Source organism: Stappia sp., assembly GCF_048261845.1.
Classification (GTDB): domain Bacteria; phylum Pseudomonadota; class Alphaproteobacteria; order Rhizobiales; family Stappiaceae; genus Stappia.
In genome coordinates this window covers 1-55,673 of sequence record NZ_JBLXFR010000005.1, presented here as the reverse complement: position 1 = coordinate 55,673, position 55,673 = coordinate 1, and the positions used below count along the sequence as shown (strand labels likewise).

The following is a 55,673-nucleotide window of genomic DNA, read 5'->3' as shown; positions in this document are numbered from 1 at the left end:
GGCGTCGAACTGGCTCCCTCCGGCGCGATCAAGGTCGATGCGCAGTCGCGCACCAGCGTGCCCTCGATCTTCGCCGTCGGCGATGTCACCGACCGGGTCAACCTGACGCCGGTGGCGATCCGCGAGGGCCATGCCTTTGCCGATACCGAGTTCGGCGGCAAGAGCTGGAGCGCCGACCATTCGATGATCCCGACAGCCGTGTTCTCGCAGCCCGAGATCGGCACCGTCGGCATGACCCAGGCCGAGGCGCTGGCGGCGCATGGCGCCGTGGACGTCTATCGCTCGCAGTTCCGGCCGATGAAGCACACGCTTTCGGGGCGCGACGAGAAGATGCTGATGAAGATCCTCGTCGAGCCGGAGAGCGACAAGGTGCTCGGCGTGCACATTCTCGGCCATGATGCCGGCGAACTGGCGCAGGTGCTCGGCATTGCCCTGCGGATGGGCGCGACCAAGGCGGATTTCGACGCCACCATGGCCGTGCATCCGACAGCGGCGGAAGAGCTCGTCACCATGCGCGAACCGACCGAGCGGGTCACCGCCTGACGTTTTTTCGTTTCGGGCGGCGCCTGGTTCGCCGCCCGTCCGGTTTGCAGATCTCCCCGGCTTACCGGTCCCGGATGGCCTTCAGGAAGGTCTCGATCTCGCCTTCCGTGTTGTAGGCGTGGAGCGAGGCGCGCACCAGTGCGTCGAGACCGCGATGCGGCAGGTCGATGCGGGCTGAGGCGGCGGAGGAGACCGATGTGTTGATGGCGCGGCCCGAGAGCCGCTCCCTTGTCTGCGCGGGATTCTCGCCCTCCACCGTCAGCGTGACGATGCCGCAACGGCGCGTGCCGCGATCGTGCACGGCAACGCCGGACATCTTGCCAAGTTCGGCACGCAGCAATACCGCAAGCCGGCCGATGCGTGCTTCCAGCCGCCCGGGCCCGATGTCGAGCGCATAACGCGCGGCGCGGGCAAGGCCGATCTGGCCGGCAAAGAAGCGCTCCCAGTTCTCGAAACGCCGCGCGCCGTCGACCAGCCGGTAGCTCTGCGCATCGAGCCACCGGGTGGATTCCAGGTCGACGAAGGCGGGTTCGAGTTGGTCGATCACCTCCTCGCGGACATAGAGGAACCCGGTGCCGCGCGGTCCGCGCAGGTATTTGCGCCCCGTGCCCGACAGCATGTGGCAGCCGATGCGGTCGACATCGAGGGCGATCTGGCCGGCGGACTGGCAGGCATCGAGCAGGTAGAGAACGCCGTGCCTGCGGGCGATGGCGCCGACCTCCTCGGCCGGATTGACGAGGCCGCCGAAGGTCGGGACATGGGTCAGCGCGATGAGCCGCGTTCTTGGCGTGATCGCGGCTTCCAGCGCCTTCAGGTCGATCTGGCCACTTTCATCGTCGTCGATCAGGTCGATCTCGATGCCCGCGCGCGCCTTCATCTGCAACAAGGCAACATAGTTCGAGACATATTCCGCGCGTCCCGTGATCACCCGGTCGCCGGGGCGGAAAGGGATCGAGTAGAAGGCCATGTCCCAGGCGCGGGTGGCGTTCTCGATGAAGGCGATTTCATCGGGACTGGCGCCGATCAGCGCGGCGATGGCCGGGTAGAAGTCCGCGACCGCCGCCGCCGCGCGGTCTGCCGCCTCGTAGCCGCCGATCTCCGCCTCCAGATCGAGATGGGCCTTCACCGCCTCCAGAACTGGGGTGGGCGGCAGGCTCGCTCCGGCATTGTTGAAGTGCACGAGCCGAGTGCAGGCGGGCGTATCGGCGCGCAACCTGTCGGTGTCGGCCGCCGTCCAGGGGTCGGATTGCAAGCTGTTCTCGGGGCTGGCCATGGTGGTGATGATCCTTTAGGCAATTGCGGGCAGGGTAGAGGATGCGCGGTTCGGGGGCGAATGGCGGCGTTTTCGGCGGGGGGCAGTACGAAATGACGCACATCACCTATTTCGGCTACGGCTCGCTCGTCAACACGCGCACGCTCGGCCCGGACGCGACCGCGGTTGCCGGAACGCTGCATGGCTGGCGCCGCGAATGGCGGGCCTGGTGGCCACATGACAAGGCGAACGCGCTCACGTCGGTGTGCACGCTGACCGTGTTCCGGGAGCCGGACACGGCCATTCGCGGCGTGATGGTCCGGGAACCTGCCGACCGCCTGGCCGTGCTCGACAAGCGGGAACATCGCTATCAGAGGATCGACGGGATCGGCTCCCGGTTTCGCTGCGACGGCGACGGCCAGACAGTGCCGGAAGATGCCTTTCTCTACGAGGCGGATGCGGAAATCCGCCGGTGGGGCGATGAGAACCATCCGATCCTGCAGAGCTATGTCGACTGCGTGATGGCGGGTTTTTACGCCTTCTGGGGCGAGGAGGGGGTGCGCCACTTCATCGACACCACCGACGGCTGGCACGCGCCGATGCTGGCGGACCGCGCGGCACCGCGTTACCCGCGTGCGCAGAAGATCGCCCCGGAACTCCTTGTTCTGTTCGACCGACTCCTGACGGAAACCGGCGTGGTGCACATGCCGGCCTGACGCGGCCGGGGCGGCGTCTCCACCGCCCCGGGGCATGAGGTGTCTACTTCAGCTCGATGATCGTCAGCTTGCCGGCAACCCGGTCGGCAACGAATTCGATCTCCGCGCCTTCCTTCAGCGTCTCCAGCATGGCGTCGTCGGCAGTGCGGAACACCATGGTCATGGCCGGCATGTCGAGGTTCTTCAGCTCCTCGTGAATGACTGTGACCTTGCCGGCGCGAAGATCGACCTTCTTGACGATGCCCTTGGTGTACTCGGCGGCGAGGGCCGCGGGCACGGCGGTGAAGGCAAGAAGGGCGGCAACGAGAGCTGTTGCGAGTTTCATCCTGATCATCCTTTTGGATTGCGGGTCAGTCGTGGGCAACGACGACGTCGCCATGCATGCCGGACTCGTAGTGTCCAGGGATCAGGCAGGCGAACTCGAACGTGCCGGCATTGCCGAAGGTCCAGACCACTTCGCCCTTTTCTCCCGCGCCCAGCCGGACGGAGTTGGGGTCGTCGTGCTCCATCTCGGGGAACTTGGCCATGATCTTCTTGTGCTCCTGGTTCCGAACGTGCGTGTCGACGACGAACTCGTGCTCGATCTCGCCGATGTTGGTGACCTGGAAGCGGATGGTCTCACCCTGCTTCACCTGCAACGAAGCCGGTTCGATTGCCATGCCGTCATCGGTTTCCTTCAGGGTAATGCCGACGATGCGCGTTGCGGCGGACGCCTTGCCGGGGCTGCCAGCGGCCATCTTGTCTCCGTGTCCGCCGGCATGGGTGCCGGCGGCAAGCGTGTCGCCCATGCCAAGACCGAGGGCGCAAAGGGCTGCAGCGAGTGTCCTTGAAGCGTGTTGCATGATCTGACTGTCCTTTCAGTTTCGGGGGTATCGGGCGGCATCAGCCGCCATGCTTGTGCGGAGCGACTGGCGCTGGCCGCGGAGCATCGGTGAGGGTGGTGGAAGCGTCGGTGGAGCGGGCGAAGTCCGGCAGCTCGCCGGTCCACTCCCAGGCCTGCGTGCCTGGCGGATTCTCGTACCAGCCGGGGTCCGCGTAGTCGCCGGCCTGAATTCCTGCGCGAACCTTCACTACCGAGAACATGCCGCCCATTTCCAACGGGCCGTGGGGTCCCCAACCACCCATCATGGGGACAGTGTTGTCGGGAAGCGGCATTTCCATTTCGCCCATGTCGGCCATGCCGGCGGTTCCCATCGGCATGTATTCGGGCTGCAACTTGCGGATCTTCGCGGTGAGCGCCGTCTTGTCGACACCGATGAAGGTCGGCACGTCGTGGCCCATCGCGTTCATCGTGTGATGCGACTTGTGGCAGTGGATGGCCCAATCGCCGGGATGGACGGCGTCGAACTCGTAGGCGCGCATGGCCCCGACAGGGATGTCGATCGAGACCTCGGGCCAGCGCGCGGATTCAGGCACCCAGCCGCCATCTGTGCAGGTGACCTCGAAGTCGTAGCCATGCATGTGGATGGGATGGTTGGTCATGGTCAGGTTGCCGACCCTGACCCGCACCCGGTCGTTCTGGGCGACGACCAACGGGTCAATATCCGGAAAGATGCGGCTGTTCCAGGTCCACAGGTTGAAGTCGGTCATGGTCATGATCTTCGGCACGTAGGAGCCGGGATCGATGTCGAACGCGTTGAGCATGATCAGGAAATCGCGGTCGGCGCGCATGAAGGCGGGATCCTTCGGGTGCACGATGAAGAAGCCCATCATGCCCATCGCCATCTGCACCATCTCGTCGGCGTGCGGGTGGTACATGAAGGTGCCGCTCTTCACGAGGTCGAACTCGTAGACGAACGTCTTGCCCGGCGGGATGCCGGGATGGGACAGGCCGCCGACGCCGTCCATGCCTGAAGGCAGGATCAGGCCGTGCCAGTGCACGGACGTGTGCTCGGGCAAGCGGTTCGTCACATAGATGCGAACCCGGTCGCCTTCGACCGCCTCGATGGTCGGTCCGATCGACTGACCGTTGTAGCCCCACAGAAAGGCAGTCATGCCGTCGGCCATCTCCCGCTCGACCGGTTCGGCGACCAGATGGAACTCCTTGACGCCGTTGTTCATCCGGGATGGCAGGGTCCATCCGTTCAGGGTGACAACAGGGTTGTAATCGGGACCGGACGCCGGCATGAGCGGTGCCTGGGTCCGGGGATTGTCCATCGTGGCCGCATCGGGCAGGCCCATGTTGGAGGTCTTCGACCAGGCGGTGGAGGAGACCAGGGCGGCTCCCGCGGCTCCGGCTCCGAGGATCTGTCGTCTGTTCAGCATTGTCTGCTCCGTTTCTCAGTGACCGCCGCCGGCATCGGCGAGCGTGGCCTCGCCGCCGCCGCCTTCGACGGATGCAGGGGCCCCGCCGCCATGGATCGCGGCGGCAAGACCTGCTTCGGCAAGCCAGAAGTCACGCTTGGCCCGTGCCGCCAGCAGCACGGTCCCGATGCGCGCCCTTGTGTCGGCGAGCAGTTCGAACGTGTTGGTGATCATCCCGTTGTAGGTAAGGAGGGATTCCTCCTCGATGCGGGTGCGAAGAGGCAGGACGGAATTGCGGTAGTGGCGGGCGATCTCGTGCGAGGCCCTGTAGGCGAGATAAGCCGAGCGCGCTTCCGAGCGGATGTTGACGGCCCGTTCGGCAAGCCGGTTGGCAGCCCGCATGTAGGTGAACTCCGCCTTCTTCATCCGGGCGGCGCCGCTGTCGAAGATCGGGATGGCAAAGTCCAGCTCCAGCCAGGCCGTGCTCTTGGTCTGGATCTGACCGTCCTCCAGTTCCCGCTCCGTCTCGACACCGGCGACGAGACCGAGATCGGTGACGTAGCGGGTCGCCTTGGTCAGACCGAGCTCGCGCGCTGTCGCCTCCAGCTCGATCCTGGCCATCAGCAGGTCGGTGCGCCGTTGCAGGGCTTCGCGTTCCACATGCTCCTTTTTCATCAACCGCCCCGGCAGGGCCGGCAGGGCGTCGGGCACGAAGAACTTCATGTCCGGGCCCCAGAGCCCCATCGAACGGGACAGCCTTTCCTTGGCGAGCTTCGCAGCGAGCCTGGCCTCGGCGATCTGGCCGGTGAGTTCGGCGTAGAAGGCATGCTCGCGTGCTTGCGCGGCCTTCGGCATGGCACCGCTCTGGCCGAGTTTTTCCGCCAGTTCCGAGGCGGCGTCGGCGGCCTGGCGTGCCTGGTTGAGAGAGGCGACGACCTCGAAGGCGGCCACCGCCTCGATCCACGCCTGTCGGGTTTCCGCCGCGATGCGCAAGGTTTCTCCGGCTGCCTGCATCTGGGCCTGGCGGAAGCGGGTTTCGGCGATGGCGCTGCGTTTGGGATGTGTTGCCAGCGCAAGGATGTTGCTGGCGACGAAGCCTTCTATCGTTCGGAAGGCGACGAGCCCGGGGTGGCCGATGCCGAGCAGCCCGACCGAGACGGTCGGGTTCGGCAACAGCGTCTGCTGCCACGTATCAGCCGCGCTGATGCCGAGATCGGAATAGGCGGCCTGGAGCCCGCGATTGTTGATCAGCGCCACCTGGACGGCGGTCTCCGCGCTGATTGTCTTGCCTTGCACCAGCTTGCTGACGCGATCCGAGACCATGCGGGCCTGCTCGGCATTCTGCACCCATGCGGGGCGCGCGGTGCCGGTCGCCGGTGCGACCTGGCCCAGGACCTGGCTGAAGCCGGCGTCACCTGGACCGTAAAGATCGGTGGAGGCGGTTGCGACGCAGCCGCCAAGCAGAAGCGGCCCGGCGATGGTGGCCGCCAGACGGGCCGTGCGCGGGCGGTTCATGACGCACCTCCGCCTGGTGCCTGCCTGTCGTTGAGCTTGCGCCAGTTGCCCGGATCGACGGGCAGACGGTGGGTGTAGGGCGAAACGACCGAGTTTTCGCCGCTGTGAAGAACGGCGGCCTGTGCGTCATCGGGCCCTGGCCCGTAGGTGAGCACGGGCAAGGGGGCGGCGCCGCAAGCGGCCACCACCAGCGGCGCAAGGGCCGCCAGCAATCTGGAGAGCATGATGGATTCCTCGAGAATGACAGAGATGCGGCCGCGCTGGGCGGCACGCGGCAACGGTCGGTCAGGCTCGAGGGGGGCGTTCCGGGCCCAGGGGAAGCGCTGCGACGAGTGTGCGTACACTCCGGTCGTTGTCGGGCTTTATGCCCGCTCGCACGGGGGCGGGCGTGCTCTCGCTGGCGAGGGCGGGGAAACAGAAGGACAGGCAGCAATCTGCCTGTGTGTCGCCATGCGGGTGATCCGCGCGGCGAGAGTTGTCGATACCCACCATATGCTCAGTGCCCTTGGCGGGACCTGTCTGTGCGGAGGTGTCGCTGTGGGCGACATGGTCGCCGCCTGCATGCGAGATGGCATCGGCGTGCCGGGCATGCCCGGACATATGTCCTTGCGTGGCGGAGGACGATGCAAGCGTGATTGTAACGCCGCCAGGAGCGGAGTTGGCCAGGACGATCAGTGCCGCAAGCAGGAACCTTAAAAGGTATGCGGCGAGAGGGCGAGGGGACCCTTGCATGGCTTGAAATGTAATGACGGGCGACGCAAGCGCAAGCAGAAAATGCCGCTTCCTCAGGCAATGAACCTTTCGAGCAGACGACCGGCTGCCCAGGCGAGACCGGCGGCGCCAAGCCCGATTCCCAGGGTTTCAAGACCCGATCGCAGCCAACCTTGCGTCGACCATTTCGACTTGGCCGAACCGATGGCGAAGAAGACGATGCCGGTGGCTATGGCGGCCGTGATCGCCGAGGCGGGCAGGCCGGCGATGAAGGGGACGAGCGGTACGGCGCCGCACACGAGAAAGGCAAAAAAGGTTGCCAGAGCCGACTTCAGAGGGTCGTGCAGGCCGTTGGAGACGCCATGCTCCTCGCTCAGCATGGTCTCGATCCAGACCGCGCGCCGCGAGGTGATCAGCGCGGTCATCTGTTGCAGTTCCTCGCCCCGGTACCCCTTGGCCCTGAAGATCTGCCGGATCTCTTCCGTTTCACCGTCGGGCTCGCGATCGATGTGACGCTCTTCCATTTCCCGAAGCCGGTTGTAGTCGTCATGCTCGGCCTTGGTGCCGGAATAGTTGGCGGCCGCCATCGAGAAGCCGTCGGCAACGAGATTGGCGATGCCGAGGATCAGGATCACCCGGGCCGAGAGATTGGCGCCGATGCTGCCGGCGACGATGGCGAAGGTGGTGACCGCCCCGTCGATGCCGCCATAGATCCAGTCGCGCAGGTAGCTGATGCGGGGGCCGCGCGCGAGACGGGCGGCGATGGCCTTGGTGGAATGATCGTGCTCGAGTGGCATCAGGCTGGCTCCCGTGCGGTGACTTGCGCAGTGCTGCCGAGCCTTTCAGGCGCGCGGACCGGACGCAATGCGCAGTAGCCCCGACCTGCTGCGTTGCGCGGCCGGGTGGTTAGGTGTGGCCTCGCGTTGCCGCCGCGTGTATAACGCGCGGCACTGCCGTTCAGCGCAACTTTCGCAAGGGCGGGCAGGGACGGACGAAACGCGAAACCGGAGCGGATGCCGGCAGAGACGGAATCTTGCCGCAGGTCGATTTTACGGAGTTGGGAAAATGGCGCAGAACTGGACACCGGAAAGCTGGCGGTCAAAGCCGATCGTGCAGGTGCCCGAGTATCGCGACGCGGACGCGCTCGCGGAAGTGGAGCGCCGCCTGTCAGACTTTCCGCCGCTCGTTTTTGCAGGTGAGGCGCGCAAGCTGAAGTCACAACTCGCCGAAGTCGCCGAAGGACGCGGGTTTCTCCTCCAGGGTGGCGATTGCGCCGAGAGCTTCGCAGAGCATCACGCGGATCACATCCGCGATTTCTTCCGCGTCTTCCTGCAGATGGCGGTGGTGCTGACCTATGCCTCGGCCCAGCCGGTGGTGAAGGTTGGCCGGATTGCCGGCCAGTTCGCCAAGCCGCGCTCCTCTCCGATGGAGAAGAAGGGCGACATCGAACTGCCGAGCTACCGGGGCGACATCGTCAACGACATTGCGTTCACGCCGGAATCCCGCGAGCCGGACCCGCAGCGCCAGATCATGGCCTACCGTCAGTCGGCGGCGACGCTGAACCTCCTGCGCGCCTTTGCCCAGGGCGGTTTCGCCAATCTCGACCATGTGCACCGCTGGATGCTGTCCTTCGTCAAGGACAGCCCGCAGAGCCACCGCTACCAGGCGCTCGCCGACCGCATCTCGGAGAGCCTCGAGTTCATGCGCGCCTGCGGCATCGATCCGGACACGGCGCCGCAATTGCGCTCGACCGACTTCTTCACCAGCCACGAGGCGTTGCTGCTCGGTTTCGAGCAGTCGATGACCCGCGTCGACAGCACGTCCGGAGACTGGTACGCGACGTCTGGCCACATGCTGTGGATCGGCGACCGCACCCGCCAGCCGGACCACGCGCATGTCGAGTTCTTCCGCGGCATCAGGAACCCGATCGGCCTGAAATGCGGCCCGAGCCTGAAGCCGGACGAATTGCTGAAGCTGATCGACACGCTGAACCCGGCCAATGAGGCGGGCCGGCTGACGCTGATCTGCCGCTTCGGCGCGGACAAGGTGTTCGAGCATCTGCCGGCGCTGGTGCGTGCGGTGGAACGCGAGGGGCGCAAGGTGGTGTGGTCCTGCGACCCGATGCATGGCAACACCATCACGGCCAATGGCTACAAGACCCGGCCCTTCGATCGCATCCTGCGCGAGGTCGAGGCCTTCTTCGCCGTGCACCGGGCGGAAGGCTCCTATGCCGGCGGCATTCATGTGGAAATGACCGGCAAGAACGTGACCGAGTGCACGGGCGGTGCCCGGGCATTGACGGCCGAGGATCTCGCCGACCGCTATCACACCTATTGCGATCCGCGTCTCAATGCCGAGCAGGCCATCGAACTGGCCTTCCTCGTGGCCGAGAATGTGCGCAAGGAACGCGAGGCCCGCGGTGGCAGCGAGCGCGAGGCGGCGATCGCCTGACAGGCGGTTTCTGCAGCACCGAGAGTTGCGGGAGGCGGCCCCTGGCTTGGGCCGCCTCTTTTTTTGGCACGACAGGACGAGGTAACAATTTCGTCAGCGGACGCTTCCCTAAAGAAAATGGCAACCAGTCGTGGCCTATCCGGTCGCGTGGCTGAAAACCTGCAAGCAGGAGGAGCGCAAGCGCGCGATTGCGAAGTGAATTTACGTAAAGGAAATTTTGGTTAGTTTCGCATACTTTGAATTATGCGCCAATCGGGAGGGGACCGAACGGCATGATACTGGACCTTTCGGAACTGTCGGTGCTTGTCATCGATGACAATCTGCACATGCGCAGCCTGTTCAGGGCGATTTTGAGCGGGTTCGGCGTTCGGCGCATCCTGGATGCGGGGGACGGATCGGACGGGCTCGCCATGATGCTCGACCGCAAACCGGACCTTGTCGTCTGCGACTGGGTGATGTCGCCGCTCAACGGCGCCGAATTCCTGTCCATCCTGCGCTCCGACCCGGATCCAATAATCGCCACGACACCGGTGATCATGGTCAGCGCCGATGCGCGCAAGCCGGTGATCCTGCGTGCGCTGGATCTCGGCATTCACGAGTTTCTTGCCAAGCCGGTGTCGCCGGCCATGCTCTATCAGCGCATGCAGCGGGTGCTCACCGAGCACAGGCCGTTCCTGCGCAAGGACGAGGGCCTGAGGCCGGCGCCGCGCGCGCCGCAGCCCGCGGCGATGCCGACGGCGGCCGTCATCGCCGGGGGCAGGGTGGCAAGCGGCCACGATGCGGGAACCGTCTTCTTGTGATGCGTCTCCCGGCCTGCCGTTCGGGCTGTTCCGCGCTGCATGCGCGGCGGTCATGCACGGCGTCGATTGCGCCGGCGTCGGGGCCGCGATAAACCGTTTTGCATGAGCACGCCCCGGACAGATTCTCCCTCAGCCGATCCGTCCCAGCCGGCCCGTGAAGGCCGTCTGAGACTTGCGGTCGCACAGCTCAACCCCACGGTTGGCGACGTCTCCGGAAACCTGGCACTGGTCCGCAAGGCCCGCGCGCAGGCCGCCGAGGCCGGCGCCGACCTGGTTCTCTTCTCGGAGTTGTTTCTCTCGGGCTATCCGCCGGAGGATCTCGTCCTCAAGCCGGCCTTCGTGTCCGCCTGCCGGTCCGCGCTGGACCAGCTTGCCGGCGAGACCGCCGATGGCGGACCGGGACTGATCGTCGGGCTGCCGTGGCGCGAGGGCGACAAGCTCCACAATGCCGTCGCGCTGGTCGATGGCGGCCGGATCGAGGGCGTGCGTTTCAAGGTCGACCTGCCGAACTATGGCGAGTTCGACGAGAAACGCGTCTTCCAGGCCGGCCCGCTGCCGGGGCCGATCGGTTTTCGCGGCATTCGCCTCGGCATTCCCGTTTGCGAGGACGCCTGGTCCGACGAGGTCTGCGAGTGTCTTGCGGAGACGGGCGCGGAACTTCTGCTGGTGCCCAACGGTTCACCGTTCTACGCCGGCAAGCCGGACATTCGGATGCAGGTGATGGTGTCGCGTGTCGTCGAGACGAACCTGCCGCTCGTCTATTGCAACCAGGTCGGCGGGCAGGACGAGCTCGTCTTTGACGGCGGTTCCTTCGCGCTTCAGGCCGATCGCAGGCTTGCCTTCCAGATGGGCGAGTTTGTCGAGGATATCGCGATCACCGACTGGCAGCGCTACAGCGACGGCACATGGGCGTGCGAGAGCGGCCCGAAGGCGGTGCTGCCGGACATGGATGCGGCACGCTGGCAAGCCTGTGTGCTGGGGCTGCGCGACTATGTCGACAAGAACGGTTTTCCCGGCGTGGTGCTGGGGCTTTCCGGCGGCATCGACAGCGCCGTCGTCGCCGCGATGGCCGTCGATGCGCTGGGGGCCGAGCGGGTTCATTGCGTGATGCTTCCGTATCGCTACACGTCGAGCGAAAGCCTCGTCGATGCGCAGGCCTGCGCCGATGTGCTCGGCATGCGCTACGACACGGTGGCGATTTCGCCTGCGGTCGAGGGGTTCGCCGCCTCGCTGAACACCCTCTTCGCGGGCACGGAAACCGGCGTCACCGAGGAAAACATCCAGTCGCGCACGCGCGGCACGATCCTGATGGCGATCTCCAACAAGTTCGGTGCGATCGTCGCGACGACCGGCAACAAGTCGGAAATGTCGGTCGGCTATGCAACGCTCTACGGCGACATGAACGGCGGGTTCAACCCGATCAAGGACCTCTACAAGACACAGGTCTACCGGCTCGCCGCCTGGCGCAACGAGCACTGTCCGGAGGGGCTGCTCGGCCCGCAAGGCGAGGCCATCCCGGTCAACATCATCACCAAGGTGCCGACGGCGGAGCTGCGCGAAAACCAGACCGACCAGGATTCGCTGCCGCCTTACGAGGTGCTCGACGACATTCTCGAATGCCTCGTGGAGAACGAGATGTCGGTTGGCGACATCGAGGCGCGCGGCCATGACCGGGCACTGATCCATCGCATCGAGCACCTGCTCTACATCGCCGAATACAAGCGCCGCCAGTCGGCGCCCGGCGTCAAGATCACCCGCAAGAATTTCGGCCGCGACCGCCGCTATCCGATCACCAACCGCTTCCGCGACCGGAGCTGACCTGCTCGCGCCGGGGTCATGCGCCGGTGCGGGATGCATTGCCTGGAAGTTTCCACGAGTTTGGCGCAGGCTCCCGGTTCCCTATGCTGAGGAGCTCGCGGTTTCCCGCCGAACGCGTTTCACCGACAGCAGAAATCCGCCAGCTGCCCGGTCTGGCCTCGTCCCGACGGACCTGGCATTGCCGGGCGGGACTCATCATCAGCCGTGCCGTTCGCAAGAATGTCGCAGGACGAATTCATGCCGTTTTTCAGTTTCATCCGGGAAAACCTCCGCTGGCTGTTCGCCGGCCTGTTGCTGACCTTCTTTTCCAGTTTCGGGCAGACCTATTTCATCTCGCTGGTGGCGGGCGACCTGCGCGCGGAGTTTGACCTCAGCCATGGCGAGTTCGGCGGGCTCTACATGGCGGCGACGCTGCTTTCCGCGTTGTCACTGACCTTTGTCGGCAAGGTGGTCGACAGCCAGCCGCTGGCGCTTGTCTCCGGCGGGGTGGTCGTCGCACTGGCGCTGTTTTCCGCCGGCATGGCGGGCGTTTCCTCGGTCGCCATGCTGTTTGTCGTGCTCTATGGCCTGCGGCTCTTCGGGCAGGGGATGATGACCCATGTCGCGATGACCGCCATGGGACGATGGTACGACGCGCAGCGCGGCCGTGCGGTGTCGGTTGCTTCGCTCGGCATCCAGTGCGGCGAGGCGAGCCTGCCGCTGGTCCTTGTGACCCTGTCCGGCATTGTCGGGTGGCGCGGGGCATGGTGGATCGGGGTGGCGGTGCTGCTTCTCGTCGCACTTCCCGCGCTGATGCTGCTGCTCAAGGTGGAGCGCATCCCGCGCGGCACCATCCATAGCGACGGGGGCGTGGCGCCGCAGCGGCAATGGACCCGGGCCGAGGTGCTGCGTGATCCGGCTTACTGGGTGATGTCGGCCGGCACGCTGGCGCCGCCCTTCATCGGCACGACGATCTTCTTCCACCAGGTCTATCTGGTGGAGCTGCGCGGCTGGTCGATGGAGCTTTTCGCCTCAGCCTTCATGGCGATGTCGGCGATGACGATCACCTGCGCGCTCCTCGCTGGCTATCTGGTCGACAGGGTGACCGCCTTGCGCCTGCTGCCCGTCTTCCTCATCCCGCTGGGGCTTGCCTGCGTCCTGCTCGGCACGGTGACGCATCCGGTTGCCGCCTTCGGCTTCATGGCGCTGCTCGGCATCAGCTACGGTTTCAGTTCGACGCTGTTCGGTGCGCTCTGGCCGGAGATCTACGGTTCGCGCAACCTCGGCTCGATCCGCTCCATCACGGTCGCCATGATGGTCTTTGCGTCCGCGCTTGGTCCCGGGCTCACCGGTTACCTCATCGACGCGGGGGTGGCCTATTCCACCCAGGTCTATGCCATGGCCGCCTACTGCCTCGTTGCCGCGCTGATGCTGACACTGACATCCCGTCATGTCCGGCAACGGCAGGCGAGAGGCGGCGTTGCGAGCGGTCCGGCTTCCGGCTAAGAGAGGCCTATGACCGTCACCGTTCGTTTCGCCCCGTCGCCGACGGGCTTCCTGCATATCGGCAATGCCCGTCCGGCCCTGATGAACTGGCTCTTCGCGCTGAAGAACCAGGGCCGTTTCATACTGCGCTACGACGACACCGACCGGGAGCGCTCGACCGCGGAGTTTGCCGATGCGATCGCCGGCGACCTTGCCTGGCTCGGCATCGCCCCGCACCAGAGCGTGCGCCAGTCGGACCGTATCGCGCTCTACGACGCGGCGGCGGAAAAGCTGAGGGCGCAGGGCCTTCTCTATGCGTGCTACGAGACCGCCGACGAGCTCGAACGCCGCCGGGCGCGGGCGAGGGCGCTGGGACGGGCGCCGGTCTATGACCGCGCGGCGCTCAAACTCAACGACGAGGACCGGGCGAGGCTGGAGGCGGACGGCCGCCGCCCGCACTGGCGGTTTCTGCTGCCCGACCATGACGGCGATCCTTTCGCGACGCGCCGGACGGAGATGGCATGGGACGACCTTTGCCGGGGCGCGCAGAGCGTCGATCTTGCCTCGCTGTCGGATCCGGTTCTGATCCGCGAGGATGGCAGCTACCTCTACACGTTGCCCTCCATCGTCGACGATATCGAGATGGGTGTCAGCCATGTCATTCGCGGCGAGGATCATGTGGCCAACACCGCCGTGCAACTCGCCATCTTCGCGGCGCTTGGAGCGCCCGCTCCGGTCTTCGCCCATCACAACCTGCTGACGACGGTGTCGGGCGAGGGGCTTTCCAAGCGCAAGGGCGCTCTGTCGCTGCGTTCGCTGCGTGAGGCGGGCGTCGAGCCGATGGCGGTTGCCTCCCTCGCGGTCCTGACGGGCACCAGCCATGCGATCGAGCCGGCCGACAGCCTGGAGACGCTTGCGGGCATGGTCGACCTTGCCGACGTTTCGCGGTCCTCCGCCAAGTTCGATCCCGAGGATCTCGGTCCGCTCAACGCCAAGCTGGTGCACCGGCTCGACCCCGTCGACGTGGCCGGCCGGCTTGCGGACATGGGGATCCCCGGCGATGAGGCCGAGGCGTTCTGGCTGGCGGTGCGGGAGAATTGCGCAACGGTGAGCGAGGCGGCGCGCTGGTGGACGGCGATCACCTGTCCGGCGTCGTTGCCGGCGGATGCGAACGACGCCGACTACCTGGCGCTGGCGGCGAGCCTTCTGCCGGAGGAGCCGTTTGACGAGACCACCTGGGGGGCGTGGACCGGGGCGTTGAAGACGCGCACGGGCCGCAAGGGGCGAGCGCTCTTCCTGCCATTGCGCAAGGCATTGACCGGCGAGGAGCACGGCCCCGACATGAAAACGTTGCTGCCGCTTATTGGGCGACGAAATAGCGTGGCCCGACTATCCTGACATTGCGCTCCTGCGGCGCGGCGGCGGGATCGTCCGGCGCGGGCTGCATGTGCACCACGGGCGCCGGCGTCTCTGGTTTGGCGCTGTTGCCGAGAACCGGCAGCGTCGGTGTTGCGCGCACCGGTGCAAAGCCCAGCTCCATGTTCATCAATGTGTCGGGATCGCGCCCCTGTGTCGCCGCCTCGATCGCCTCGGCCGCAGTGCCCGGGGGCGTCAGGCCACTCCGCAAGGCGTCGACGCCCATGCCGCCGGCCGGTTGCCCGTCGCGCAGATAGGTGAGTGCCTCGTCGTCGCCGCTGCGGATCAGGCTTGCCATCGTCTTGCGATCGCTCGATGCCGACTGGCAGCCGCAGCCCTCGACATAGGCGGTGCGGAAACGGTTGGCGTTGGGCAGGTCGGCATAGGGCAAGCCGTCGACAGAGACCAGGTTTTCGACCGTTTCGCCGGGATTGCGGTGGACGAAGAGCTGCGCCTCCGCTGCCGGGCACATGGACCGGCACACGGCGGCGTCGCGCCCGAAACCGTCCTGGCTGGTGGAGAAGCTGACCGGAAAGTAGAACCCGTCGCAGGTGCGAACGCACATGGTGCGGTAGGTCGGCCCTGCCATCCGGCGCGTGGTGAAGGTGGCTTTTGACGACGAGCCGACCCGCGCGCTGGAGCGGGTGTCCGCCTCCTCACGCAAGGCAACCTCGTGGACCTGTGGTTCGCTGCCGCGGCCGATGCCGAACAGCGCGAGGAACCCGCCGCCGGAGCGCGAACTTGCCCGAATGCCCGGAGGCGTGTCGCCGCTGGCGGCCTGTCGTGTCTGGCCGCAACCCTGGCGGCGCAGCGCGGCGCGCAGCTTGTTCTTGCGCGATGCCGTGCCCGGTGTGGCGTGGCGGTCGCGTTGCCGTTCGATGCTGGCGAGATTGGACCGCATGCGCTTGATCTTGTCGCCCAGTCCGGCGCAGGAGCCTGCGGAGGAGGATGCGCATCCCAGATGACGGTAGTCGCGCTGTGCAAGGCCGAGGGCCCTGGACTGGTCGCGCGCGGCGGCATCCCATTTGCGAAATTCTGCCGATTTCGCCGAGCCGGCGGAAACGCGCTGCAATTCGGCCTGGAGCGCGGTGCAGCTGGCGGCAAACGCCGGACCGGCTGCCATGACAAGCATGGCGGCGGCGGCGAAGTTCCGCATAAGCCTTGTCGATCCTGCTGCGATCGGTGCCATACCGCTTTCCGATGTGTCTTCGGCGCCTGGCCTTGGTGCCGGACCAACCCTGTGGCGGGTTCGTTGACCCGCGTGGCGGTGAGCCGGCCGGTGCTCGCCGCAAACGGCCCGGCTGCTGCCAGGCTCTTGCCTTGCCTGAACTATGGCTGTGGCGGCGGCCCGAACACAAGGAAAGCCTCGATTTTTAGTAAACTCGCGCCTAACCGGCGGCAGTCCCGCCCTTGGTCGAGGCTTCGCGCTGAAGGTTCTCGCTGAGCAGTTCCGCCTGTTGTGTCAGTCGGGTAAGCAGCCGGTCGAGCAGCAGGCGCTCGCTCTCGTCGAGCGGATTGAGGAGAGCGTCGACGAACTTGCGCGCCTCCGGGACGAGGGAACGGTAGACGTCGGTGCCGCGCGGGGTCAGGTCGAGAAAGCTTTCGCGCATGTCACGCGTGTTGGCGGTGCGCAGGATCATGTGCCGCTCCTCCAGTGCGGCGGCGGCGCGCGAAACCTTGGTCTTGTGCATGCGGCTGTGCTGGCCGATCTCCTTGGCGGTCATCGCGCCGAACTGCCCGAGCGTCGCCATGATTCGCCATTCCGGCACAGAAATCCGGTACCGGCGGCGATAGATGCCGGCCAGCGACTGGCTGGCGCTCTCCGCCAGAATGTTCAGCCGGTAGGGAAGAAAGCCTTCCAGCTCGAGAAGGGTCTTGTCTTGCGTCATGCCGAGGATCCGCAGCGGGAAGTGATGACGGCTGACGATGCAATCAGCGCGCGTATGATTGCGATTGTAACCAGTTGCCCGGCAAGCGGGCAAGGGCTTGAGGGGGGAGCCGCCATGTCCGTGCGACCGGTGGGCGCAGGCACGGCGCTTGCCTGTCGGTCGCCGGCATGGCACTCAGACCCGACCGTCGATGCCGGTTGCCCGCAAGAGCGGCTGCGGCGAGCAGGAGGCAACAGGCAATGGCAGGTTCACCGTCAACACCGGGCGCGGCCGGGTCCGGGCGGCGCGAGCGCCCGGGAACACCGCCGCAAAGCGGCGCGCTGGTCTGGACCGTTCTCACCCACGTGCTCTTTCTGCCGCTCGCCGGCGCCTTCCTGCCGATGCTGATGTTCGGGACCGGACAGCAGGGAGGCTTTCAGGTATCGGCCACCGGCATGACCATTGCTCTTGCCCTGGTCGTCGTCGCACTGCACGGTTTCGGTTGGCATTTCGCCAGACGGGCGGGCGAGAGACGGCTTCAGTATGCGATCCTGTTGCTGGCTGCCCTGAGCCTTGCCTCGCTGCTCTTGCTTGCGACCCCGTCGCCGCTGGTCGGTCTTGTGCATGTCGCCGGGATTCTCTTCTGACGGTCGGCTCTTCCGACGGCCGGTTGCTTGCGGGGGGACGGTCCCGCGCCCATATGGAAGAGGCACACCGTCTGGAGTTCATGATGATCGCACGTCTTTTTCGCGCCGCCCTGCTTGCCGCCGCTACACTGGTGGCCATCGCCCAGCCGGCCTATTCGGCGGATGAACCGGACCTGATCTTCAAGAAGTCGACGGTGTGGAAGTTCCTGACCCCCGATCACAAGCTGGCGACCTACGCGGTCGACGATCCGCTCATCAAGGGTGTCGCCTGCCACTTCACCGTTCCCGAAAAGGGCGGTGTCTCGGGCTGGCTCGGCGTTGCCGAGGAGGTGTCCGACATCTCGCTCGCCTGCCGTCAGGTCGGACCGGTGTCGTTCAAGGAGAAGTTCGAGCAGGGCGAGGAGATGTTCCGCCAGCGCCGCTCCTTCATGTTCAAGAAGATGCGGATCGTGCGTGGCTGCGATGCCAGGCGCAATGTGCTTGTCTATCTCGTCTACTCGGACAAGATCATCGAGGGCAGCCCGAAGAACTCGACCTCCACGGTGCCGATCATGCCCTGGGGCGAGGCGACCGCGCCGCGCTGCGCCGACTGGCTGGACGACTGATCCGTCGCCGTTCGTTCTGCCTGCCATCCCGCGCCGCGCCGCAGGCGACGTGTCGTGGCCCGGCCCGGCCCGGTTCAGGAGGCGGATGCAGCTTCCAGCGTCTTGAGGCCGAGTGTCTCCGGCGGGCAGAAATGCTTCTGCAACAGTGCAAGCACGTCCTGCGCGACCTCGCTGTCGAGGCTGTAATAGATCGTCGTGCCTTCGCGCCGGGTTCGCACCAGACCCTGGGCGCGCAACAGGGCCAGCTGCTGCGATACGGTGGGCATGCGCATGCCGGTCAGATCGGCGAGTTGACCGACATTGGTCTCGCCGTTGGACATATGGCACAAGAGCATCAGGCGCGGTGCGGAGGCGAGCATCTTGAGAAAGCTCGCCGCATCCTCGGCCTTTTCCTGAAGGTCGTTGATCATTCCTGTCCTTCCCGAATGCCTGCGTCGGCCGACTTGCTGCATGACGCGCGATCCTGCAATCACGCCCCAGTTTCGGGTCCGAATGTGGCCTCTTCGAGAGGAGGCTCAGGCATCTGCAATTCGAAGTCGCGACATTAGAGGCGAACAATCGGGCGGACGCAAGATATCAGCGAATGCTAACAGACGAGCCATTGGCAGGAATGGCGATGGAACACACGCTATCGCTGTAGGGGCACACGTATTGCGCGGTAATGCGCGAGGAAGACCCCCGATCGGCATCACTTGCGAGCACGAAAAGTGCCACTGGCGAGAGCAGCAGGGCGCCGAAAAGAATCGCTGCAATCATTTGGCGGGAGGTCGAGATGAGGGACAGGGACATGGCGGGCTCCGATACGCAGGAGTTGATCATGGCCCGATCATGCCCGCTGGCGGCTGAACCCGTTCTGAGACGTCCCTTTATGTACGGTTCATATTGGTAAACCGGAGGAGCCCGGATCGTCCGGGGTGCTCCGACTGCGGGGCCGGGAGAAAGCCGTCGCCAACTCCCGGACCTCGCAAGGCGATGCCGAGCCTACAGATCCGTCGGCCGCAGCGAGGCGACGGCCTTGGCCAGCACCTTGTCGCGTTCGTAGATGTCGCGACGGAAATGCACCGAGCCGTCCTTGTTCACCCAGGCTGTCAGGTAGGTCAAATGCACGGGGAGCGGGTTGGCCAGCTTGATCACCCGGCGCTTGCGGGTGTCGCGGACCGCCTCGAGTTTGCGCTTGTCCCAGCCGTCAGGCGCGAGCAGCGCCTCGCCGAGCGCGAACGGGTCCTCGGCGCGGATGCAGCCATGGCTGAAGGACCGCTGGGCCCGGGCGAACAGCGCCTTGGAGGGCGTGTCGTGGATGTAGATGTTGAACGAGTTGGGGAACATGAACTTGATGCGGCCGAGTGCGTTGTTCTCGCCCGGATCCTGGCGCAGCGTGAAGGGGAAGCTGCGGCGGCTGTAGCTGCCCCAGGCGACCGACCAGGGATCGACCTCGCGATTTCCCGAAAAGACGCGGATGCCCTTGGCGGCGAGTGCGCCGGGGTTTGCCTGCAGCATCGGCAGGTATTCCTTCGTGGCGATGGAATAGGGCACCGTCCAGTAGGGGTTCACCTCCGCATAGGTGATCTGGTCGGAGAAGACGGGTGTGGCGTGATAGGGCTTGCCGACCACGACCCGGGTGGTGTGGATCGTCTTGTCGTTGTCGACGACCTTCAGGTTCTGGTCGGCGAGATTGACGAAGACATAGCGGCGACCGAGATCGTCGGGCATCCAGCGCCGCCGTTCCATGTTCAGTTCCATCTGGTCGATGCGGCGTGAGATCGGCACGTTGATCTCGGCGAGCGTGTTCTTGCCGATGACACCGTCGACGGCCAGCCCGTGGCGCTCCTGGAAAAGCTCGACCGCCTGGACAAGCGCGCCGTCATAGACATCGCCCGTATGCGTGCCTGCGGTGAAGAGATCCTGTTCGGCAAGGCGCGCGCGCAGGGCGTCGAGCCGCGTGTCGGTCATCCCCGGCTTCAGGGTCTCGCCATCGGGAATGACGGTGAAGCCGCCAGCCTTCTCCCTGGTCCGGTAATCGGCGAGCGCTGCCTTGAGACGCGCGTAATTCGGTGTGTTGGGGGAAAGGCTGTCGAGGGCGAGGGCGAAATCCTCGCCGGATTCGACGAATTCCAGCAGCACGGCCGGATCGGGTGCCCTGGGAAAGAGATTGAGGGACTTGTTGACCTCGTTCGGCTTCACCCGACCGGCCGTCAGGTGATTGGCATAGGTGACGAAGGTGTTGGACAGCGCCACTTCCAGAGCTGCGAGGTCCTCCACGCCGGCGGCCTTGCCGGCCATCGCATGGAGCCGCTCGGCATCGTAGTCGGCCGGGTCGAGCGCATGCTGCGCGGCTGTCTCGAACGCCGTCAGCAACATTTCCCCGTGCGGGTTGAGGCCGGTGTCGGTGACCCAGAGCGGCTGGAAGAGGCGTCCTTCATAGAAGCCGGAAATACCGAGTTCCAGCTCGTCCTCGCTGCCCGCGTTGAACGCGGCATCGAGCATCACCGTCGTGTTGGTGGAAAGTTCGCGGGCAATCGCCATCGCCAGCGGGTCGGTGGGAAGGGGAGCGGCGGGCGCTTCGGTCCGCGCGGTATCGGCGGGAGCGGATCCCGCCGGGGCGGTCTCAAGCGGCAGCGCCGACTGGGCGAAGGCCGGACCGCCGCCCGCCCCCAGGAGCAGCGCCAGGGCGAGGCCCGCGATCGTTGCCGGAACGCCGCGCCGGGCCCCTCGCGGCATGGTGGCGTTGCCGCCGTCGAACTGGCTCATGAAAACCTCCCCTTCATATGGCTGACTCGCACCGGCAATATGGCACGCGCTCCACAACGCCAGTGTGATGCAGAACACGTGTCGCAGGCCAGCAAAAAGGCCGCCGGAGGGGCGTCGATCCGCCCTTTGCGGCTTGACCGGGGCGGGCAAACGGGTCAGAACCATTGTCATGACAACGGCCACCCGGATGACGATTTCGATTCTCATTATTTGCAGCTAGCGACAAAGCTGGCTGTGGCCGTTCCCTCATGCGCGATGCTCTCCGACACGGGAGATTGAGACGGACGCCCCGGCCAGCCGGCCAGGAGACGACCGATCATGCCTTCCGACCATCGATTGAAACTCACCAACACGCTGACCCGCACGAAAGAGGATTTCGTGCCGGAGGACGCCGGCAACGTGCGCATGTATGTGTGCGGGCCGACAGTCTATGACTATGCCCATATCGGCAATGCCCGGCCCGTCGTCGTCTTCGACGTGCTCAACAGGCTGTTGCGCCATCTCTATGGTGCCGACCACGTCACCTATGTGCGCAACATCACCGACGTCGACGACAAGATCAACGCGCGTGCCCTGCGCGACTATCCGGACCTGCCGCTGAACGAGGCGATCGCGGAGGTCACGCGGAAGACGGCCGACCAGTTCCATGCGGACGTCAAGGCGCTGGGCTGCCTGGAGCCGGATTTCGAACCGCGCGCGACCCAGCATATCGCCGGCATGATCGAGATGATCAACACGCTGATCTCCCGGGGACACGCCTATCAGGCGAGCGGCGAGGTTCTGTTCGACACTGCTTCGATGCCCGCTTATGGCGAACTTTCCCGGCGCGTCCTGGAAGACCAGAAGGCCGGCGCGCGGGTTGCCGTCGATGCCCACAAGAAGAGCCCTGGCGATTTCGTCCTTTGGAAGCTCTCGTCCGGCGACGAGCCGGGCTGGGACAGCCCCTGGGGGCGGGGGCGTCCCGGCTGGCATATCGAGTGCTCGGTGATGAGCGCGCATCATCTGGGGCCGGTCTTCGACATTCACGGCGGCGGGCTCGACCTGATCTTCCCGCATCACGAGAACGAGATCGCCCAGTCCTGCTGCGCCCATGGCACCCAGCTGATGGCGCGCTACTGGCTCCACAACGGCTTCCTGCAGGTGGAAGGGGAGAAGATGTCGAAGTCGCTCGGCAACTTCATCACCCTGCACGACCTTCTCGAAACGGAGAAAGTGGGCGGCCGCAGATGGCCGGGCATGGCGATCCGCCTCGTCCTGCTGATGACCCAGTATCGCCAGCCGCTCGACTTCACCGAAAAGGCGCTGGAGGAGGCGGAAGGCCTGCTGGAGAAGTGGGACGACCTGCTCACCCGTAACGGTGTTGCCGCGACCGTCGGCGCGGAACCTGCGGCCGAATTCCTCGAAGCCATGACCGATGATCTCAACACGCCGCGCGCGCTTGCCGTTCTGCACGGGCTGGCGCGCGAGGCGCGCGGCGGGGACACGGCGTCGGCGCAGGCGCTTGCCGATGCGCTGGCGTTCCTTGGCTTCGACCTTGCCGATATCCGCAAGGCTGTCGATGCGGGCAGGCCTGCCGCCGCCGATCCGGCGCTTGCGGCCCGGGTGGATGCCCTGATCGCGGAACGCAATGCGGCGCGCGAGGCGAAGGACTGGGGCGAGGCGGACCGCATCCGCGACCTGCTCGCCGCCGAAGGCGTCGTCCTCAAGGACACGAAGGACAAGGCGACGGGCCTCGTCGAGACAAGCTGGGAGATGGCGCAGTGACTGTGCCCGAACTCATATCTCGGCCCTTCAGAGGGAGATGCCGGCGAAGCCCGCAGCGGGGAAAGGGCGCTCTCAACTCGCACGCCAGGTAGTCGAGGGGACGTTTGGCCCCCCTCTGTCCCCTGACGGGGACATCTCCCCCTCAAGGGGGGAGAGGGGGCGCAAGCGGACAGGCTGGACCGTGCTCCGCCTGGTCTGCGGCCCTCAGAAGGCTCGGAGATGAAGCGGAGGTTCGAGCGGTTCCACAGCCTCCTTTCTCCCCCCTTGAGGGGGAGATGTCGGCGATAGCCGACAGAGGGGGGAATATCGGGGCCGGAACGGGGCAGGGGGCTGGGCAGGGTCATGGAGCGACAGGAGCAAGCAGCCCGCCTGCGGACCAATGCCAAGCGCCTGCGCAAGGACATGACCGGAGCGGAGCGCCGTCTTTGGAATGTGCTCAGGGCGCACCGTCTCGAAGGGGTAGGATTTCGCCGGCAGATGCCGATTGCCGGATATATCGTTGATTTCGCGGCACCGGCCCACCGCGTGATCGTGGAACTGGACGGGTCGCAGCATGGTGAAATCAACGGTCTTCGGGCTGACAGGCGGCGCGACCGGCGACTTGAAGAGCTTGGATGGACGGTGCTCAGGTTCTGGAATGTGGATGTGATGAACGAACTGGATGGCGTCTGCAGGCGGATACTTGTCGAGTGTCAGTCACAAGGTACCGGGCGCGAACCGAGCGGTGCCATACGGGAGAACAGACATGAGTGAAACCGAGATCCATACCGGCGGCTGCCAGTGCGGCGCGGTGCGGTTCCGCATTTCCGGCGCGCTGGGCCGGGCCTCGATCTGCCATTGCCGGATGTGCCAGAAGGCGTTCGGCGGCTTCTACGCCCCGCTGGTTGCCATCGACAAGGCACAGATTGCCTGGACGCGCGGCGAGCCGGCGCGGTTCCGCTCCTCCAACCACGTCGCGCGCGGGTTTTGCGCCGCATGCGGCACGCCGCTCACCTATGAGGAGCCGGGGAACACGATGGCGGTTGCCATCGGCGCCTTCGATGCGCCGGGGGGCATCGTGCCGACCATCCAGTACGGAGTGGAGGGCAAGGTCGCCTCTGTCGACCAGCTTGCCGGCCTGCCGGGCCTGAAAACCATCGAGGATACGGAAAATGCCGGCTTTCTGGCCGATATCCGTTCCAACCAGCATCCGGACGAGGATACCGCAGACTGGCCGCCGGCCGACTGGCCCCAGGATGCGTGGTCGCATCCGCCCGCTCCGGCGCGCGACGACTGACAGGGCGCCGGCGGGTTCCGCCGGCACCGAGAGAGACGACATCGAGACCGGCCTGAAGAGCCGGCGGCCCCAGGGATCACGACCATGACAGCGGAACGCCTCTACCTGTTCGACACGACGCTGCGCGACGGAGCGCAGACGGCGGGGATCGATTTCTCGGTGGAGGAGAAGATCGTGATTGCCGAGCTGCTGGAGCGGCTCGGCGTCGATTATGTCGAGGGCGGCTATCCGGGGGCCAATCCGACGGACACGACCTTCTTCGAGGAAAAGCGGACGAAAGCCGCGACCTTCACCGCCTTCGGCATGACCAAGCGCGCCGGCCGCTCGGCCGCCAACGACCCGAGCCTCCAGACGGTGCTGGGCTCTGCTGCCGATGCGATCTGCCTCGTTGCCAAGAGCTGGGACTATCACGTGCGTGTCGCGCTCGGCTGTTCCAACGAGGAGAACCTTGTCTCCATCCGGGAGAGCGTCGAGGCGGTCGTTGCCAGTGGCCGCGAGGCGATGATCGACTGCGAACACTTCTTCGACGGCTACAAGGCCAATCCGGACTATGCGCTGGCCTGCGCGAAGACCGCCTTCGAGGCGGGGGCGCGCTGGGTGGTCCTGTGCGACACCAATGGCGGCACGCTGCCGCACGAGGTCTCGGAGATCGTGCGGCTTGTCGGTGCCAGCGTTCCGGGCAGGCATCTGGGCATTCATGCCCATGACGACACCGGTCATGCGGTCGCCAATTCGCTGGCCGCGGTGGCGGCCGGCGCGCGCCAGATCCAGGGTACGCTCAACGGGATCGGCGAGCGCTGCGGCAACGCCAATCTGGTGACGCTCGTTCCCACATTGATGCTGAAGGCGCCGTTCAGGGACATGTTCGCGCTGGGCGTGACGTCCGAGGGCCTTGCCGACATCACGGCGATCTCGCGGGCCTTCGACGAGATCGTCAACCGCTCGCCGAACCGCCACGCGCCTTATGTCGGAGAAAATGCCTTCGCCACCAAGGCCGGCATCCATGCGTCCGCGATCCTCAAGGAGCCGGAGACCTACGAGCATGTACCGCCGGAAACGGTCGGCAATCGCCGCCGGGTGCTTGTTTCCGACCAGGCCGGCAAGTCCAACCTGATCGGCGAACTTGCCCGGCTCGGGATTTCCGTCGAGAAGAGCGATCCGCGCCTCGACACGCTGCTCGCCGACGTCAAGGAACGCGAGGCGCAGGGCTATGCCTACGAGGCGGCGGACGCGTCCTTCGAACTGCTCGCGCGCCGGCGGCTCGGCGAAGTGCCGCGCTATTTCGACATTCATTCCTTCCGCGTCATGGTCGAGCGGCGGTTCAACGCCATCGGCGAGCTGGTGACGGTGTCCGAGGCCGTGGTCAAGGTCGACATCGACGGCGAGACGCGCATGTCGGTGGCGGAAGGAAACGGCCCGGTCAATGCGCTCGACACGGCGCTGCGCAAGGATCTCGGCCGCTATCAGGACATCATCGACGAGATGGAGCTGACGGACTTCAAGGTGCGTATCCTCAATGGCGGTACCGACGCCGTCACGCGCGTCCTGATTGAGAGCCAGAACCGGCGCACGCATAAACGCTGGTTCACGATCGGGGTTTCCGGCAATATCGTGGATGCGTCGTTCCAGGCGCTGATCGATTCTCACACCTACACGCTGCTGAAGGCGGGCCGCTGACAGGCCCCGAGCGGCCATATCGGACCAGCTGATCATGACGACCACCCCGGCGATCGGGGCGGAGGACGCCGAACGGCGCCTCGGCCTTGCCTTCGCACTTTCCGCGTTTCTGCTCTGGGGCTTCCTGCCTGCCTATTACAAGTGGACGGCGGCAATTCCGGCGGACCTGGTGGTCGCCCACCGGATCCTCTGGTCCGTGCTGTTCCTCGCGATTTTCCTCGGCTGGCGCGGGCGGCTCGGGGAGGTGGGGGCGATCCTGCGCGATCCCGCGACGCTTTCCAAACTGGCGCTGTCGGCCGCGGTCATCTCGATCAACTGGCTGGTGTTCATCTGGGCCGTGGAGCGCGGCCGCATCCTGGAGGTGAGCTTCGGCTATTTCGCCAATCCGCTGGTCTCCGTCGCGATCGGCCTTTTGGTGTTGAAGGAGACGCTGAGCCGCTGGCAGGCCACTGCCATCGGGCTTGCCACGATGGCGGTCGGCATCCAGGCACTGGCGCTGGGCGGCTTTCCCTGGGTGTCGATGGCCCTGGCATTCTCCTTCGCCTCCTACGGCTATCTGCGCAAGACGGTGGCCGTCGGCGCCTCGCCGGGACTGATGGTCGAGGCCATCGTGCTGGCACCGCTGGCGTTTGCTTATCTGGTCTATGCGGGGGTATCCGACGGCGGAGCGGCCATGGCCGACGTGCTGCCGCTCGACCGGCCGGGCCTGTTCATGCTCCTGATCGGCACGGGCGTGGTGACGGCCGTGCCGCTGGCGCTGTTCGCCGCCGGGGCGCGGCGCCTGTCGCTGACCGCCGTGGGCCTGATGCAATACATCGCCCCGAGCATCCAGTTCCTGCTGGCGCTCTATGTCTATGGCGAGGAGGTGGAGCCGGTGCGGCTGGCGACTTTCGGCCTGATCTGGGTGTCGCTGGCGATCTTCACGACGGACACGCTCTACCGCCACGAGCGCCGCCGGAAGTGATGCCTTGCCCCGGGCCGCGCCGACTTTCGTTTGCGTGCGACCCGGCCGCAAACCGGTGTTTCCGCCGTGTTTCAGGGGAAAGTCCGCGGGTCTGCGCGAAAAGGCGATGGCGCCGGCCTTGCGGTGTGCCGGTTGGCCTTCTAGAACCTGATCTATCGGTAAATTACGATGGCTCAGGTCTTTCATGGACATCCAGCTTGCAACGCGTGATGACGGGCGGTCCGCTCCTGCGCCAGCCACCTTGTCGGCTGTCGAGGGCGAGCGGCTGGCACAGGTCTTCAAGGCGCTCGCCCATCCTGTGCGGGTGAAGATTTTGGCGGCCCTGTCGTCCTGTGCGGAAGCCTGCTGCGGCGCCATCGTGCGAACCCTGCCGCTTGCCCAGTCAACCGTCTCGCAGCACCTGGCCGTCCTGAGGGCGAGCGGTCTCGTCGAGATGCGCGGCGAAGGGCGTTGCTGCCATTACCGGCTTGCGGGCGACGCGCGCGCGCTTGTCGAGACCGCCACTCGCCAGATTTTCGCCGCGCCGGCGTGTGGCGAACCGGCACCCAACACGGATCAGGCGCCGGCCGGCGCCTGTCGAAAGGACATGGAATGACCAGCCGACGCTCGGGCATTGCCCGGCCCGCGCCGCAGATCTCTGCCGACGAGGTCTCCACCCTCAAGACGCTCGGGCAGCTCTGGCCCTATATCTGGCCCTCCGAGCGGGCCGACCTGAAGATGCGGGTCGGCCTTGCCGTGGTGGCGCTGGTGATCGCGAAGATCGTCACGGTGTTTTCGCCCTACTTCTTCAAGTGGGCAACAGACGCGCTGACGGCGGAGGGCGGCGATGCCGGCTCCACCGGGGGGACCCTCGGGCTGGGGACGCTTCCGGTCTGGCTGGTGGCGCCGGTGATGCTGGTCATCGCCTACAATGTCGCGCGGGTGCTCTTCGTCGGCTTCAATCAGCTGCGCGACGCGCTGTTCGCCCGCGTCGGCCAGCACGCCGTGCGCCAGCTTGCCTTTCTGACCTTCCGCCACCTGCATGCCCTGTCGCTGCGCTTCCACCTGGCGCGGCGCACCGGCGGGCTGTCGCGGGTGATCGAGCGCGGCGTCAAGGGCATCGAGAATATCGTCCGCTTCACCATCCTGAACGGCATTCCGACGATCCTGGAATTCGGCGTGATGGCCGGGGTGATCTGGTTCCAGTTCGGCTTCCTCTACGTGGTCGTCGTCGCGGTGATGATCGTCGCCTACACCTGGTTCACGGTGCAGACCTCGAACTGGCGCATCGCCATTCGGCGGGAGATGAACGACAACGACACGGAGGCCAATTCCAAGGCCATCGACAGCCTGCTCAATTTCGAGACGGTCAAGTATTTCGGCAACGAGCAGATGGAGGCCGAGCGTTTCGACCGCTCGATGGCCGGCTACGAGAGCGCCGCGACACGGACCTGGACATCGCTTGCCTGGCTGAACTTCGGCCAGGCCGTCATTCTCGGCGGCGGAACGGCGATCTGCATGGTGATGTCGGCGCGCGCGGTGATGGCCGGAACGCAGACCATTGGCGATTTCGTCATGATCAACGCCCTGCTGCTGCAATTGTCGATCCCGCTCAACTTCATCGGCTTTCTCTACCGCGAGATTCGCCAGGGCCTGACCGACCTGGAGGCGATGTTCCAGCTTCTTGGCCAGCCGGCCGAAATCACCGACCGCGCGGGCGCGAAGCCGCTTGCCGTGGATGGCGGCACGGTGCGCTTCGAGGACGTCGTGTTTCACTACGATGCGGACAGGCCGATCCTGCAGGGCATCAGCTTCGAGGTTCCCGCCGGTCGCACCGTGGCCATTGTCGGGCCGTCGGGAGCGGGAAAGTCGACGATCTCGCGGCTTCTCTTCCGCTTCTACGACGTCACGGGCGGGCGCATCACCATTGACGGGCAGGACGTGCGCGACGTCACCCAGGAGAGCCTTCGAAAGGCGACGGGCATGGTCCCCCAGGACACGGTGCTGTTCAACGACACGGTCGCCTACAATATCCGCTACGGTCGACCGGACGCGGACGAGGCCGAAATGCGCGAAGCCGCCCGGATGGCGCAGATCTCCGACTTCATCGAGGCGCTGCCGCAGGGCTACCGGACGGAAGTCGGCGAACGCGGACTGAAGCTGTCGGGCGGCGAGAAGCAACGTGTCGCGATTGCCCGGACGATCCTCAAGGCGCCGCCGATCCTGATCCTCGACGAGGCGACGTCCGCGCTCGACACCCATACCGAGCGTGAGATCCAGGCGGCTCTTGACCAGGTTTCGCGCAACCGCACCACGGTTGTCATTGCCCACCGGCTGTCCACCGTCGTCAATGCCGACGAGATACTGGTGCTGGAGCGCGGACGCATCGTCGAGCGCGGCCGTCATCAGGATCTGCTGGCCGGGCAGGGGCTCTACGCCTCCATGTGGGCGCGCCAGCAGGAGGCAAGCGAGGCCGAAGAGCGGCTGCGTGCCGCCCGCGAGAACGATACGGGGTTCGTCGTGCGCGGTCCGCGTGCCGGCGAGGACGTGCCTGCGAAATAGGCCCGGGAGCACCGCCCGGGCAGGTCATTTTCCGCGACGGATTGATTTTGCCGCTCTCTCCGGTGCAAAAGGGGCGGAATTGGTGCGCGCCGGCTCCGGCCGGGCGCGTGGCCGCGCTTACCAACGGGACCGCCCATGTCGCTGACCGATACGATTACCAAGACGCTCGTCCCGATTCACCGGGAGGGCTGGCCCTTCATCGCCATTGCCGGTGCCGCGACACTGGTCATCGGCTGGTTCGTCGACCCGCTGTTCTGGATCGGCCTGATCCTGACCGCCTGGGTCGCCTACTTCTTCCGCGACCCGGCCCGTGTGACGCCCATCGACGACGATCTCGTCGTCTCGCCGGCGGACGGCACGGTCTGCCAGGTCGGTCAGGCGGTGCCGCCGGTGGAACTGGATCTCGGCACGGATCCCATGATGCGCATCTGCATCTTCATGAATGTGTTCAATTGCCATGTGAACCGCGCGCCGATCGGCGGCCGCATCACCCGCGTCGCCTATCGCGCGGGTTCCTTCCTCAACGCGGAATCCGACAAGGCGAGCGAAGAGAACGAGCGCAACGGACTGGTCATCGAAAGCGGCGAGACCCGCATCGGCGTCGTCCAGATCGCCGGCCTCGTGGCGCGGCGCATCGTCTGCTTCGTGCGTGAAGGCGAGAATGTCGGCGCCGGCGAGCGCTTCGGCCTGATCCGCTTCGGCTCGCGGCTCGATGTCTACCTGCCGGAGGAAGCCAGCGTCAGGGTCGCCGTCGGCCAGACCATGGTGGCCGGCGAAACGGTGATCGCGGACCTTTCCACCGAGACGCGCGAAAGCGTGCTCTCGCGGGTCAGCTGAGGCGGACGTCAGGATGTCCGCTCCCTTTGCTCCCTATGACCCGGGCCCGACGCGCCGCCGTCGCGGCCGCGCGCCGCGCTTCAGCCGGGTGCCGCTGCGCCTGATCCTGCCCAATCTGGTGACGTTGCTGGCACTGTGCTCCGGTCTCACCGCCATTCGCATGGCGCTGGAGGCCCGCTGGGACTACGCCATCGGCGCCATCGTCATCGCCGCCGTACTCGATGCGCTCGACGGCCGTGTCGCCCGGTTGCTCAAGGGAACGTCGAAGTTCGGCGCGGAACTGGATTCGCTCGCCGATTTCGTCAATTTCGGCGTCGCGCCCGCATTGATCCTCTATTCCTGGCTCCTGCAGGAGGTGCGGTCCATCGGCTGGATCGCGGCGTTGATCTTCTCGATCTCGGCCGCCCTGCGGCTGGCCCGGTTCAATGTCTCGATCGAGGATCCGGACAAGCCTGCCTGGGCGGTGAATTTCTTCACCGGCGTTCCCGCGCCCGCCGGTGCCCTGGCGGTCCTCTTTCCCGTCTACCTGGAGCTCGCCGGGGTGCTGCCGCACTGGCCCGAACTGGCACCTGTCGTGGCTCTCTACGTGGTGGCGATCGCGCTGTTGATGGTCAGCCGCTTGCCGACATTCTCGGGAAAGAAGCTCGGTTCGCGCATCCGCCGCGACCTGGTCCTGCCGCTCTTCGTGGCGGCGGTGTTCCTGGTCGCGCTCCTTGTCAGCTATCCGTTCGAGATCCTGGCGCTCGGCGTTACCGGCTATCTGGTCTCGATCCCGCTGGCCTGGCACTGGCATCAGAAATATCTCAAGGACGAGCCGGCGGAGACCGTCGATGACGGCGAGGACGAGACCGACCTTGATCATCTTGGCGATGACGACAAGGACGATACCGGCTGAGGCCGAAGACGGGAAGCAGAACGCACAAATGCAAAAGGCGAGCCATGCGATCTTCGCGTGGCTCGCCTTTTTTCGTTTTCGGCACTGTAGGAAATACCGATTTTCCGTTGCGGAAGACGCGCAGAGGCGCTTACGACGACACTTGAATAAAGTCGCGCAACTCTTTCGAGGGAAAATCGAAAAGCTTTCCGTTCGCCTGGTTTTCCGGGGCCGCGAGATCGAGGATGGAAGCCGCCAGTTCGGAGGGGTGCGGCAGCGTCTCGGGATCCTCGCCGGGCATTGCCTCGGCGCGCATTGCGGTGCGCATCGGGCCGGGATTGACCAGCATGCCGGTGATCGGCGTCTGCATCGTCTCCGCCACATAGGTGCGCACCAGCGCCTCCAGTGCGGCCTTGGAGACCGAATAGGGGCCCCAATAGGCCTTGCACTTGTGTGCAGCGCCCGAGGACAGGAACACCACGCGGCCGGCGTCCGACTGGCGCAGCAACGGGTCGAGCGAGCGGATCAGGCGCCAGTTGGCGGTGACATTGATCGCCATCACCTTGTCCCAGACGCGCGGCGAGATATGGCCGAGCGGTGACAGGCCGCCGAGAATGCCGGCATTGCCGATCAGCGCGTCGAGCTTGCCCCAGCGCTCGTGAATGGCGGCGCCGAGCCGGTCGATCGCGTCATAGTCGGTGAGGTCGACCGGAACCAGCGTCGCCTGTCCGCCGGCGGCGCGGATCTCGTCGTCGAGTTCCTCCAGCCCGCCGACCGTGCGTGCGACGGCGACGACATGGGCGCCCTCGGAGGCGAGTGCCCGGGCGGTGAAGTAGCCGATCCCGCGCGAGGCGCCGGTGACAACGGCGACCCGCCCTTCGAACCTTTTCGTCATGTTGCTATCCTACTTCGACCAGGCGCGGCAGATGGGTGACATCACCGTCCTCGGCCATGTCGGTGAGCGGCGTCGGATAGTCGCCGGTGAAGCAGTGGTCGGTGAACTGCGGGGCCTCGTTGTCGCGCCCCTCGTAGCCGATCGCCTTGTAGATGCCGTCGACCGAGAGGAAGGCGAGGCTGTCGGCGCCGATATAGTTGCGCATTTCCTCGAGGCTGTATTTCGCCGCCAGCAGCTTCTCGCGCACCGGCGTGTCGATGCCGTAATAGTCGGAAAAGCGGATCGGCGGCGAGGCGAGGCGGAAGTGGACCTCGCGGGCGCCGGCATCGCGGATCATCTGGACGATCTTCACCGAGGTCGTGCCGCGCACCAGGCTGTCGTCGACCAGCACCACGCGCTTGCCCTCGATCTGCCCCCGGTTGGCCGAATGCTTGAGCTTGACGCCGAGGGTGCGGATCTGCTGGGTCGGCTCGATGAAGGTCCGCCCCACATAGTGGTTGCGGATGATGCCGAGCTCGAAGGGGATGCCCGAGGCATCGGCGTAGCCGAGCGCGGCGGGGACGCCGGAATCGGGCACCGGCACCACGACATCGGCCTCGATCGGGGTTTCCAGCGCCAGCTGGCGGCCGAATTCCTTGCGCACGTCATAGACGCTGCGGCCGCCGAGAACCGAATCCGGCCTGGAGAAGTAGATGTATTCGAAGATGCAGGGACGCGCCGGGCGGCGGCCGAAGGGGAAGTAGCTCTCGATCCCGCCGGGGGTGCAGACCACCACCTCGCCGTTTTCCACCTCGCGGATGAACTTGGCGCCGATGATGTCGAGCGCACAGGTCTCGGAGGCAAAGATCGGGGCGCCGTTGAGATCGCCCAGCACCAGCGGCCGGATGCCGAAGGGGTCGCGCGCGCCGATCAGCTTCTTGCGGGTCAGCGCGACCAGCGAATAGGCGCCTTCCATCTGGGTGATGGCGTCGATGAAGCGGTCGACGATCTTGTCCTTGCGGGACCGGGCGACGAGCTGCAGCACGACTTCCGAATCGGACGTCGACTGGCAGATAGCGCCTTCCTTGATGAGCTTCTTGCGCAGCGTCATCGCGTTGGTGAAGTGGCCGTTGTGGCAGACCGCGATGCCGCCGCCGTCGAGCTCGGCGAACAGCGGCTGCACGTTGCGCAGGATCGTCTCGCCGGACGTGGAATAGCGCACATGGCCGATCGCGTAGGGGCCCATCAGCCGGCGGATCGTCTCGGCATCCGAGAAGTGGTCGCCGACAAGGCCCAGATGCCGCTCGGAGCGGAACTGGCTGCCGTCGAAGGTGACGATGCCGGCCGCCTCCTGGCCGCGATGCTGGAGGGCGTGCAGGCCGAGCGCCGTGATCGCGGCGGCGTCGTCATGGCCGAGGATGCCGAACACGCCGCATTCCTCGTGCAGCCTGTCGCCTTCGATCTCCTCGCGCCAGAAGTCCGTCGTCACGTTCTCGTTGCGGGAAGCATCATCATGTTCGGGATAGGCCATGGCCTTGCTCCTGGTTGCCCCTGGCGGTGCGGCGCCTGCCGTCGTCAGAAGGGGCTGCAAAACGCGCAAGGGACGGAACCGGTTTTGGCGGTCCGCCCTGGGCGCAGGGATAGCGGTCGGGGTCCGGGCCGGCTCCGTGTCCGGCCACGGGACCTTAGTTGGTGGACGAACCCGATGTCGTCAACTGTTCGAGGCCGCGGCGCTCGCTGTCGGAGTAGCCGGGTTCCTCGGTGGTCGCCGCCGGCTGGCCGGCCGGAGGCGTCGTGCCGCCCTCGGTCTGCTCGGTGCGGTTGCGGATCCGGTCGAGGATGGTGTTTTCCGGGTTCTCCGGCAGGGCGGCGATCAGCCTGTCTCCGATGCTGTCGAGCATCGGCTTGGATTTCGCCGACGCGATCCATGCGGGCTGTTCCTGCCCGGGCACGAACCAGTTGAAGAACAGCATCGCCACGACCACCAGAAGCAGGCCGCGGGCTGCGCCGAAAACGAAGCCGACCGTACGGTCCAGGGCGCCGATGCGGCTGTCGAGGACGAAGTCGGAAATCCGCATCGTGATGTAGCTGACGACGATCAGGGTCACCAGGAAGACGGCGATGACGGCAACGCCGAGCGCGACACTGTCGTTGTTGATATATTGCTTGGCGAAGGGCAGTACCTGCTTGTGCAGGTAGAAGGCCGCGACGGCGGCCGCCACCCAGGAGGCGATCGACAGGACCTCGCGGACGAAGCCCCGGATCATGGCCAGGACGGCCGAGAGGAGCATTATGACGAGAAGGATTCCGTCGAGAATCGTGATCGGCATTGCTCGGCCTGGTCCCTGATCGCAGCCTTAAAGGCGTTGTCGACCCAGTTTTCCGCGTGGGTCGGGCGCGGTTCGTGTCCGTCTGTCCGCTCCGGGGCGCTGCCCGGATCATGCCTGCCGGACGAGGTCCGGCCAATCATGCATTCCGGACGAGGTCCGGTCTATTCGTCTGCGTCCGCCGGCCGGTCGGCGCCGGCCGAACTTGCCGCGATCCGGGCAACGAGGTCGGTGAGCTCGCTCAGACCCGTCACCTTGCCGCCATCGCTGTCGCCGGCATCCGCTTCCGGCACGAAGGCTGAGGTGAAGCCCAGTTTCCGCGCTTCCTTCAGGCGGCTTTGCGACTGCGAGACCGCCCGGACCGCGCCGGAGAGGCTGACCTCGCCGAAATAGACGCAATCGGCGGGAAGGGCAACCCCGCTGAGCGAGGAGATGAGCGCGGCCGCAACCGCAAGGTCGGCGCCGGTTTCGCTGACCCGGAGGCCGCCGGCGACGTTCAGGTAGACATCGTTCTGGGCAAAGCGCACGCCGCAACGCGCCTCCAGCACGGCGAGGATCATGGAAAGCCTTGCGCTGTCCCATCCGATCACCGCCCGTCGCGGCGTGCCGAGCGGCGAGGGGGCGACCAGCGCCTGGATCTCGATCAGCAGCGGCCGGGTGCCCTCCAGTCCGGCGAAAACCGCCGATCCCGGCGTGCGCCCGGAGCGTTCGCCGAGAAAAAGCGCCGAGGGATTGGCGACTTCCGCCAGCCCCTTGTCGGTCATCTCGAAGACGCCGATCTCGTCGGTGGCGCCGAAGCGATTCTTGACCGAGCGCAGGATGCGGTACTGGTGGGCGCCGTCGCCCTCGAAATAGAGCACCGCGTCGACCATGTGCTCGACGACGCGGGGACCGGCGATCTGGCCGTCCTTGGTGACGTGGCCGACAAGGATCACCGTGGCGCCGCTCGACTTGGCGTAACGCACCAGGGCCTGGGCGGAGGCGCGCACCTGGGTGACCGTGCCTGGCGGCGATTCCACCATTTCCGACCAAAGCGTCTGGATCGAATCGATGATCACCAGCGCCGGCGGCGGTCCGTCGGTCAGCGTCGCGAGGATGTCCTCGACGCTCGTCTCCGCCGCAAGCCCGACGGGTGCGTCGGAGAGGCCGAGGCGCGCGGCGCGCAGCCGCACCTGGTCGATGGCCTCCTCGCCTGAGATGTAGACGGCGCGATGGCCGAGCCGCGCGACGCGGGCGGCCGCCTGGATCAGCAGCGTCGACTTGCCGATGCCCGGGTCACCGCCAACGAGCAGCGCCGAGCCGCGCACGAAACCGCCGCCGGTGACGCGGTCGAGTTCGCCGACCCGCGTCTCGACGCGCGCCGGGGCCTCGCTTTCGCCCGACAGCCCGACCAGCGGCACGACCCGTCCGCGCTTGCGCGATGCCACTGTCGGCGAACCGCCGACGCCGGAGCCGCTGCGCTCTTCCACCAGCGTGTTCCATTCGCCGCAGCTGTCGCACCGTCCGGCCCATTTGGCGGCAACCGCGCCGCAGGACTGGCAGACGAAGGCGGTCGCGCGTTTGGCCATCAGCGGGTGGTTCCTGTCGGGTCGCCGATATGGCGGCGGGTGAAGCGGTGGCCGAGCGAGGTGAGCAGCTCGTAGCCGATGGTCCCGGCCGCCGTGGCGACCTCGTCGACGCCGATATTCGCCCCGAAGAGCTCGATGAAGACGCCGCGTTCGGCTAGTCCCCCGGGCAGGGCGCTGACATCGAAGGCGGTCATGTCCATGGAGACGCGGCCGAGCGCCGGCAGGCGGTATCCGGCAAGCCAGGCGTCGGCACCCGGCCGGCCGTCGCTCGAGCCGGCGCTTCTCAGATAGCCGTCGGCATAGCCGGCGGCAACCATGGCGACGCGCATGTCGGCGGGCGCGGTCCAGGCCGCGCCGTAGCCGATGGTCTGGCCGCGCTTCAGCAGGTGGGTCTGCAGGATGCGGGCCTCGAGCGTCACGACAGGCGCGAGCCGGCTGGCCGGATCGCTCGATGGCTGGCCGCCATAGAGCGCGATGCCGGGGCGGGCGAGATCGAAGTGGAAGTCGGGGCCGAGAAAGATGCCGGCAGAGTTCGCGAGCGAACAGGGCACGCCCGGAAACTGGGCCGCAATCTCCCGGAAACGGGCGAGCTGGCCCGCGTTCGAGGGAGCGTCCGGGGTGTCGGCGCAGGCGAGATGCGACATCACAAGCGACAGTCCCGGCAGCCCGTCGGCGGCGACTCCGGCGGCTTCCTCGGCGGCAAGGCCGAGCCGACTGATGCCCGTGTCGACATGGAGCGCCGAAGGGCCGGGGGCTCCGGCCTCCCGCCACTCGGCGACCTCTGCGGGCGAGCCGAGGCAGGGGCGCAGTTCATGGGCGGCATAGTATGCCGCATCGCCCGGGTAGAGGCCGTTCAGAATGTAGACGGCCGCCCCGGGCAGGAGGCTGCGCAGCCTTGCGCCTTCTTGCGGCGTGGCGACGAAGAAGCTCCGGCAACCGGCCTGCCAGAGGGCCGTCATGCAGGGCGCATCGCCCAACCCGTAGCAACCGGCCTTGACGGCGGCGCCGCATTCCGTGCCCTCGGCGAGCCGGGCGGAGAGCGCCCGCCAGTTGGCGGCGAGGGCCGCCAGATCGACCGTGATGCGGCCATTGTCGCCGGGCTGCGAAGGGCCGCGGCGGATGGGAGGACTGGACATCGGGTCTGTCACGGCGCGGTCCGTCTCAATGGGGATCGGGGAAACGGTCCGGATCGGCAAGATCGGAGAAGCGCGTGAACTCGCCCTGGAAATGCAGGTGGGCGGTGCCGGTGGGGCCGTGACGCTGCTTGGCGATAATCACCTCCGCGCGGTTCCTTGCCCGGTCGAGCTTCTCCATGTCCTCCGGTGTCGCCTCCGTGCCGATCGCCTTGGCGAGATAATATTCCTCGCGATAGACGAAAAGCACGACGTCGGCGTCCTGCTCGATCGAGCCGGATTCGCGAAGGTCCGACAGGATCGGGCGCTTGTCGTCGCGCGATTCGACCTGGCGCGAGAGCTGGGACAGCGCGATGATCGGGACGTTCAGTTCCTTGGCCAGCGCCTTCAGCCCGGTGGTGATCTCGGTGATCTCCTGGACGCGGTTGCCCTGGTTCTTCGAGGAGCCGGTGAGCAGCTGGATATAGTCGACGATCAGGAGGTCGAGGCCGCGCTGGCGTTTCAGCCGGCGGGCGCGGGCGACGAGCTGGGCGATGGAGATGCCGCCGGTCTGGTCGACATGCAGCGGCACGCTCTGCATCGTCTGCGAGGCGGCGGCGAGCTTCTCGAAGTCGTGTTCGGAAATGTCGCCGCGACGGATCTTGGAGGAGGAGATTTCCGTCTGCTCGGAAATGATACGCGTGGCGAGCTGCTCGGCGGACATTTCCAGCGAGAAGAAGCCGACAACGCCGCCATTGACGGTCTTGATGGTGCCGTCGGGCTGCTCCTCCGACATATAGGCCTCGGCGACATTGTAGGCGATGTTGGTGGCAAGCGAGGTCTTGCCCATGGCCGGACGTCCGGCGAGCACGATCAGGTCCGAGGGCTGCAGCCCGCCCATCAGCGCGTCGAGGTCGCGCAGCCCGCTGGCGATGCCCGACAGCGCGCCCTCGCGCTGGAACGCGGCCGCCGCCATCTCGATGGTCGCGGTCAGCGCATCGCCGAAGGAGACGAACCCCTGGTCGGAACGGCCCTTCTCGGCAAGCTCGAACAACCGCCGCTCGGCATCGTCGATCTGCGCGCCGGGCGGCATGTCGATCGGCGCGTCGAAGGCGATGTTGACCATGTCCTCGCCGATGCGGATCAGGTTCCGCCGGATCGCGAGATCGTAGATGGCGTGGCCGTAGTCCTCGGCATTGATGATCGAGGCGGCATCGGCGGCGAGCCGCAGGATGTATTGCGCCGCCGACATGTCGGCGATCTTGGCGTCCTGCGGAAAGAAGGTCTTCAGCGTGATCGGCGAGGCGATCTTGCCGGCGCGGATGAGCTGGCCGGCCTTCTCGTAGACCTCCCGGTGCGGAGCGATGAAGAAATGCTCCGGCTCCAGAAAGTCCGATACGCGGTAATAGGTCTCGTTGTTGACGATGATCGCGCCCAGCAACTGTCGTTCGGCCTCCGCATTGTGCGGGGCAACGCGCATCGTCGCGGCGTTCGTGTCGTTCGCCGGTAGCGGACCCTTCATGTCGTTTCCTCTCGTGGGTCTATGTTCCTAGCGGACGAGAGGGGGAGGGTGGAAGCGCAAATCACAGGCCGGACGTGTACCGCAAAGAGGATCGGGGATAACCGCTCCCGCCGGTTGACGTTCGCGAACGCTTGCGTTCCGCGGCAGTCCGGTGCCGAAAACGTGGTTTTTCGGCGCGCGGCGGCGCTGTCATACTGCTGTTTCCGGGCGTCGCCGAAAAAGCGAAGGGGATGTGAAAATCCTCGCGCAATCTTGGGGTTGCGGACGTCATGGAACTGTCGCTTAATGTTCATGTGAGCGACATATCGCGTTCATATGAAAACAATACGAAATGCGGGCGTTTCGTTCGGCGCGACCGGAAAGCGGGTCGTGATCGCAAGTCAACCGCATGTCGGGCATATCCCCGAGCCTTGGGAGCAAACGAACATGGCATATCGCAAGACATTGGCCGGCCTCGTCGCAGCGACGATCCTCGCCGGCAGCACCGGCGTTTCCTACGCCGCGACCGAAATCCAGTGGTGGCACGCGTTTACCGGCCGCCTGGGCGAGCTGCTTGCCGAGCAGGTCGAGAAGTTCAACGCCTCGCAGAGCGACTATGTCGTCGTCGCCTCGCACAAGGGCAATTATTCCGAGACGCTGAACGCCGGCATCGCCGCCTTCCGCGCCGGCGAGCAGCCGCATATCCTGCAGGTCTTCGAGGTCGGCACCGCGACGATGATGGGTGCCAAGGGCGCCATCAAGCCGGTCTACGAGCTGATGGCCGAGACCGGCAAGCCGTTCGACCAGGACGCCTATCTGGCGGCCGTCGCCGGCTACTACACCACCACGGACGGCCAGATGCTGTCGCTGCCCTACAACTCCTCGACGCCGGTCCTTTACGTCAACCGCGACGCCCTGTCGGCGGCCGGCATCGATCCGGACGCCGATCTGTCGACCTGGGAGAAGGTCGGCGAGGCGCTCGACAAGCTGAAGGCCTCCGGCTCTTCCTGCCCGCTCACCACCGCATGGCAGAGCTGGGTGCACCTGGAGAACCTCTCCGCCTATCATGACGTCCCCTTCGCCACGAAGGAGAACGGCTTTGCCGGCGTCGACACCGAACTCGCCTTCAACGGCCCGGTGCAGGTCGCCCATATCGAGGCCATGGGCCAGTGGGCCAAGGACGGCAAGTTCATCTATGCCGGTCGCCGCAACGAGGGCGGTGCCCGCTTCCGCTCCGGCGAATGCGCGTTCTTCACCGAATCCTCCGCCGGCTATGCCGGTGTGAAGGCCGAGGCCCAGTTCGCCTTCGACATCCGTCCGCTGCCCTATTGGGGTTCGGTCGAGGCCGCTCCGGTCAACACCATCATCGGCGGCGCTTCGCTGTGGGTGATGTCCGGTCACGAGGCCGAGGAATATGCCGGCGTCGCGGAGTTCCTGAACTTCCTGTCGACCGCCGACATCCAGGCGAAGTGGCACCAGGACACCGGCTACCTGCCGATCACCCATGCAGCCTATGACCAGACCAAGGCGGCCGGCTTCTATGGCGAAAACCCGGGCACGGACATTGCCGTCATCCAGATGACCGGCAAGGCCCCGACGGCCAACTCGAAGGGCCTGCGACTGGGCAGCTTCGACCAGATCCGCGGCATCATCGACGAGGAACTGGAAGCCGTGTGGGCCGGCGACAAGGCCGCCAAGGACGCGCTGGACAACGCCGTCGAGCGTGGCAACCAGCTGCTGCGCCGCTTCGAGCAGGCCAACCGCTAAAGCCTGAAGTGCGCCCGCGGGCAGGGGCGTTCCCTGCTTGCGGCCCGCCCGTTTCGGGAAACGGTCCGGCGATATCCGCCGGGCCGTTTTCTCCCGTCGGCGACAGCCGACATCCATTGTTCCGCCGGTGGTCCGCGCCATGCACAAACGCGTCGTCTTCAACAGCCGGGTGCTGCCCTATCTGCTGCTCGCGCCGCAGATCCTGGTGACGCTCGTCTTCTTCTTCTGGCCCGCCGGCCAGGCGATCTACCAGTCTGCCTATATTCCCGATCCTTTCGGTCTCTCCTCGCAATTCGTCGGTTTCGGCAATTTCGAGTTCCTGCTGAGCGACCGCTATTATCTCGCCTCGTTCAAGACGACGGTGGTCTTCTCCACGCTTGTCACGGCGCTTTCGATGGGGGCGGCGCTGTGGCTTGCCGTCATGGCCGACCGGGTGATCAAGGGGTCGAGCGCCTACAAGACGCTGCTCGTGTGGCCCTATGCGGTGGCGCCCGCCGTTGCCGGCGTCCTGTGGCTGTTCATGTTCAATCCGAATGTCGGCCTCGTCGCCTGGTATCTGAAGGCGATGGGCTACGACTGGAACCACGTGCTCAATGACGGCGAGGCGATGGGCCTTGTCGTCGTCGCCTCGGCCTGGCGGCAGATCAGTTACAATTTCCTGTTCTTCCTCGCCGGCCTGCAGGCGATCCCGAAAAGCGTCATCGAGGCGGCCGCCATCGACGGGGCGAGCTTTGCCCGCCGGTTCTGGACCATCGTCTTTCCGCTCCTGTCGCCGACCACCTTCTTCCTGCTCGTCGTCAACATCGTCTACGCCTTCTTCGAGACCTTCGGCGTGATCCACACGATCACCTCGGGCGGGCCGCAGCAGGCGACGACGATCCTTGTCTACAAGGTGTTCTCCGACGGCTTCGTCGGCCAGGACCTCGGGTCCTCGGCGGCCCAGTCGGTCATCCTTCTCTTCGTGGTCGGGCTGCTGACGGTCGTCCAGTTCCGCTACATCGAACGCAAGGTGCACTACTGATGAGCGGCATGGTCGAAAAACGCGGGCTCGGCGTGTGGCTGACCCATATCGGGTTGATCGTCGGCATCGCCATCATCTGCTTCCCGATCTACATGGCCTTCGTCGCCTCGACGGTCAGCCAGCCGGAGATCGTCCGCCCGCCGATGCCGCTCGTGCCGGGCGGGTACTTCATCGAGAACTACACGGCCGCGCTGACCAGGGGCGTCAATTCGCCGGTGCTCCTGATGCTGTTCAATTCCAGCGTCATGGCGTTCGGCATCACCATCGGCAAGATCGTCATATCGATCATATCCGCCTATGCGATCGTCTATTTCCGGTTTCCCTTCCGCATGGCCTTCTTCTGGATGATCTTCCTGACGCTCATGCTCCCCGTCGAGGTGCGCATCGTGCCGACCTACGAGGTCGTCGCCGGCTTCGGCATGCTCAATTCCTACACGGGCCTGATCCTGCCGCTGATCGCCTCGGCGACCGCGACCTTCCTGTTCCGCCAATTCTTCCTCACCGTGCCGGACGAACTGATCGAGGCGGCCCGGGTCGACGGGGCGGGGCCGGTGCGCTTCTTCCTCGACATCCTGCTGCCGATGTCGCGCACCAACATCGCGGCGCTCTTCGTCATCCTCTTCATCTACGGCTGGAACCAGTATCTCTGGCCGCTGCTGATCACCACCAAGCCGGACATGAACACCATCGTCATGGGCATCAAGCAGATGTTCCCCTCCGGCGACGACATCGCCGACTGGCCGGTGATCATGGCAACCACGCTGCTTGCGATGCTGCCGCCCGTCGCCGTCGTCATCTTCATGCAGGGGCTCTTCGTGAAGGGCCTCGTGGAAAGCGAGAAATAGGTTCCATGGCTGAGATCGCCTTTTCCAACGTCCGCAAGTCCTACGGACCGACCGAGGTCATCCACGGGGTCGAGGCGGAGATCGCCGACGGCGAGCTGATCGTCATCGTCGGTCCCTCGGGCTGCGGCAAGTCCACCCTGCTGCGCATGGTGGCGGGGCTGGAAACCATCACGTCGGGCGAAATCTCCATCGGCGGCCGTGTGGTCAACGAGCTGGAGCCGCGCGAGCGCGACATCGCCATGGTGTTCCAGAACTATGCGCTCTATCCGCACATGACGGTTTTCGCCAACATGGCCTACGGGCTGAAGATCGCCGGCGTGTCCAAGGCCGAGATCGCCGAGCGCGTCGGCCAGGCGGCGAAGATGCTGGAGCTCGAGCCCTATCTCGACCGCAAGCCGCGCCAGCTTTCCGGCGGCCAGCGCCAGCGCGTCGCCATGGGCCGGGCCATCGTGCGCAAGCCGTCCGTCTTCCTCTTCGACGAGCCGCTCTCCAATCTCGACGCCAAGCTGCGCGTGCAGATGCGCGTCGAGATCAAGACGCTGCAGCGCCGCCTTGCCGTCACTTCGCTCTATGTCACCCACGACCAGGTCGAGGCGATGACCATGGCCGACCGCATCATCGTGATGAATGGTGGCAATGCCGAGCAGGTCGGCACGCCGCTGTCGGTCTACAACAAGCCGGCGACCGTCTTTGTCGGCGGCTTCATCGGCTCGCCGCCGATGAACTTCCTGCAGGCGGCCCGGCTTCAGGCGAGCGGCCTCCTGCGCAAGGTGGCGGAAACGGCCGGCCCGGCGGACGCGCTCGACACGGTCGGCGTGCGCCCCGAGCATCTGTCCTTCTGCGAGGAGGGGGCGGCGGTGCTGTCCGGCAAGCTGGTCATCGCCGAGGCCCTGGGTGCGGAGACGCTCGCCCATGTGGAACTCGACGACGGCGAGCGGATGATCGTGCGGGTCGATGGCGGGCGCGAGGTGCCGGTCGCCGGCGCGCGGGTGCATCTGTCCTGCGGTGCCGAACACCTGCACTATTTCGGCGCGGACGGGAAGCGGCTGCCCGACTGAGAGGGGTATTCACCTTCCCGCAACCATCGATTGCTAGCCTCCGGCATTCCTTGCCGGAGGCTGTCGACATGCATTGCAGCGTTTGCGTTCATCCGTTTCCGCAGGATCGGTCCCAGGGATTCGTCCCGTCGCCCTGGCCGTGCCGGGACTGATCCGATGGCAGCCTGGATTAAGCTGGCCTTCGATCATCGGGAGCCGATCTTCGAGTTCCTGGACACCGCGGAAGACCCGCACAGATTTGGACTGAGCCTGGGCTTGCCTGTCGGAGCGCGGCGGTTACGGACGAAGGCCCGGCAAATCAACGTCCGCAAGAGACTGCCCGACATTTTCGCGATGCCGGGGCTCAACGCGGTCAGCCAGCGGTTCAGGGATCTGGTGGAGGAATTCGAACCGGGAACGCATCAGTTCTTCCCGCTCGAACTCTCCTACAAGAACGGCACACCGGTGGAGGAGCCGTTCTTCGTCTTCAACTGCTGCGTGTCATTCGACAGCCTGCTCGTCAGCCGTTCCGAGGTGGCGTGGTACAATTTTAACGATCCCTTGACCTCTCCACGTCTGAACGTGCTTTGGCGGCATCGCAACGTTCTGAGCCGCCCGGCGATTACAGGACATCACATCTGGTGCTCTCTGCGGCTTCGCGTCGCCGGCCTTTACGTGTCCGATGTGTTTCACGACCAGATGAAGCGGCGGAAGATCCGCTATTTCGATGCGAGTCCTTGCGAGGAAAGCGAGGAGCCGTGGATCGCCGAGGAAAATGCCGGGCCGATTCTCGAGTGGGAGGCGCGGCATGGTCTCTTGAAGGGTATGATGCCCTGGCTGATCGAGAATCCGGACGTTCTTTTTTGATGAATCTGCAGTTCGGCTTGCGGGCGTCCGCAATGGCAGGTTCTCGCATCTGCAACCTTTGGCGTATAATCCTTGGCGTGCCGCGTCAGAGGATGTGCCGATGTCCGACCGTTTCTTCAGTCTCGTGCTGCTCGACGTTTCCCGCCGCCTCGACATGGCGGCCCTCGTCCTGCAGATTCGCCAGCTCACGGCGCCAATCGGGCTCTCCGTCGAGCTCTTGCGCGACGCGCAAGGGGCCGAGCCGGCGATGGTCGGGGTCGGCGGGGTTCCGTTGACGGTCATCGTCCAGGCGGCACCGGTGCCACCGGGGACGATGGAGCAGGCGGTTGCCGCGTCGCTGGCCTGGCCGGAATCCGGCGCGGCGGTCGAGGCGCATGACGCCCATCTCATCGTCGGCTGTGTGGAGCTGCCGGCGGATCACGAGCAGGCGCTGCATTTCGCCATGGTCACCACCTTCGTCACCGCTGCCGCGCTCGACGTGAGCGACGGCCTCGGCGCCTATTGGGCGAGCGGCGAGATGATGTTGTCGCCCGAGGGCATGCGTGATGCGGTGCGCGCCATGCTGTCGAAAAACCTGCCGGTCGAGGACTGGGTCAACCTGATGTGGTTCCCGGACGAGATGACCGGGCAAGGTCAGGCGATCGGTGCGGCGACCCTTGGCGCACGCCACTTTTTCGGTATGGAAATCGAGTTCCTGCCTGCACCGAAACAGCCGGTCGACGTGGCGCAACGCATCTTCGGGCTGGTCCGCTACCTTCTGGCCCATGGCGCGGTCGTCAAGGACGGCGACACGATCGGTGAAAGCGAGACCGACATCACGCGGGTGCGCTTCCTGGACAAAGGCACGTTCGTGCCCGGCCGGGTATTGCAGCTCGCCGTGGAAACGCGCGGGGAGGAGGTGGCCATGTCTTCGCCGGCGCCGCAGTCTTTCCCCGAGGCATCCGGAGAGCCGTCGGCCGCGCCGCTAGCGCCGGCTCCTGGCGGCCCGCCGCCCGACGATCAGGAGGCGGGGGAGGCTCTTTCCCCGCCGCCCGCCGCTCCGACCAGTCAGTATCCGGAGCCGATGGTGGCCTTTCCCGATCCCACTGCCGGCACCGTCCCGAGCCGTCCCGTCTTCGGCAGGCGCGGCCGGACCTGAATCCGCCCGCTCAGTCCAGCGTTTCGATCAGCCTGCGCATCAGCTGCATCCGCTCGCCCAGCGAGGGGATGAGGACGTCGTCGCCGTCGGGGGGGGCAGGCCCGCCGCTGCGTTCCGCGAGCTGGCGCGGGCTCAGGAGGGCATCTGGAAGCGCTTGCAGCTCCCGACGCGTTCGGCGGTTTTCGCCGGCCAGTCGACGAACCCGTGTATCGTCTTGATCAGACCGACATCCGTCGAGAAATCGATCCCGCGCAAGCGTCCGTCATTGTCGAAGAGGGCCGCATTGGCGGTGGGGTTGGAAAAGTCCGTGTTTTCCGATGCATGAAAGGCGATGGCGCCAAGCCTGCCCAACTCGCTCGGCGCGTAGCAGCCGAGCCGCGCGACCCTGGTTCCGAGGATTTCCGCCGCCTTCTCGAACGCACTCGCCCCCGTGAGAAGCGCATGGTCGGCCACGCCGAACGCATTGCCGGAAAAGCGTACGAAGAAAGCGTCCTCGTCTTCCACCGCCAGCGACTTCAGCACCGCTGGATCCGCTGCGGTTCCGGAGAAAATTGCCCTTTCGAGATCCGCCATCTGCGTGTTGACGTTGCGGTTTCCGAAATCGCCGCGTGGTTGGGCGAGCGTCCATGTTTCGTTGTGCAAGCGCAGTTGCGCGAGGTCCTCCTGCGAGAAGCAGGCATCGTTGTGGGCGTGCGGTGCGGCGGCATAGCGAACGCCCCTGGTCATCTCCTCAAGCGCCGACCACATGGCGATTGCCGTGTCGCGCCTGGACAGCTTGAGCTGGCTGCGTAGCGTCGAGCGCAGGCTGTTGCAGACCTCCCTCAGGTCGACATCGTCGTTCGGGTCGGAGAGATCGATGGCGATATCGGACGCGTGAACCCGCAGCGGTGTGTTCTCGTTGAGCAGTTTGGCGCGGATTGTCCGGTCGCTTTCCGCGAAGATAGGTCTGTCGAGCACATCGGAGCCCCGGCCGATGCTCACGTCCTCACGGTCGAAGAAAAGCGATTCCAGGTAGCTCAGGCGAATGTCCACGCTTCCCACGGGTTCGAACACGGCGTTGTTCGACGGTGCGGCGAGGAGCGAAGCCCTGATGATCGTGTTGACGTCGTCGCTGTCGATCGGAAAGGTTTCCTTCGCTTCGACCTGGGCTCCCAGACGCTGATTGAAGGTGCGTTGCAGGTCTTCCAGCATTTCCAGCGAGTCGTCGGTTGCCAGGACCTTTCCGGCCCAGCCTGCAACCCCGAAAACATCGCGCGTCCCGGCCGCCAGGCGCTGGATTCCTGAAAGCATCGTTATGTCGACGGCGTCCGTCTTCGACATGCCGAGCGTCATCAAGAACCGGGTGTTGCGTCGGACGGGAAAAATCGGCGTCACATTGCCCGAAATCAGGCCGGAGATGCAGTTCTTGTCGTCGTCGCCGGATCGGACATCCGTGTAGGTGATGTGCAGAAACGGCAGGTTCTCGACGATGAAGTTGCCATCATAATCCTTGATGGACATCGTCAGCTGCGCCGACTGGTTCTCGCGCCGTGCGAGCGAGCGCAACATGCGCCAAACAGTGTCATTTTCCCGGCAGTTGAAGACCGAGTAGCCGCTCAGCGCGCCGATCCCCATCCGGTTGTGGATCTCGAGGGAAACATAATTGTCTTCCGAGGGCGAAACCGGCTCGGCGCTGTCCATCTCCACGCGTCCGGTGATCTGCAGCTCCTCGAAGACGGGGAAGAACTCGTCCGCCCGGGCCTCCGGGGCCAGACCTGAAATGGCCAGAAGCCCGCAGGCAGCAAACAGTCGCAACGTCATCCCATATCCCCCCCCCGGTCGAGATTGCAGGGAGGATTCAATTGCAATTCATGGTGGGTGTCAATTGCGCGCACCGTTGCGGGCGCTGCCACCAGCAGCGTCCTTGCCCCTGGTGGCTGCCCCTAAAGACGCCCGCTCAGTCCAGCGTTTCGATCAGCCGCCGCATCAGCTGCATCCGCTCGCCCAGCGAGGGGATGAGGATGTGTTCGTTGAGGGTGTGGACGTCGTCGCCGTCGGGGCCGAGGCCGTCGAGCGTCGGCACCGCATGGGCGATGAAATTGCCGTCCGAGCCGCCACCGGTCGTCTCGCCGATCAGTTCGAAGCCGATTTCGGCGGCCAGTCCCGCCGCGTGGTCGAACAGCGCCTTGCTGGCCGGCGACTGCTCGAAGGGCGGGCGGTTCATGCCGCCGGTGATCGTCAGCCTGGTGTCCGGCGTCTTCGGCGTCAGCGAGGTGATGCGGGCGACCATTTCCTCGGCGGCGGCAAGCGTCGGCACGCGCAGGTCGATCTCGGCCACGGCGAATTGCGGCACGACATTGGTGCCCGTGCCGCCCTGGATCTCGCCGACATTGACGGTAATCTCGCGGTCGTAATCGGTCATCGCTTCCAGCGCGATGATCTGGTGGGCGAGTTCGGTGACCGCGCTGCGGCCCTGCCAGTGGCGCGCGCCGGCATGGGCCGGGCGGCCCTCGACCTTGAGCGTGAAGCGGCCGACGCCCTTTCGCGCGGTGACCACATGGCCGCCGTTGCGGGCAGGCTCCGTCACCAGCGCGTATTTCGCCTTCGCTCCCTGTTCCTCGATCAGCGCCTGCGAGGTCGGACTGCCGACCTCCTCGTCGGCGGTGAAGAGGATGCTGACGGCCAGCGCCGGGACCGGTCCGCCGGCCTTGATGGCGTCTGCGACAGCGCGCATCGCGGCAAGCCCGTTATAGGCGCCGCCCTTCATGTCGCAGATGCCGGGACCGTAGCAGCGATCTCCCTCGATGCGCACCGGCAGGTCCTTGTCGATGGTGCCGCGCGGATGCACCGTGTCGAGATGGGAGAGGAAGAGGATGCCGGGCTTCGAGTGGTCGCCCCAGGGCGAGCGCACCAGCAGATGGTCGCCCCGGCCGTCGCGGCCGGCAAAGCGCTGTGTGCTGGCGCCGAAGGCCTCGGCCTGTTGCGCGACCAGGTCCATCAGACGGTTGAGCCCCTCGACATCCGGCGTGTGGGTCTCGATGCGCACCCAGTCGAGCAGGCCGGCGAGCAGATCCTCCGACGACGGCGTCATGGCTATCCTCATGTGATGTGATGTGAAAAGTCAGGCGGGAAGCGAATGATAGCGCGGCGTTTCACGCTCCGCGAGAGGCAAATTCCCAAGCCCGCGCCGGTTTTCCCGTGATCGCCGAGAGACCCGACGTCGGACGCGGCACAAAAAAGCCGCCGGCATTGCTGCCGGCGGCCCTGAATGATGGAACGCGGGTCCGCTGTCAGGCGGCGCGCACGCCTCCGAGGAAGGTTTCGACTTCCTTCTTGAGGGCGGCGGCGTCGCGGTTGACGGCGGAGGCCGCGTTGGTCACGCCGCCGGCGGCGGTCCTGGTCTCGCTGGCGGCATGGGAAACGCCGAGGATGTTCTCGGTCACTTCCTGCGTGCCGCGCGAGGCCTCTTCCACGTTGCGGGCGATTTCCCCGGTTGCCGCGCCCTGTTCCTCGACGGCTGCGGCGATGGCCGCGGCGATCGCGTTCATTTCCTCGACGGTGCGACCGATGGACTGGACGGCGCCGACCGCGATCCGCGTCTCGGACTGGATCGAGGAGATCTGCGAGGTGATTTCCTCGGTTGCCTTGGAGGTCTGCGAGGCAAGTTCCTTGACTTCCGCCGCGACGACGGCGAAGCCGCGTCCCGCGTCGCCGGCGCGTGCCGCCTCGATGGTCGCGTTCAGCGCCAAGAGGTTGGTCTGCTCGGCGATGGCGGCGATCATGCTGACCACCTGGCCGATCTTCTCGGCGGCGTCCGCCAGACCCTGGATCTGGCTGTCGGTGCGCTGCGCCTCGCCGACGGCCTGGGAGGCAATCTGCGACGACTTGGAGACCTGCGAACTGATCTCGGAGATGGAGGAGGAGAGCTCCTCCGTGGCCGAGGCGACGGTCTGCACGTTGGCCGCTGCCTGCTGGGCGGCGGTCGCGACCGTCGCGGAGCGGGTGTTGGTGCCCTCCGCGATGTCGGCCATGGAGCGGGCATTGTGCTCCATCTCGCCGGCCGAGGTCGTGACGGCGGTGAGCAGCGCCGTGGCGCTCTCGTCGAAGCGGCGGGTCATCTCCTCGATGCGACGGGCACGCTCCTCGCGGGTGCGCTGCTCCTGGATCTGCGCCACCGACAGGTCCTGGGCGCGCAGCATGCCATCGCGGAAAACCTCGGTCGCATCCGCCATCTGGCCGATCTCGTCCTTGCGCCCGACACCGGGCACGGAGACCGACAGATCGCCTTGCGCAAGGTGGCGCATGGCGTCGGTGATCGCGGCGATGGGCCGGGTGATGCTGTTGGCGAGGAAGAGGGCGAAGCCGGCAATGAGCAGGATCAGCGGCACCACCCACACGGCAGTGGCGATCAGGTGCGCGTTGAAGGCGGCATCGACATCATCGACGTAAAGCGCGGTGCTGATGGCCCAGTTCCAGGGCGCGAAGCCCATCGTGTAGCTGACCTTGGGAGCCGGCACGGTCTCGCCGAGGCGCGGGAACAGGAACGAGGTGTAGCCGCCGCCCATGCGGGCGCTTTCGATCTGGCCGACGACAAATGCCGTTCCGTTCGCGTCCTTGGCCGCCCACAGGTTCTTGCCCTCGACCTCGGCGCTGGGATGGGCGATGACGAAGCCCTGGTTGCCGCGGCTGGAGTCGAGAACGATGAAATAGTCGTTGCCGTTGAAACGCATGGAGCGCAGCTTGTTGCGCGCCATGGCCTGGGCTTCCTCGGTCGTCAGCCGGCCGGCCTGCTCTTCCTCGTGAAACGTCTTCACGAGGCTCAAGGCGGTTTCCACCTGGGTCTGGACCAGGGCACGACGACCGTCCATCAGGCTCTTGTGGAAAGTGTAGGTCTGGACGCTGAGCACGAGAAGGAGCGCGGCGAGCGCACCCGTGAGAAGCACGAGCATTTTCTGTTTGATCGACATGGGAAAAACGGCCTCGCGAGACTGAAGATAGCTGCAGTAAGTGCTTTGACTGCTGAACCGACGGTAAATAATTTTCGAAAATCCGCCGCCGCTCGATCTTGCCGTGGCGTCATTCGATCTTTGACGCAACCGGAGGCTTTGCTTCATCGGGGTTTTTGCATCTTGAAGTTGAGATGATCCGGTTCGCGCAAACTCCGATCCCTGTTGCGGTTCGTCCTTGGCCGGGCGGGTGGTGGCAGATAGTCTGCGCCGCGAACGAGTCATGCTCCTGGGGAGCACGGCGTCCGATCCCGACGGGAGGCAGATCTTGAGCTTGATCCTCTACGAACTCTGCGGTGCCGACACCGCACGTCCCTTCAGCCCCTATGCGTGGCGCGCACGCATGGCCTTGAAGCACAAGGGCCTCGACTTCGAGACCCGGGCCAAACCCTTCACGCAGATCGCCTCGATCGCGCCGGAAGTCGGCAAGACAGTGCCCATCCTCGTCGACGGGGACCGTACCATTTGCGACAGCTGGGCGATTGCCGTCCATCTGGAGGAGACCTATCCGGACAGGCCGAGCCTCTTCGGCGGGCCGGGTGGCATGGCGGCGGCGAAGCTGATCGAGAGCTGGGTCAACGCTTCGGTGAGCGCGCTGATTGTGCGGATGATCGTCAAGGACATCTGGGACCTGCTCGCGCCGGAGGACCAGGCCTATTTCCGCCCGCCGCGCGAGCAAAGGTTCGGCATGAGCCTGGAAGAGGTGCAGGAGGGGCGCGAGAAGCGGCTTTCCGATCTCGCCACGGCGCTGCTGCCGCTGCATCTGATGCTGAAGACGCAGCCCTTTATCGGTGGGGACAGTCCGCTCCAGAGCGACTACATGCTGTTCGGCACTCTCCAGTGGGCACGTATCACGAGCTCGTTCCAGCTGCTTGAACCGGGTTCGCCGGTCGCGGAGTGGCGCGAGCGATGCCTCGATCTCTTTGACGGCTACGCACGCGCCATTCCGGCGGCCTGACGTTCGGCGAGAAACTGCGGGAACCGGCGCCCCTGACGCCTTGCGGGGGCGCCGATCCCCGGCTATACGCATGGCGCGCCCGGGACCGGGCGCCACGAGATCAAGGATCGTCCGGCCTTCAAGGTACGGACGGGCGAGGCGCCGCGAGGGCGCGGCGGCTTCGTCAGACAACAACGGGAAAACGACAATGGCGATCGAGCGCACCTTTTCGATGATCAAGCCGGACGCGACGCGTCGCAACCTCACCGGCGCGATCACCGCGATGCTGGAAGAGGCGGGCCTGCGCGTCGTCGCGTCCAAGCGCGTGTGGATGTCTCGCCGCGAGGCCGAGGGCTTCTACGCGGTCCACAAGGACCGTCCCTTCTTTGGCGAGCTGGTCGAGTTCATGTGCTCGGCCCCGACGATCGTGCAGGTTCTGGAAGGCGAGAACGCCATCGCGAAGAACCGCGAAGTGATGGGCGCGACCAACCCGGCCAATGCCGACGAGGGCACCATCCGCAAGGTCCATGCGCTGAACATCGGCGAGAACTCGGTACACGGATCCGACGGCGCCGACACGGCCGCCCAGGAGATCGCCTACTGGTTCTCCGAGACCGAGATCGTCGGCTGAAGCCAAACGGGGCTCTTCCCGATTACGGACGAATGACCTTGGGAGGGCCGGCCATTGTGCCGGCCCTTTCGTTTGTGGGCCGACCGGTTCTTGACAGCGGGTGCGCATGTGCCGACCTTGGCGGCCTGTTTCTCCTGCCCGCGAGTGACGCATGAACGCCCCCGTTGCGAATGCCCCCATCCTGAAGGCCTCCGCCTGTCCGCATGACTGTCCCTCGACCTGCGCGCTGGAGGTGGAGTTGCTTGCCGACGGCACTGTCGGCCGGCTCAAGGGCGCGCGCGACAATGCCTATACGGCCGGCGTCATCTGCGCCAAGGTCGCCCGCTATGCCGACCGGCTCTATCATCCCGACCGCTTGATGCGCCCGCTGAAGCGCGTCGGGCCGAAGGGCGAAGGGCGCTTCGAGGAGATTTCCTGGGAAGAGGCGCTCGACACGGTCGCGGCTGCCTTCCTCAAGGCGGAGGCCGCGCACGGGGCGCAGGCCGTCTGGCCCTATCACTATGCCGGCACGATGGGGCTGGTGCAGCGAGATTCCATCCACCGGCTGCGCCACGCCAAGGGCTATTCCCGCCAGTTCGACACGATCTGCACCAACATGGCCTGGACCGGTTACATTGCCGGCACGGGACGGCTGGCCGGGCCCGATCCGCGCGAGATGGCGCGTGCCGATATCGTGGTGATCTGGGGCACCAATCCGGTCTCCACCCAGGTCAACGTGATGACCCATGCCATCACCGCGCGGAAGACACGCGGTGCGAAGATCGTCGCCATCGACGTCTATCCGACCCAGACGGTGAAGCAGGCCGATCTCGGCCTTGTCCTGAAGCCCGGCACCGACGCGGCGCTTGCCTGCGCCGTCATGCATGTCCTCTTCCGTGACGGTCATGCCGATCGCGACTATCTCGAGCGCTACACCGACTGTCCGGACGAGCTGGAGGCGCATGTGGCGGCGCGCTCGCCGCAGTGGGCGGCGGCGATAACGGGCCTGTCGGTGGAGGAGATCGAGCGTTTCGCGACAATGGTCGGCGAGACGAAGAAAACCTATTTCCGCCTCGGTTACGGCTTCACCCGGCAAAGAAACGGCGCGGTGTCCATGCATGCGGCGTCCTGCATCGCGGCGGTCACCGGCGCCTGGCAGCACGAAGGGGGCGGAGCGTTCCACAACAATGGCGCGATCTACACGCTCGACAAGTCGATGATCGAAGGGCATTCGCTGGTCGACCCGGCGACGCGGCAGCTCGACCAGTGCCAGATCGGCCGAATCCTGACCGGCGACGCGCAAGCCCTGCGCCACGGCCCGCCGGTGACGGCGATGCTGATCCAGAACACCAACCCGGTCTCGGTCGCGCCCGAGCAGGAGCTGGTCAAGCAGGGTTTCGCCCGCGAGGACCTCTTCGTCTGCGTGCACGAGCAGTTCATGACCGAGACGGCGAAAATGGCCGACATCGTGCTGCCGGCGACGCAGTTCCTCGAGCATGACGACATCTACAAGGGGGGCGGTCACCAGTATCTGATGCTTGGGCCGAAGGTGGTCGAGGGCCCCGGAGAGACGCGCCCCAATCTTTACGTCCTCAACGAGATCGCCCGCCGCGTCGGCGCGGCGGAGCATCCCGGCTTCGCCATGAGCGCGCGCGAGCATATCGACTGGATGCTGAAGGCCTCCAACTTCGGTTCGCTGGAGGAGATCGAACGGGATCGCTGGGTCGACTGCCAGCCGGAGTTCCGTACCGCGCATTATCTCGACGGCTTCGCCTGGCCGGACGGCAAGTTCCGTTTCCGGCCCGACTGGCCGAAGGTGCCGGCGCCCAATGCCGGACCGATGGGCCCCTTTGAACAGATGCCGGGCTTGCCGGACTACTGGGCCGTGGTGGAGGAGGCGGATGCGGAGCATCCCTTCCGGCTGGCCACCTCGCCGGCGCGTTCCTTCCTCAACTCGACCTTCAACGAGACCGCCGCCTCGCGGACCAAGGAAGGCCGGCCGGAGCTGATGATCGGGGCTGAGGATGCGGACGGCCTCGGCATTGCCGACGGCGATGCGATCCGCATCGGCAACCGGCGCGGCGCGGTGATGCTGCACGCACGCCTGACCGCCGGACTGAAGCGCGGCGTGGTGATCGCCGAGGGGATCTGGCCGAACGAGGCCTATCCGGACGGGAAGGGCATCAACACGCTGACCGGCGCGGATGCGGTCGCCCCGTATGGGGGCGCCGCGTTCCACGATATCGCGATCTGGGTGCGGAAGGCCTGAACCCGCCCGTTTAGAGCCCGCTTCAGGCGGCCTCGGTCGCGCGCTTCAGCCGGTCCGGGATCTTTGCCGCCGGCCCGAACACCGTGCGCTCGAAGCGCAAGGCATAGTCGGCGAAGGTCGGGATGGCCCAGGCATGGCGGGTCAGGCTCGTGTCGATCCGGCTTGTCAGCATGTTGATCAGGAGCCCGGCCAGGATCGCGTCGACGCTGGTCGGCCGGTCGCCCATGAAGAAGGGCTTGTCGTCGAGGAAGGTGGCGATCGCGTCGAGATCGTTGCGGCCGAAGGTGTAGATCTCCTCCGGCACATGCCGGCCGAGGCCGTGCATGTGAAGCGCCTGCCGGACCTGCTCGCGCACGCCAAGGAAGACATCGCGGCGCATGGCTTCCGGCACTCCGCCGAAAGCCGCGTCGATCATTTCGGCTTCGCCCGCCGGATCGATCCAGCGGGCATGCACCATGCTCCAGCGCAGGTGTTCCTCCGCCATGCGGCGGAAGGCCTCGGCCATGGCGCGTTCGACACCGGTCAGTTGTGCGTCGATGTCGAGGCCGTGGTGGCGCTCCAGATGGCGCTGGATCAGCGAACTGTCGGGAATGACGAGATAGCCGTCCTTCAGCACGGGCACCTTGCCGTGCGGGAGGAGGCTGAAATCGGTGACTTCCTCCCTTGCGTAATCGCGACCGGCAAGCGCGATCAGCGCTTCCGCCTTGTAGGCGAAGGGGGAAAGGCTGCGCAGGCCCAGGGCGGCGGGGAAGTCGAGCAGGACAAGCATGGTGAAACTCCCGGTCAGGTGGTGTTCCGGCTTGTAGCCTTCCCCTGCTGACAGCATACTGTCAGCATCGATCGGCTTGTTGTCAGTTGGAAGGAATCTCATGCGTCGGGCCGACAGGCTGCTCCAGGTCATCCAGATCCTGCGCCGGATGCGACGGCCGGTGAGCGGCGGGGCAATCGCGGCCGAGCTGGAAGTGTCGCTGCGCACCGTCTATCGCGACATCGTCGCGCTGCAGGCCTCCGGTGTTCCGGTGCTGGGCGAGGCGGGTGTCGGCTATGTGCTGGAAGACGGCTACGACCTGCCGCCGCTGATGTTCACCTGCGAAGAGCTGGAGATCGTCATGCTCGGCTTGCGCATGGCGCAGGCGCGCGGCGACGAGGCGATCTGCCGGACGGCCCGCGATGCGGTCGCCAAGATCGCAACCGTGTTGCCCGGGGACCTGCGCGGCGGATTTCTCGACGCCCCGCTCTACGCGCCGCCGCCGGCCTCACTGCCGGCCGACCGGATCGAGCTGGCCCGCCTGCGCGAGGCGCTGCGGATCGAGCGCAAGGTGGAGATCCTCTATCAGGTGCCCGGCCGCGAGCCCGAGCGGCGCGTCGTCTGGCCGATCGTGCTGGCCTTTTTCGAGCGCGCCCGGGTGCTGGCCGCCTGGTGCGAGTTGCGCCAGGACCATCGCAATTTTCGCACCGACCGGATGCTGGAAATGACCGTGCTGGAGGCGCGGCCGCCGCGCGGGCGCAAGCGGCTCTATGCCGAATGGTGGAAGAAGCGGGCCGAGGAGGCGGCGTGCATGCAGATCGAGGACGTCGCGTCGCCGGACGAGCCGGCCCGCCGGGCGGCCGGCTAGCCGGCAGGGCGGCTTATCTGGCCGGAACGATCAGCGGTCCGGGGGCGGGCCCGTCGCCTGCCTTCAGGCGCACGCGCATGCCGTCGATCTCCACGGCGCCCGAGGCGACCAGCGCCAGCGCCTTGGGATAGATCGCATGCTCGATCTCCAGCACCCGCGCGCCCAGGGTTTGCGGCGTGTCGTCATCCATCACCGCCACCGCGCCCTGCGCCACGATCGGGCCTGCATCCATCTCGGCGCGAACGTAATGCACGGTGGCGCCGTGCAACCGGCAGCCTTCGGCCAGCGCGCGGGCGTGGGTGTCGAGGCCCTTGAACGCCGGCAGCAGGGCCGGGTGGATGTTGAGCAGCCGGTCGTGCCAGCGCTCGACGAACCAGGGCGTCAGGATGCGCATGAAGCCGGCGAGGCAGACAAGCTCGATGTCGCGGGCGCGCAGTTCGGCGTCGAGCTTTTCCTCGAACCCCTGGC

51 protein-coding genes (1 of these 51 running past the window's edge) are annotated in these 55,673 nt (G+C 66.0%); 28 read left to right on the top strand and 23 right to left on the bottom strand.

Going from position 1 to position 55,673, the window contains the following annotated elements:
• Positions 1 to 543 carry the 3' portion of a glutathione-disulfide reductase gene (gene gor / locus ACN0T5_RS03970; RefSeq protein ID WP_417767324.1) on the top strand. 831 nt of this gene lie to the left of the window's left edge, so only the last 543 of its 1,374 coding nucleotides appear in the window; its start codon lies beyond the left edge, outside the window; the stop codon is at positions 541 to 543.
• Between the two features lie 61 nt (positions 544 to 604).
• Here the strand turns inward: gor and ACN0T5_RS03965 are convergent, their stop codons facing one another.
• Positions 605 to 1,816: an aminotransferase class V-fold PLP-dependent enzyme gene (locus ACN0T5_RS03965; RefSeq protein WP_417767323.1), complete on the bottom strand. Its 1,212-nt coding sequence runs from the start codon at positions 1,814 to 1,816 to the stop codon at positions 605 to 607.
• 41 nt (positions 1,817 to 1,857) lie between these two features.
• Here ACN0T5_RS03965 and ACN0T5_RS03960 point away from each other — a divergent pair, with 41 nt between their 5' ends.
• Positions 1,858 to 2,511, top strand: coding sequence for a gamma-glutamylcyclotransferase family protein (locus ACN0T5_RS03960; RefSeq protein WP_417767322.1), 654 nt, complete (start codon positions 1,858 to 1,860; stop codon positions 2,509 to 2,511).
• A gap of 43 nt (positions 2,512 to 2,554) precedes the next feature.
• On the opposite strand, the gene ACN0T5_RS03955 is transcribed toward ACN0T5_RS03960, so the two are convergent.
• From ACN0T5_RS03955 to ACN0T5_RS03930, 6 genes are all read right to left on the bottom strand, one after another.
• On the bottom strand, positions 2,555 to 2,836 hold the full coding sequence (locus tag ACN0T5_RS03955; protein ID WP_417767321.1) for a copper-binding protein: 282 nt from the start codon (positions 2,834 to 2,836) through the stop codon (positions 2,555 to 2,557).
• A 25-nt stretch (positions 2,837 to 2,861) separates the two neighbouring features.
• On the bottom strand, positions 2,862 to 3,353 hold the full coding sequence (locus ACN0T5_RS03950; RefSeq protein ID WP_417767320.1) for a cupredoxin domain-containing protein: 492 nt from the start codon (positions 3,351 to 3,353) through the stop codon (positions 2,862 to 2,864).
• Positions 3,354 to 3,393: 40 nt separating this feature from the next.
• Positions 3,394 to 4,776: a multicopper oxidase family protein gene (locus ACN0T5_RS03945; protein ID WP_417767319.1), complete on the bottom strand. Its 1,383-nt coding sequence runs from the start codon at positions 4,774 to 4,776 to the stop codon at positions 3,394 to 3,396.
• A gap of 15 nt (positions 4,777 to 4,791) precedes the next feature.
• Positions 4,792 to 6,270, bottom strand: coding sequence for a TolC family protein (locus ACN0T5_RS03940; RefSeq protein WP_417767318.1), 1,479 nt, complete (start codon positions 6,268 to 6,270; stop codon positions 4,792 to 4,794).
• The gene (locus ACN0T5_RS03935) at positions 6,267 to 6,494 is read right to left on the bottom strand and encodes a hypothetical protein (RefSeq protein ID WP_417767317.1); all 228 of its coding nucleotides are present in this window, start codon (positions 6,492 to 6,494) and stop codon (positions 6,267 to 6,269) included. The genes ACN0T5_RS03940 and ACN0T5_RS03935 overlap by 4 nt, the downstream gene beginning before the upstream one ends.
• A 561-nt stretch (positions 6,495 to 7,055) precedes the next feature.
• Entirely contained in the window at positions 7,056 to 7,778 is a 723-nt protein-coding gene (locus ACN0T5_RS03930) for a VIT1/CCC1 transporter family protein (RefSeq protein WP_417767316.1), read from the bottom strand.
• A 268-nt stretch (positions 7,779 to 8,046) separates the two neighbouring features.
• On the opposite strand from ACN0T5_RS03930, the gene ACN0T5_RS03925 reads away from it, so the two are divergent.
• From ACN0T5_RS03925 to ACN0T5_RS03905, 5 genes are all read left to right on the top strand, one after another.
• Positions 8,047 to 9,432 (top strand): class II 3-deoxy-7-phosphoheptulonate synthase, encoded by a 1,386-nt coding sequence (locus tag ACN0T5_RS03925; protein WP_417767315.1) that lies wholly within the window; start codon positions 8,047 to 8,049, stop codon positions 9,430 to 9,432.
• A gap of 272 nt (positions 9,433 to 9,704) precedes the next feature.
• Positions 9,705 to 10,232, top strand: a complete 528-nt coding sequence (locus ACN0T5_RS03920; protein WP_417767314.1) for a response regulator — start codon at positions 9,705 to 9,707, stop codon at positions 10,230 to 10,232.
• A 102-nt stretch (positions 10,233 to 10,334) separates the two neighbouring features.
• Positions 10,335 to 12,050 (top strand): NAD+ synthase, encoded by a 1,716-nt coding sequence (locus ACN0T5_RS03915; protein ID WP_417767313.1) that lies wholly within the window; start codon positions 10,335 to 10,337, stop codon positions 12,048 to 12,050.
• Positions 12,051 to 12,287: 237 nt separating this feature from the next.
• Complete coding sequence (locus ACN0T5_RS03910; RefSeq protein ID WP_417767312.1) at positions 12,288 to 13,535, top strand: MFS transporter; 1,248 nt, start codon at positions 12,288 to 12,290, stop codon at positions 13,533 to 13,535.
• Between the two features lie 9 nt (positions 13,536 to 13,544).
• The gene (locus ACN0T5_RS03905; RefSeq protein ID WP_417767311.1) at positions 13,545 to 14,912 is read left to right on the top strand and encodes a glutamate--tRNA ligase; all 1,368 of its coding nucleotides are present in this window, start codon (positions 13,545 to 13,547) and stop codon (positions 14,910 to 14,912) included.
• Here ACN0T5_RS03905 and ACN0T5_RS03900 read toward each other — a convergent pair.
• Positions 14,875 to 16,119, bottom strand: a complete 1,245-nt coding sequence (locus ACN0T5_RS03900) for a DUF2865 domain-containing protein (protein ID WP_417767310.1) — start codon at positions 16,117 to 16,119, stop codon at positions 14,875 to 14,877. The genes ACN0T5_RS03905 and ACN0T5_RS03900 overlap by 38 nt on opposite strands.
• A 199-nt stretch (positions 16,120 to 16,318) precedes the next feature.
• Positions 16,319 to 16,819 (bottom strand): MarR family winged helix-turn-helix transcriptional regulator, encoded by a 501-nt coding sequence (locus ACN0T5_RS03895; RefSeq protein ID WP_417767309.1) that lies wholly within the window; start codon positions 16,817 to 16,819, stop codon positions 16,319 to 16,321.
• Between the two features lie 239 nt (positions 16,820 to 17,058).
• On the opposite strand from ACN0T5_RS03895, the gene ACN0T5_RS03890 reads away from it, so the two are divergent.
• Complete coding sequence (locus ACN0T5_RS03890; RefSeq protein WP_417767308.1) at positions 17,059 to 17,445, top strand: hypothetical protein; 387 nt, start codon at positions 17,059 to 17,061, stop codon at positions 17,443 to 17,445.
• 83 nt (positions 17,446 to 17,528) lie between these two features.
• On the top strand, positions 17,529 to 18,050 hold the full coding sequence (locus ACN0T5_RS03885) for a CreA family protein (RefSeq protein WP_417767307.1): 522 nt from the start codon (positions 17,529 to 17,531) through the stop codon (positions 18,048 to 18,050).
• 74 nt (positions 18,051 to 18,124) lie between these two features.
• Here ACN0T5_RS03885 and ACN0T5_RS03880 read toward each other — a convergent pair whose 3' ends face one another.
• The 3 genes from ACN0T5_RS03880 to ACN0T5_RS03870 all read right to left on the bottom strand — a co-directional run bounded on the left by ACN0T5_RS03880 (position 18,125) and on the right by ACN0T5_RS03870 (position 20,798).
• Entirely contained in the window at positions 18,125 to 18,460 is a 336-nt protein-coding gene (locus ACN0T5_RS03880) for an ArsR/SmtB family transcription factor (protein WP_417767306.1), read from the bottom strand.
• A gap of 166 nt (positions 18,461 to 18,626) precedes the next feature.
• The gene (locus ACN0T5_RS03875; RefSeq protein WP_417767305.1) at positions 18,627 to 18,839 is read right to left on the bottom strand and encodes a hypothetical protein; all 213 of its coding nucleotides are present in this window, start codon (positions 18,837 to 18,839) and stop codon (positions 18,627 to 18,629) included.
• A gap of 192 nt (positions 18,840 to 19,031) precedes the next feature.
• The gene (locus ACN0T5_RS03870) at positions 19,032 to 20,798 is read right to left on the bottom strand and encodes a L,D-transpeptidase family protein (RefSeq protein ID WP_417767304.1); all 1,767 of its coding nucleotides are present in this window, start codon (positions 20,796 to 20,798) and stop codon (positions 19,032 to 19,034) included.
• A 318-nt stretch (positions 20,799 to 21,116) separates the two neighbouring features.
• Here ACN0T5_RS03870 and cysS point away from each other — a divergent pair, with 318 nt between their 5' ends.
• The 9 genes from cysS to pssA all read left to right on the top strand — a co-directional run bounded on the left by cysS (position 21,117) and on the right by pssA (position 30,752).
• Positions 21,117 to 22,562, top strand: a complete 1,446-nt coding sequence (cysS, locus tag ACN0T5_RS03865) for a cysteine--tRNA ligase (protein ID WP_417767303.1) — start codon at positions 21,117 to 21,119, stop codon at positions 22,560 to 22,562.
• A gap of 342 nt (positions 22,563 to 22,904) precedes the next feature.
• Positions 22,905 to 23,315, top strand: coding sequence for an endonuclease domain-containing protein (locus tag ACN0T5_RS03860; protein ID WP_417767302.1), 411 nt, complete (start codon positions 22,905 to 22,907; stop codon positions 23,313 to 23,315).
• A complete protein-coding gene (locus ACN0T5_RS03855; protein ID WP_417767301.1) occupies positions 23,308 to 23,838 on the top strand; it encodes a GFA family protein in 531 nt (176 codons plus the stop codon). The genes ACN0T5_RS03860 and ACN0T5_RS03855 overlap by 8 nt, the downstream gene beginning before the upstream one ends.
• A gap of 84 nt (positions 23,839 to 23,922) precedes the next feature.
• On the top strand, positions 23,923 to 25,515 hold the full coding sequence (gene cimA, locus ACN0T5_RS03850; protein WP_417767300.1) for a citramalate synthase: 1,593 nt from the start codon (positions 23,923 to 23,925) through the stop codon (positions 25,513 to 25,515).
• Between the two features lie 34 nt (positions 25,516 to 25,549).
• Positions 25,550 to 26,479 carry an EamA family transporter RarD gene (rarD, locus tag ACN0T5_RS03845; RefSeq protein ID WP_417767299.1) on the top strand — a complete coding sequence of 310 codons (930 nt, stop codon included), beginning with the start codon at positions 25,550 to 25,552 and terminating at the stop codon, positions 26,477 to 26,479.
• Positions 26,480 to 26,663: 184 nt separating this feature from the next.
• Entirely contained in the window at positions 26,664 to 27,074 is a 411-nt protein-coding gene (locus ACN0T5_RS03840) for an ArsR/SmtB family transcription factor (RefSeq protein WP_417767298.1), read from the top strand.
• Entirely contained in the window at positions 27,071 to 29,020 is a 1,950-nt protein-coding gene (locus tag ACN0T5_RS03835) for an ABCB family ABC transporter ATP-binding protein/permease (RefSeq protein WP_417767297.1), read from the top strand. The genes ACN0T5_RS03840 and ACN0T5_RS03835 overlap by 4 nt, the downstream gene beginning before the upstream one ends.
• A gap of 135 nt (positions 29,021 to 29,155) precedes the next feature.
• Positions 29,156 to 29,857 (top strand): phosphatidylserine decarboxylase, encoded by a 702-nt coding sequence (locus tag ACN0T5_RS03830; RefSeq protein WP_417767296.1) that lies wholly within the window; start codon positions 29,156 to 29,158, stop codon positions 29,855 to 29,857.
• 13 nt (positions 29,858 to 29,870) lie between these two features.
• Positions 29,871 to 30,752, top strand: a complete 882-nt coding sequence (gene pssA, locus ACN0T5_RS03825) for a CDP-diacylglycerol--serine O-phosphatidyltransferase (RefSeq protein WP_417767295.1) — start codon at positions 29,871 to 29,873, stop codon at positions 30,750 to 30,752.
• Between the two features lie 130 nt (positions 30,753 to 30,882).
• Here the strand turns inward: pssA and ACN0T5_RS03820 are convergent, their stop codons facing one another.
• The 6 genes from ACN0T5_RS03820 to ACN0T5_RS03795 all read right to left on the bottom strand — a co-directional run bounded on the left by ACN0T5_RS03820 (position 30,883) and on the right by ACN0T5_RS03795 (position 38,134).
• The gene (locus tag ACN0T5_RS03820; RefSeq protein WP_417767294.1) at positions 30,883 to 31,626 is read right to left on the bottom strand and encodes an SDR family NAD(P)-dependent oxidoreductase; all 744 of its coding nucleotides are present in this window, start codon (positions 31,624 to 31,626) and stop codon (positions 30,883 to 30,885) included.
• A 4-nt stretch (positions 31,627 to 31,630) separates the two neighbouring features.
• Positions 31,631 to 33,136: an amidophosphoribosyltransferase gene (gene purF, locus ACN0T5_RS03815; protein WP_417767293.1), complete on the bottom strand. Its 1,506-nt coding sequence runs from the start codon at positions 33,134 to 33,136 to the stop codon at positions 31,631 to 31,633.
• A 154-nt stretch (positions 33,137 to 33,290) separates the two neighbouring features.
• Complete coding sequence (locus ACN0T5_RS03810) at positions 33,291 to 33,935, bottom strand: CvpA family protein (RefSeq protein WP_417767292.1); 645 nt, start codon at positions 33,933 to 33,935, stop codon at positions 33,291 to 33,293.
• Between the two features lie 161 nt (positions 33,936 to 34,096).
• Positions 34,097 to 35,500: a DNA repair protein RadA gene (gene radA / locus ACN0T5_RS03805; RefSeq protein WP_417767291.1), complete on the bottom strand. Its 1,404-nt coding sequence runs from the start codon at positions 35,498 to 35,500 to the stop codon at positions 34,097 to 34,099.
• Positions 35,500 to 36,636, bottom strand: a complete 1,137-nt coding sequence (alr, locus tag ACN0T5_RS03800; RefSeq protein ID WP_417767290.1) for an alanine racemase — start codon at positions 36,634 to 36,636, stop codon at positions 35,500 to 35,502. Before alr ends, radA begins: the two co-directional genes overlap by 1 nt.
• A gap of 25 nt (positions 36,637 to 36,661) precedes the next feature.
• Positions 36,662 to 38,134: a replicative DNA helicase gene (locus ACN0T5_RS03795; protein ID WP_417767289.1), complete on the bottom strand. Its 1,473-nt coding sequence runs from the start codon at positions 38,132 to 38,134 to the stop codon at positions 36,662 to 36,664.
• 426 nt (positions 38,135 to 38,560) lie between these two features.
• Here ACN0T5_RS03795 and ugpB point away from each other — a divergent pair, with 426 nt between their 5' ends.
• From ugpB to ACN0T5_RS03765, 6 genes are all read left to right on the top strand, one after another.
• The gene (gene ugpB, locus ACN0T5_RS03790) at positions 38,561 to 39,880 is read left to right on the top strand and encodes a sn-glycerol-3-phosphate ABC transporter substrate-binding protein UgpB (protein WP_417767288.1); all 1,320 of its coding nucleotides are present in this window, start codon (positions 38,561 to 38,563) and stop codon (positions 39,878 to 39,880) included.
• Between the two features lie 139 nt (positions 39,881 to 40,019).
• Positions 40,020 to 40,901: a sn-glycerol-3-phosphate ABC transporter permease UgpA gene (ugpA, locus tag ACN0T5_RS03785; RefSeq protein ID WP_417767287.1), complete on the top strand. Its 882-nt coding sequence runs from the start codon at positions 40,020 to 40,022 to the stop codon at positions 40,899 to 40,901.
• A gap of 8 nt (positions 40,902 to 40,909) precedes the next feature.
• Positions 40,910 to 41,746 carry a sn-glycerol-3-phosphate ABC transporter permease UgpE gene (gene ugpE, locus ACN0T5_RS03780; RefSeq protein ID WP_417767383.1) on the top strand — a complete coding sequence of 279 codons (837 nt, stop codon included), beginning with the start codon at positions 40,910 to 40,912 and terminating at the stop codon, positions 41,744 to 41,746.
• A 5-nt stretch (positions 41,747 to 41,751) separates the two neighbouring features.
• Positions 41,752 to 42,804, top strand: a complete 1,053-nt coding sequence (gene ugpC / locus ACN0T5_RS03775; RefSeq protein WP_417767286.1) for a sn-glycerol-3-phosphate ABC transporter ATP-binding protein UgpC — start codon at positions 41,752 to 41,754, stop codon at positions 42,802 to 42,804.
• 156 nt (positions 42,805 to 42,960) lie between these two features.
• Positions 42,961 to 43,650, top strand: a complete 690-nt coding sequence (locus ACN0T5_RS03770) for an imm11 family protein (RefSeq protein ID WP_417767285.1) — start codon at positions 42,961 to 42,963, stop codon at positions 43,648 to 43,650.
• Between the two features lie 100 nt (positions 43,651 to 43,750).
• Complete coding sequence (locus ACN0T5_RS03765; RefSeq protein WP_417767284.1) at positions 43,751 to 44,788, top strand: DUF4261 domain-containing protein; 1,038 nt, start codon at positions 43,751 to 43,753, stop codon at positions 44,786 to 44,788.
• 132 nt (positions 44,789 to 44,920) lie between these two features.
• Here ACN0T5_RS03765 and ACN0T5_RS03760 read toward each other — a convergent pair whose 3' ends face one another.
• The 3 genes from ACN0T5_RS03760 to ACN0T5_RS03750 form a co-directional block, all read right to left on the bottom strand.
• A complete protein-coding gene (locus ACN0T5_RS03760) occupies positions 44,921 to 46,588 on the bottom strand; it encodes a hypothetical protein (protein WP_417767283.1) in 1,668 nt (555 codons plus the stop codon).
• 136 nt (positions 46,589 to 46,724) lie between these two features.
• Complete coding sequence (locus ACN0T5_RS03755) at positions 46,725 to 47,858, bottom strand: M20 family metallopeptidase (RefSeq protein WP_417767282.1); 1,134 nt, start codon at positions 47,856 to 47,858, stop codon at positions 46,725 to 46,727.
• Positions 47,859 to 48,057: 199 nt separating this feature from the next.
• Positions 48,058 to 49,734 carry a methyl-accepting chemotaxis protein gene (locus tag ACN0T5_RS03750; protein WP_417767281.1) on the bottom strand — a complete coding sequence of 559 codons (1,677 nt, stop codon included), beginning with the start codon at positions 49,732 to 49,734 and terminating at the stop codon, positions 48,058 to 48,060.
• 307 nt (positions 49,735 to 50,041) lie between these two features.
• Here ACN0T5_RS03750 and ACN0T5_RS03745 point away from each other — a divergent pair, with 307 nt between their 5' ends.
• The 3 genes from ACN0T5_RS03745 (at position 50,042) to ACN0T5_RS03735 (ending at position 53,589) form a co-directional block, all read left to right on the top strand.
• Positions 50,042 to 50,731 carry a glutathione S-transferase family protein gene (locus tag ACN0T5_RS03745; protein WP_417767280.1) on the top strand — a complete coding sequence of 230 codons (690 nt, stop codon included), beginning with the start codon at positions 50,042 to 50,044 and terminating at the stop codon, positions 50,729 to 50,731.
• 187 nt (positions 50,732 to 50,918) lie between these two features.
• The gene (ndk, locus tag ACN0T5_RS03740) at positions 50,919 to 51,341 is read left to right on the top strand and encodes a nucleoside-diphosphate kinase (RefSeq protein ID WP_417767279.1); all 423 of its coding nucleotides are present in this window, start codon (positions 50,919 to 50,921) and stop codon (positions 51,339 to 51,341) included.
• Between the two features lie 151 nt (positions 51,342 to 51,492).
• Positions 51,493 to 53,589, top strand: a complete 2,097-nt coding sequence (locus ACN0T5_RS03735) for a molybdopterin oxidoreductase family protein (protein WP_417767278.1) — start codon at positions 51,493 to 51,495, stop codon at positions 53,587 to 53,589.
• Positions 53,590 to 53,611: 22 nt separating this feature from the next.
• On the opposite strand, the gene ACN0T5_RS03730 is transcribed toward ACN0T5_RS03735, so the two are convergent.
• Positions 53,612 to 54,415: a glutathione S-transferase family protein gene (locus ACN0T5_RS03730; protein ID WP_417767277.1), complete on the bottom strand. Its 804-nt coding sequence runs from the start codon at positions 54,413 to 54,415 to the stop codon at positions 53,612 to 53,614.
• Between the two features lie 43 nt (positions 54,416 to 54,458).
• On the opposite strand from ACN0T5_RS03730, the gene ACN0T5_RS03725 reads away from it, so the two are divergent.
• Positions 54,459 to 55,205, top strand: coding sequence for a helix-turn-helix transcriptional regulator (locus ACN0T5_RS03725; RefSeq protein ID WP_417767276.1), 747 nt, complete (start codon positions 54,459 to 54,461; stop codon positions 55,203 to 55,205).
• Positions 55,206 to 55,218: 13 nt separating this feature from the next.
• Here the strand turns inward: ACN0T5_RS03725 and purN are convergent.
• Positions 55,219 to 55,673, bottom strand: a 455-nt coding sequence (gene purN / locus ACN0T5_RS03720; protein ID WP_417767275.1) for a phosphoribosylglycinamide formyltransferase, incomplete at its 5' end; no start/stop codon positions are given.

Bases quoted from the DNA above. Each gene is read 5' to 3' on its own strand.
- ACN0T5_RS03870 (WP_417767304.1), bottom strand. From the start codon at position 20,798: ATGAGCCAGTTCGACGGCGGCAACGCCACCATGCCGCGAGGGGCCCGG.
- ACN0T5_RS03875 (WP_417767305.1), bottom strand. From the start codon at position 18,839: ATGTCCCTGTCCCTCATCTCGACCTCCCGCCAAATGATTGCAGCGATT.
- ndk (WP_417767279.1), top strand. From the start codon at position 50,919: ATGGCGATCGAGCGCACCTTTTCGATGATCAAGCCGGACGCGACGCGT.
- purF (WP_417767293.1), bottom strand. From the start codon at position 33,136: ATGGCCTATCCCGAACATGATGATGCTTCCCGCAACGAGAACGTGACG.
- ACN0T5_RS03955 (WP_417767321.1), bottom strand. From the start codon at position 2,836: ATGAAACTCGCAACAGCTCTCGTTGCCGCCCTTCTTGCCTTCACCGCC.
- ACN0T5_RS03960 (WP_417767322.1), top strand. From the start codon at position 1,858: ATGCGCGGTTCGGGGGCGAATGGCGGCGTTTTCGGCGGGGGGCAGTAC.
- ugpA (WP_417767287.1), top strand. From the start codon at position 40,020: ATGCACAAACGCGTCGTCTTCAACAGCCGGGTGCTGCCCTATCTGCTG.
- ugpC (WP_417767286.1), top strand. From the start codon at position 41,752: ATGGCTGAGATCGCCTTTTCCAACGTCCGCAAGTCCTACGGACCGACC.
- ACN0T5_RS03895 (WP_417767309.1), bottom strand. From the start codon at position 16,819: ATGACGCAAGACAAGACCCTTCTCGAGCTGGAAGGCTTTCTTCCCTAC.
- ACN0T5_RS03770 (WP_417767285.1), top strand. From the start codon at position 42,961: ATGGCAGCCTGGATTAAGCTGGCCTTCGATCATCGGGAGCCGATCTTC.
- cysS (WP_417767303.1), top strand. From the start codon at position 21,117: ATGCCTTCCGACCATCGATTGAAACTCACCAACACGCTGACCCGCACG.
- ACN0T5_RS03765 (WP_417767284.1), top strand. From the start codon at position 43,751: ATGTCCGACCGTTTCTTCAGTCTCGTGCTGCTCGACGTTTCCCGCCGC.
- ACN0T5_RS03910 (WP_417767312.1), top strand. From the start codon at position 12,288: ATGCCGTTTTTCAGTTTCATCCGGGAAAACCTCCGCTGGCTGTTCGCC.
- ACN0T5_RS03915 (WP_417767313.1), top strand. From the start codon at position 10,335: ATGAGCACGCCCCGGACAGATTCTCCCTCAGCCGATCCGTCCCAGCCG.
- ACN0T5_RS03725 (WP_417767276.1), top strand. From the start codon at position 54,459: ATGCGTCGGGCCGACAGGCTGCTCCAGGTCATCCAGATCCTGCGCCGG.
- ugpB (WP_417767288.1), top strand. From the start codon at position 38,561: ATGGCATATCGCAAGACATTGGCCGGCCTCGTCGCAGCGACGATCCTC.
- ACN0T5_RS03950 (WP_417767320.1), bottom strand. From the start codon at position 3,353: ATGCAACACGCTTCAAGGACACTCGCTGCAGCCCTTTGCGCCCTCGGT.
- ACN0T5_RS03925 (WP_417767315.1), top strand. From the start codon at position 8,047: ATGGCGCAGAACTGGACACCGGAAAGCTGGCGGTCAAAGCCGATCGTG.
- alr (WP_417767290.1), bottom strand. From the start codon at position 36,636: ATGTCCAGTCCTCCCATCCGCCGCGGCCCTTCGCAGCCCGGCGACAAT.
- ACN0T5_RS03760 (WP_417767283.1), bottom strand. From the start codon at position 46,588: ATGACGTTGCGACTGTTTGCTGCCTGCGGGCTTCTGGCCATTTCAGGT.
- ACN0T5_RS03810 (WP_417767292.1), bottom strand. From the start codon at position 33,935: ATGCCGATCACGATTCTCGACGGAATCCTTCTCGTCATAATGCTCCTC.
- ACN0T5_RS03920 (WP_417767314.1), top strand. From the start codon at position 9,705: ATGATACTGGACCTTTCGGAACTGTCGGTGCTTGTCATCGATGACAAT.
- pssA (WP_417767295.1), top strand. From the start codon at position 29,871: ATGTCCGCTCCCTTTGCTCCCTATGACCCGGGCCCGACGCGCCGCCGT.
- cimA (WP_417767300.1), top strand. From the start codon at position 23,923: ATGACAGCGGAACGCCTCTACCTGTTCGACACGACGCTGCGCGACGGA.
- ACN0T5_RS03835 (WP_417767297.1), top strand. From the start codon at position 27,071: ATGACCAGCCGACGCTCGGGCATTGCCCGGCCCGCGCCGCAGATCTCT.
- rarD (WP_417767299.1), top strand. From the start codon at position 25,550: ATGACGACCACCCCGGCGATCGGGGCGGAGGACGCCGAACGGCGCCTC.
- ACN0T5_RS03930 (WP_417767316.1), bottom strand. From the start codon at position 7,778: ATGCCACTCGAGCACGATCATTCCACCAAGGCCATCGCCGCCCGTCTC.
- ACN0T5_RS03830 (WP_417767296.1), top strand. From the start codon at position 29,156: ATGTCGCTGACCGATACGATTACCAAGACGCTCGTCCCGATTCACCGG.
- ACN0T5_RS03855 (WP_417767301.1), top strand. From the start codon at position 23,308: ATGAGTGAAACCGAGATCCATACCGGCGGCTGCCAGTGCGGCGCGGTG.
- ACN0T5_RS03890 (WP_417767308.1), top strand. From the start codon at position 17,059: ATGGCAGGTTCACCGTCAACACCGGGCGCGGCCGGGTCCGGGCGGCGC.
- ACN0T5_RS03860 (WP_417767302.1), top strand. From the start codon at position 22,905: ATGGAGCGACAGGAGCAAGCAGCCCGCCTGCGGACCAATGCCAAGCGC.
- ACN0T5_RS03750 (WP_417767281.1), bottom strand. From the start codon at position 49,734: ATGTCGATCAAACAGAAAATGCTCGTGCTTCTCACGGGTGCGCTCGCC.
- ACN0T5_RS03730 (WP_417767277.1), bottom strand. From the start codon at position 54,415: ATGCTGTCAGCAGGGGAAGGCTACAAGCCGGAACACCACCTGACCGGG.
- ACN0T5_RS03755 (WP_417767282.1), bottom strand. From the start codon at position 47,858: ATGACGCCGTCGTCGGAGGATCTGCTCGCCGGCCTGCTCGACTGGGTG.
- ACN0T5_RS03885 (WP_417767307.1), top strand. From the start codon at position 17,529: ATGATCGCACGTCTTTTTCGCGCCGCCCTGCTTGCCGCCGCTACACTG.
- ACN0T5_RS03940 (WP_417767318.1), bottom strand. From the start codon at position 6,270: ATGAACCGCCCGCGCACGGCCCGTCTGGCGGCCACCATCGCCGGGCCG.
- ACN0T5_RS03735 (WP_417767278.1), top strand. From the start codon at position 51,493: ATGAACGCCCCCGTTGCGAATGCCCCCATCCTGAAGGCCTCCGCCTGT.
- ACN0T5_RS03900 (WP_417767310.1), bottom strand. From the start codon at position 16,119: ATGGCACCGATCGCAGCAGGATCGACAAGGCTTATGCGGAACTTCGCC.
- ACN0T5_RS03965 (WP_417767323.1), bottom strand. From the start codon at position 1,816: ATGGCCAGCCCCGAGAACAGCTTGCAATCCGACCCCTGGACGGCGGCC.
- ACN0T5_RS03905 (WP_417767311.1), top strand. From the start codon at position 13,545: ATGACCGTCACCGTTCGTTTCGCCCCGTCGCCGACGGGCTTCCTGCAT.
- ACN0T5_RS03795 (WP_417767289.1), bottom strand. From the start codon at position 38,134: ATGAAGGGTCCGCTACCGGCGAACGACACGAACGCCGCGACGATGCGC.
- ACN0T5_RS03945 (WP_417767319.1), bottom strand. From the start codon at position 4,776: ATGCTGAACAGACGACAGATCCTCGGAGCCGGAGCCGCGGGAGCCGCC.
- radA (WP_417767291.1), bottom strand. From the start codon at position 35,500: ATGGCCAAACGCGCGACCGCCTTCGTCTGCCAGTCCTGCGGCGCGGTT.
- ACN0T5_RS03840 (WP_417767298.1), top strand. From the start codon at position 26,664: ATGGACATCCAGCTTGCAACGCGTGATGACGGGCGGTCCGCTCCTGCG.
- ACN0T5_RS03820 (WP_417767294.1), bottom strand. From the start codon at position 31,626: ATGACGAAAAGGTTCGAAGGGCGGGTCGCCGTTGTCACCGGCGCCTCG.
- ACN0T5_RS03880 (WP_417767306.1), bottom strand. From the start codon at position 18,460: ATGATCAACGACCTTCAGGAAAAGGCCGAGGATGCGGCGAGCTTTCTC.
- ugpE (WP_417767383.1), top strand. From the start codon at position 40,910: ATGGTCGAAAAACGCGGGCTCGGCGTGTGGCTGACCCATATCGGGTTG.
- ACN0T5_RS03935 (WP_417767317.1), bottom strand. From the start codon at position 6,494: ATGCTCTCCAGATTGCTGGCGGCCCTTGCGCCGCTGGTGGTGGCCGCT.